The organism is Mesorhizobium sp. CNPSo 4661, assembly GCF_057784215.1.
On record NZ_JBWGIO010000017.1, the window covers coordinates 54898 to 112019 of the forward strand.

Consider the following 57122-nt stretch of genomic DNA (forward strand, 5'->3'; position numbering starts at 1 on the left):
CGGGTCTTGGAGAGGTTCGCCAGTTCGGCGTTTTCCTTCGCCGCGCTGAGGTCGATGTTGGACTGCTCTAGCCGGCGCAGCGTGGCGTGCAATTCCTCGGTGCGGTTGCGCACCCGGTTTTCCAGCGAAATGGCGGTCTGAAACAGCGAGAAGGCATTGCCCTGCTGGTCCATCGACCGCTCGACGCGGCTGACCAGCGCCGCGTTGATCTTCTTCAGCCGTTCGAGGTCGTTGATGTCGCGCAGCGGCATCTGGCTCACTCGGCCGCCTGGCGCTCGCCGAAGGCGATGCCGGTAAAGGTCTGGTTGAGGTGCATCGAGCGATACTGCTCGCCATAGGTGCCGAAGCCGATGACCTTGTTGGTCCGATAGAGCTCGGAAATGTCGCGGAAGACCTGTCGGTTGCGGGCGTCGAGCCGACGCAGCACGCAGTCGAAGCCGAGGATCATGTCGATGCCGCCGAGCCGGTGCTCGACATCCTGGAGAGCGCTACGCGTCGCTTCCACCATGTTCTTGGGCTGGGCGATGGACAGTACCACGCCATCGTCGATGGCGCAGAAGAAGGACAGCGAGCCGTCGGGATGCATGCGCTGGATCGAGCGGCAGTAATATTCGCCGCCGACCTTCACCACGACGGGGTGCGAGGCAAAGCTCAGCGGTGTCAGCGTCTGCGGCAGGATGCCGACGGAGGCCGCGTATTCTTCCGCGGCGTTGGTGGCGTTGAATTCGCGCACGACACGATGATCTGGGTCCGACGCCGTCACCACCAGCTTCTCGTCGGTCGGAATGAAATTGTCGGTCTTGAAGACGTGGAAAGGGATCTCGGTCGCGACCAGCACGATGATGGCGCTGTCGGAAGTGACCTTGCCGTTCGAGATCAGGCTGGTCGTCTCGAATTTCAGGTCGTCGCCCGCCGAGCCGCCGATCAGCGGGATGTCATCCAACCCCCAGTGGATGGCCGAGGTCACCGCTTCCTCGGCGTAGGAAAGCCCGTCGATGAAGCAGAGGGCGAAGACGCTCTTCGCGCGCTCCTGGCCGGCGCGCCCGCTCAGCAGCCGCCGCAGCGCCACGACCTCACCGGTGATCCCGTCCATGCCGGATGAGGAGAGGTTCTCGACCATGGTGGAGACGATCGAAAACGACGCCGACGGCAAGAGCAGGGCAAGGATATGCCCTTCCTCCAGTCCCTGCGGCGTGATTTCGCCGGCGGTCGAGCAGCCGGCATAGGCGAGCGATGGCGCATGGACCTTCAGCGCTTGCGCAAGCGCCGCCGCGTCGACCAGGCTTTGGGAGAAGAACAGAAGCGCGAAGCCGGCGTCGACGGCCGCCGCTTCGACCGCGACCGCCCGGGCAAAGGCATTCGGGTCGGGCTCATCCGTGGTGAGCGCCGAAAGGCCCGATGCATAGCGTGTGCTAGAACTGGCCAGCTGCCTTCTCCGCAATTCCTCCAACGCTGATTTTTATGCGTGTCTTTTCTTATGCGTGTCAGGCACGCCTGCGCGTCGCAGGCATCTTTGCCTTCAATCCCCGATTTGGCAATGGGGCCGGTTGCTGCGCTGCACATAGCTTTTGCCATGATCGAAAGTACAATGGAACCGCCGCTGGCAGGGCTGTTTTGCCCGTTGTACGGTGCGCGAATAACGCACTGCCGAAGCACAAGCGCGGCATTCGGCAATGACCAAGGTTGATACCCAGGGAGGTTGCATGTCGGACGTGTCGTTGACTGTGAATGGGAGGCGGGTCAGCGGGAACGCCGAGGACCGAACGCTTCTGGTGCATTTCCTCAGAGAACATCTCGGACTCACCGGCACGCATGTCGGTTGCGATACATCGCAATGCGGCGCCTGCGTCGTGCATGTCGACGGCCGGGCGGTGAAGTCCTGTTCGATGCTGGCCGTGCAGGCCTCGGGCTCGACCATCGTCACCATCGAGGGGCTCGCCGACGGCGCCGAGCTGCATCCGGTGCAGGCCGCGTTCAAGGAGCATCACGGGCTGCAATGCGGCTTCTGCACGCCGGGCATGATCATGACGGCGACCGACATGATCGCGCGCCATCCCGAGGGGCTCGACGAGGCGACGGTGCGCACCGAGCTCGAAGGCAATATCTGCCGCTGCACGGGCTACCACAACATCGTCAAGGCCATCCTCGCGGCATCGCAAGCGATGTCGAAGGGTGCCAAGGGCAGGGCGAAACAGGCAGCTTAGGTGGTGAATGGTGAATGGTGAATAGAGCCGCCGGCTTTTCTCCTTTTGGCCATTCACCCTTTCACAATTCACCATTCACTGAATTCCGGAGGAATTTCCGCAATGGGTATCGAAGGCGTCGGCGCCCGCGTGGCGCGCAAGGAAGACAAGAGGTTCATCACCGGCGGCGGCCGCTATGTCGACGACATGGTGGTTCCCGGCATGAAACACGCCGTGTTCGTGCGCAGTCCGCACGCCCATGCGCAGATCAAGAAGATCGACGTGAAAAAAGCGCAAGCGATGCCCGGCGTCGTCGGCGTGCTCACCGGCAAGGAGCTCAAGGCCGACGGGATCGGCAATTTGATCTGCGGCTGGATGATCCATTCCAAGGACGGCACGCCAATGAAGATGGGCGCGTGGTCACCTTTGGCGATCGACAAGGTGCGCTATGTCGGTGATGCCGTGGTCATCGTCGTCGCCGACACCAAGGGCCAGGCGCGCGACGCCGCGGAAGCGGTCGAGATCACCTACAAGGAACTGAAGGCCGTTGTCGACGCTACGAAGGCCATTCAAGGCGGCGCGCCGCAGATCCACGCCGAGTCCGACAACAATCTGATCTTCGACTGGGAGATCGGCGACGCCAAGGCGACCGACGCGGCGATCAAGTCGGCGGCCCATGTCACGCGCATGAAGATCGTCAACAATCGCCTCGTGCCCAACGCCATGGAGCCGCGCGCCGCGCTCGGCCATTACGACAAGGCCGAGGACCATTATACCTGCTGGACGACGTCGCAGAACCCGCATGTCGCGCGGCTGGTGATGAGCGCCTTCTACAACGTCGCCCCGGAAAACAAGCTGCGCGTGATCGCGCCGGATGTCGGCGGCGGCTTCGGCTCCAAGATCTACATCTACCCGGAAGAGATCGTCTGCCTGTGGGCGTCGAAGAAGACCGGCGTCCCCGTCAAATGGGTGGCCGACCGCACCGAAAGCTTCCTGTCGGACGCGCATGGCCGCGACCACGTCTCGACCGTCGAGATGGCCTTCGACAAGGACAACCGGATCACCGGGTTCAAGGTCGACACGATCGCCAATCTCGGCGCCTACATGTCGTTGTTCTCGTCCTGCGTGCCGACCTATCTCTACGCCACGCTGCTGTCGGGCCAGTACAACATCCCGGCGATCCACGCCAATGTGCGCACCGTCTACACCAACACCGCGCCCGTCGATGCCTATCGCGGGGCTGGGCGGCCGGAAGCCACCTATCTTCTGGAACGCACGATGGAAACCGCCGCGCGCGAGCTCGGCGTGTCGCCGGCGGAGCTCAGGCGCCGCAACTTCATCACGTCCTTCCCGCATCAGACGCCGGTCATCATGAACTATGACGCCGGCGACTATAACGCGTCGCTCGACGCGGCGATGAAAGCCGCCGACTATGTCGGCTTCATCAAGCGCCGCGCGGATGCGGGCAAGCAGGGCAAGCTGCGCGGCATCGGCATGAGCTGCTACATCGAGGCCTGCGGCATCGCGCCGTCGGCGGCGGTCGGCTCGCTCGGCGCCGGCGTCGGCCTCTGGGAATCGGCGGAGGTGCGCGTCAACGCCGTGGGCACGATCGAGGTGCTGACCGGCTCGCACAGCCATGGCCAGGGCCATGAGACGACCTTCGCGCAACTGGTCACCCAACGCTTCGGCGTCCCGCTCGATTCGGTGTCGATCGTCCATGGCGACACCGACAAGGTGCAGATGGGCATGGGCACCTACGGTTCGCGTTCCGGCGCCGTCGGCATGTCGGCCATCGTCAAGGCGCTCGACAAGGTCGAGGCCAAGGCCAAGAAGATCGCCGCGCACCTGCTCGAAGCGGACGAGGGCGACATCGTCATCGAGAATGGCGAGGTCAAGGTCGCGGGCACCGACAAGAGCCTGCCCTGGTTCCAGGTGGCGCTTGCCTCCTACACCGCCCACAATTTGCCGGCGGGCATGGAGCCCGGGCTGAAGGAGACGGCCTTCTACGATCCGTCCAACTTCACCTTCCCGGCCGGATGCTACATCTGCGAGGTCGAGATCGATCCGGAAACCGGTACGACGGAAATCATCCAGTTCGTCGCCGCCGACGATTTCGGCAACATCATCAATCCGATGATCGTCGAGGGGCAGGTGCATGGCGGCATCGCCCAGGGCGTCGGCCAGGCACTGCTGGAAGGCGCGCATTACGACTCAAGCGGCCAGCTTCTGACGGCAAGCTACATGGATTACACCATGCCGCGCGCGGGCGACCTGCCGTCCTTCAAGGTCTCGACCTCGAACACGCCATGTCCGGGCAATCCGCTCGGCATCAAGGGCTGCGGCGAGGCCGGCGCCATCGGTTCGCCGCCGGCGGTCATCAACGCCATCACCGATGCGCTCGGCGTCGTCGACATCGCCATGCCGGCGTCGCCAGCGACGGTGTGGGCAACCATCCGGGCGACGAAGCACTGAAAAGCGCAAAGCGAATAGGGAGTAGCGAATAGGGAACAAAAGCGGCGTGGATAGAGGAGGTTCTATTCGCTATTCGCTACTCCCTATTCGCTTTCTCCCGAAGGGAGAAAAACACATGTACTCAGTCAACTATCACCGCGCTGCCTCGGTCTCCGATGCCGCCAAGCTCTTGAAGAACGGCGATGCCAAGCTGCTTTCCGGCGGCATGACTTTGATCCCCGCCATGAAGACGCGGCTGGCAGCGCCGTCGGACCTCGTCGACGTGTCGCGGCTCAAGGACCTGCAGGGCGTCAAAGTGTCCGGCAAGACGGTCACAATAGGCGCCGCGACGACGCATTACGACGTCTCCACCGACGACAAGCTGAAGAAGGCCTGCCCGGCGCTTGCGCATATGGCGTCCTTGATCGGCGATCCGGCGGTGCGCCACAAGGGCACGATCGGCGGCTCGATCGCCAACAACGATCCGGCCGCCGACTATCCGGCGGCATTGCTGGCGCTGGGCGCGACGATCATCACCAACAAGCGCGAGATCCCGGCGGACAAATTCTTCAAGGGCCTGTTCGAGACGGCGCTGAAAGAAGGCGAGATCGTCACCGCGGTGAGCTTTACCGCTCCGGCCAAGGCGGCCTACCAGAAGTTCCGCAACCCGGCTTCGCGCTACGCCATCGTCGGCGTGTTCGTGACCAAGGGCAAGGACGGGGTGAGGGCGGCGGTGACCGGCGCCGGCGAGGACGGCGTCTTCCGCTCCAAGGAAATCGAGGCAGCGCTGGCGAAGAGTTTCGACGCCGCGGCGCTCGGTGGCGTCAAAGTGCCGGCGAAGGGGCTGATGAGCGATCTCCATGCCTCCGCCGACTACCGCGCCAACCTGATCGCGGTGATGGCCAAGCGCGCGGTGGCCGCGGCCAACGCCTGAACGCCCTCAGCCTGGGTGAGACAAAGGGGCCCTCGCGGCCCCTTTTCCTTCTGTATTCGCAACGACTTGGCGGGAACTACCTGAGTATTCCCGCTTTCGCACTTGCACAATAGTATCCCGCACTGCAAAATGAGCATGGCGGGAATACCAGACAGTCCGAGACGCGGGCAACGCTTCGCATGCGGACCTCGAGTTGCGAAGGCAGGGTATGACCGACATCTCCGCAGCGTCCGTTGTCCTGCCGCGGGCCGCGGCCGACAGGGAAGCCAGGGCAAGGCTGGCCTATCTCGACGGCTGGCGAGGCCTGTCGATCGCGATGGTGCTGATCGGCCATTTCTTTCCGGTCCCGGGGCTCAATCTCGGCGTGCTCGGCGTCGAGTTCTTCTTCGTGCTGAGCGGCCGGCTGATGGGCGAGATCCTGTTCATCGAGCGCTTTCCGCTGAAGAAATTCTTCAAGCGCCGCTTCTCTCGCATCTATCCCGCGCTGCTGGTGTTCGCGATAGCCGCCATGATCGGCCTGACCGGAACCTTCATCGCCTTCAAATGGAAGGCGGCGCTGACGGCGCTGACCTTCACCTACAATTACGCCGGCATCTTCATCAATCGCGCCGGCGCGCTCGACCACATCTGGTCGCTCTGCGTCGAGGAGCATTCCTATATCCTGCTCGCGCTGATCAGCGTGGTGGTTTCAGGACGCGCCAATGTTATCCGGCTGCTTCTGGTGCTGGCCTTGCTGGCAATGGCCAACGGCGCGATTTCGTACGGGGTTCTCGGCATGGGCTACGAGACCACCTACTGGCGCACCGACGTGCATATCGCCTCGATCCTGCTGTCCGCGGCGATCTGCCTGCTCAAGGCTGACGGGCGCCTGCCGACTTTCCTGCAAAGCCAGCATGTGGCGCTCGGGGCCGCGGTTGGCGGCCTGTTGCTGTTCCTCGACCGGGTGCCGACGCCGATCCACTATCTTGTCGGCGTGCCGCTGCTGGCGCTCGCGGTCAACACGCTCGACTTCGCGATCGGCTATGTGAAGGGGCTGCTGTCGTCCTGGCCTATGGTGATGCTCGGGCTGTGGTCCTATTCGCTCTATTTGTGGCAGCAGCCCTTCTACAAATTCGTCGATGAGCACGGTTGGTCGCCGATCCCGATGCTGGCGGCCGTGTTCGCCTGCGCGCTGGCCAGTTACTATATTGTCGAAAAGCCCGCACGCGGCTGGCTCAACCGCAACTGGTGAGATCAGGTCTCGCCGTTCTTCCGCGCCGCGAGATAGCGGCGAAGCCCGGCTTCGCCGCGCGGCGTCGTCCAGCGATGGTTCCAGGCGAAGGCTGGCCTTAGCAGCGGCGCCAGCAGCTTGAGGATCGGCCTCTCGACCGTGACCTGCCAAACCAGATCGACATGCGTGCCTTGTCCGGACGGCGACAGCTCGGCTCGCCAGAGCCCGTCGAAATCGCCGAAGGTCTTCACCACCACCAGCCGGCCGGGCTCGAGCTCGGCGGCCTCGATGATGAAGTTCAGCTCATAGGGCAGGGCGCCGCGCGCTCTGGCCCTGGCGCGGGCGCCGACGACGCCCTTGCCCTTCTTGTCGAGCGGCTCGACCTCCTTGTAGGCATCGCCCCACCAGAGTGGCAGAAGCTCAGCGTCCGACAGCACGTCCCACACTTCCTGCGGCGTGCCTTCGGGGATGTCCCAACTTTCGTCGAAGCGGAAGACATTGCTCGCCATGATGCCGCCCCCCAGCCAACGGAGCTTCTATATTAGCTTCGGCTTGTTTTCCTGGCCAGCGAGTTCGGGGGGTCAGGCGGCGATCGGCTTTGCCCAATAGCGCACCGACTTCTTGCCGCCGTGGATCACCGCATCGCCGACCTCGGCGAAGCCAAGCGCGGCGTGGAAGGCATCGGAGGCAGGGTTGGGCGGATCGGCGTTGACCTCGCAGGTGACGATCGTGTGGCCGGCGCGCCGGGCCTGCTCGAACAGATCCCCATAGAGCCGGCGGGCATGGCCGCGGCCGCGCGCGACGGCAGCGACCACCACACGGTCGACATAGACGAAGCGCGGATAACGCTGGCGAAACCAGAGGAAGTTCGGGCTGTCGTAGCGCGCATCCTGGTCGAAGGTCATGATGAAGGCTTCGAGCGCGCCGATGCGGCGGGTGTAGAACGCTTGCCCGAGCAGATGGGACAGCCGTTCCGGCTCAAGCCAGGACAGCTCCGCCGCATGCTCGTTGTTGAGCGCGAGGATGGCGGCCTCGTCGGCGGGCGAAATGCGTTCGATTATCATCGTCAGGCCTTCGCGGCCGCGATCGTCGCCGCCACCAGGGCCTGGTCGGTCACGGTGGTGCGGTATTCGCGGTCGAGGTCGGTGCCGCCCATGCCGACATCCGGGTTGCGGTAGCGCATGGCGCTCGGCACGTCCGCAAGTGCTGCGAAATGCATCTCGGCCAGTCCGGTCCGCCTGCGTACCTCGCCGATCGTGTCGGGCGCCAGCGCGCCGCAGCCGAGGATGATGATGCGTGAGCCGGCTTGGCGAACGAGTTCCGCCAGAAGCTCGATGCCTTCGACCGCCGTGTCGCGCTGGCCGCTGGTCAGCACCCGGCCGACCTTGCAGCGGATTAGGGCTTCGAGCGCCTCTGCCGGATCGCGCGTCATGTCGAAGGCGCGATGACAGGTGACGTTGAGCGGGCCGGCGGCCTCGACCAGCGCGCTCATGCGCGCCTCGTCGATGGCGCCGTCGGCGGTCAGGCAGCCGACCACGACGCCGGTCACGCCGAGCTCGCGAAGCGCTTCGACGTCGGTGAGCATCGAGCGGTATTCGGTCTCGCTGTAGAGGAAATCGCCGCCGCGCGGACGCACGATGACATGGAAGGGGATGGTCGCGCTTTCGAGCGCGGCGCGCACCGTGCCGAGGCTCGGCGTGATGCCGCCCTCGACAAGGCTGGCGCAGAGCTCGACCCGGTCGGCGCCGGCGGCCTGCGCGGCAAGCAGCCCGTCAATGCCTTCGACGCAGATTTCGATCAGGGGTTTTTGCGTGTCCGCCACCGGTTTCCATCCATGCTTTCGACGAGATGGGCAGCCCTAGCACCGGGCGCGCCGTCGCGAAAGCCGCAACGATCGGTCCAGCCATGGAAGTCGCCAGCCATGCAACTCGCCAGCCCATGCAACTCGCCAGACATGCAACTCGCCAGACATGCAACTCGCTTGACAATGCATAACTGCAAAGTTATGGATAACTCATAACTGGAAAGTTATTGATTGGCGCGGGCCTTATCGGCCGCGCGAAGCCGAGGAGACGGATGATGGAAGCAAGATTGAAGAACCCGGTGATGCTCATTCCCGGCGCGCTGCAGGCGCTGCTCGCGCTCGACAAGTCGACCGAGGCCGGCGACGTGCCTTATGTGACGCGCAAGCTCGTTCACCTGCGCGCCAGCCAGATCAACGCCTGCGCCGTCTGTGTCGACATGCATGCGCGCGAGTTGAAGAAGGCCGGCGAGAAGGACGAGCGGATCTTTGCCGTGTCGGCATGGCGGGAGACGCCTTATTTCACTGACCCCGAACGCGCGGCGCTTGCGCTTGCCGAAGCTGCGACGCGGCTGGCCGACCGCTCCGACGCGGTGCCGGACGACGTCTGGGACGAGGCGGCGCGCCACTATGACGACAAGGCGCTCGCCGCTTTGGTGATCCAAATCGCGCTGATCAACGCCTTCAACCGCCTGAACGCCACCACAAGGCAACCGGTGGGCGCCTGGGGATGAGGCGAGAGGCCGGCTTTGAGGCCTTGCCGGCTACTGTTTCAGGATCGTGTTCCTGGCGCCTTGCTCGACCTGGTCGATCACCAGAAGCTTCACCGGATCGGCGCCGATATTGGTGGCCTGGTGCCATTGCCCGATCATCTCGATGATGAAGTCGCCGGTCTTGTAAATGTTGGCGGTGCCGGTCTCGATATTGGTGACCTTGAGCGTTCCCTGCTCGACATAGGCGTAGCGCGGGAAGGGATGCTTGTACACCGGGAGCGTCGCGCCCGGCGCGATCTGGTAGGACGAGACCTGAACCTCGACGTCCTTCTGCGGCAGCGTGATCGGCTGGCCCGATGCGGTCGTCGTCTTCGACGCCAGCGGCGTCACCACGACCGGCGTGTTCGAACTGTCGAGAGCATTTGCATTGGTCGTGAAAAATGCCGCCGCCAAAAGCAGCGCCGATGCCAGGATGGTGCGCATGAGGTTCCTCCAGAAGCCATCAGCTTGGCGCGGCGGGCGCTGAGGCGCAAGCTCCGGGTGACAGGATAGCTAACGCTTCGCTGGCGACTGTTTGGGTGGCCGCAGCAGGAGGGCAAACGGCACCAGCAGCGCCGTTGCAATCGCGCAGTAAAAGAAAACATCGACATAAGCGAGCAGCGAGGCCTGGCGGCCGATTTCCTGTCCGATCCAGCCGACGGCCTGTTGCCTGGCTTCGACCAGCGGCGAGCCCTCGGCGACGAAATGGTCCGTCACCTGGCGAAGCGTCTGCTGATAGGCCTCGCTCGACTGCGCGGTGTGGCCGACCAGCACCGACTGATGGAGCTGCGCGTTCTGGGCGATCACCGTGTTGGACAGCGACACGCCGATGCTGCCGCCGATGTTGCGGGCGACGTTGATCAGCGAGGATGCCTGGTCGGTCTTCTGCGGCGGCAGGCCGACATAGGCGGCCGTCGAAATCGGGATGAACAGGAACGGCAGGCCGATCATCATATAGACGCGCGCGTAGGCGAAGAACCCGAAGCTGGCGTCGGGCGTCAGCGAGGTCATGTGCCAGAGCGCGACCGCGACCACCGACATGCCCATCATGATGAGATAGCGCGGCTGGACGACGCCAGCCGCAAAACCCGAGATCGGCATCAGCAGGAGCATGGCGATGCCGCCGGGCATCATCGACAGGCCGGAAAGGGTGGCGGTGTAGTCGAAGGTCGTCTGCTGCAGTTGCGGCACCAACTGCGTGCTGCTGAACAGCACCGCGCCCACAGCCATCATGACGAGGAACGACATGCCGAACTGCCGGCTGAAAAGCAGGCGGATGTCGACGATCGGGTCGCGCCTCGTCCACTCCCAAGGGACAAGCAGCAGGAACGACACGGCCGAGATCACGGCGAAAGCGGTGATGAAGGTCGAGGCGAACCAATCGTTGCGCTGGCCCTCGTCGAGGAAGACTTCGAGGCAGCCCAGCGCCAGCGCCACCAGGATGAAGCCGATCCAGTCGACTTTCAGCCCCTTGCTCAACCGCTCGCGACGCTCGCGCTCGAGAATGTCGGGCTCGATCACCAGCCATTGCACGAGCGCCAGCGACATGATGCCGAACGGCACGTTGATGAAGAAGATCCAATGCCAGGAAAAATTGTCGGTCAGCCAGCCGCCGATGGTCGGCCCGACGGTCGGCGCGACGATCACCGCGATGCCGTAGAGCGCGAAGGCCCGAGAGCGTTTCTCAGGCGGGAACGTGTCGGCGAGGATCGACTGCTCGCTCGGCGCCATGCCGCCGCCGCCGAGCCCCTGCAGGATACGGAACGCGATCAGCGTCGGTAGATTGGGGGCGAGGCCGCAGAGCAGCGACGCCAGCGTGAAGGTCGCCACGCAGATCATGTAGTAGCGCTTGCGGCCGATGACGCTGGTCAGCCAGCCGCTGACCGGGATGATGACGGAGTTGGCGACGAGATAGGTGGTGATCACCCATGTACTCTCGTCCATGCCTGCGGCCAGGCTGCCGGCGATGTTGCGCAGCGCCACATTGGCGATCGAGGTGTCGAGCACCAGCATGAAGGTCGCGATCGAGACGACGATCGCGATCAGCCAGGGATTGCGGCCGCCAGCCGCCGAACGGCTTTGGTCGCCATGGGCTGTTACGGCGTCACTCATCGCACCTTGACCGTCGGCACGACCGACATGCCCGGACCAAGATAGACACCGGGCGGCTGGTCGAACACGATCTTGACCGGCACGCGCTGCACCACCTTGACGAAATTGCCTGTGGCGTTTTCGGCCGGAAGCAGGCTGAACGCCGTGCCGCTGCCGGCCTGGATGCTGTCGATGTGGCCGTGGAATGTCTTTTCGGGATAGGCGTCGATGGCGATATCGACAGGCTGGCCCGGCCGCATCAGGTCGAGCTGCGTCTCCTTGAAGTTCGCCTTCACCCAGACGTCCTTGGGCACGAACATCATCAGCACCTGGCCGGGCTGCGCATAGGTGCCTTTCGCGGCCGTGATGTTGGTGGCATGGCCGGCGACGGGCGCCGTGATCATCGTGCGGGTGAGGGTGGTCTTGGCCTGGTCCTCGCTGGCCTCGGCCTGCCGAAGCTTGGCCTCGGCGCTCTTGCCTTGTGCCTGGAGAACCGCAACCTGGCTTTTCGCCGCCTCGGCATTGGCGTTGGCGGCATCGAGCGCCGCCTGATCCTGGCGCAAGGTCGAAGCGGCCTGCTGCGCCTGCTGTTGCGTCGCCGTGCCCTTGGCCAGAAGCTCGCGGTTGCGCTGGTCCTCGGACCTGGCGAATTCGAGCGCAGCCTGCGCCTGCGCCACCTGCTTGCCGGCGGCATCGATCTTGGCGTTCTGCGCCTGGGTCTGGGCCTGGACGTTGGCGATCTCGGCCTGCGCCGCCACCACGCCGGCTTCCGCCTGTTTGAGCGAGGCCTGATAATCGCTGTCGTCGATGCGCAGAAGGACCGCGCCGGCCTCGACCGGTTGGTTGTCGGTGACGGCGACATCGGTGATGCGTCCGGCAATTTCCGCGCCGACCGTCACCGTGCGGGCGTCGATGAAAGCGTCGTCGGTCCATTCATACTGACGTGCGTTGATCCACCAGATCGCCACGGCGGCGATGACCAACAGGATGAGGATCGCGACGATCGCCGCTATGTAGGGATGGCGCCTGATGAGGCCGGACCTGTTTGTGTCCGACGGACCGTTATCCGCCTGCGTGTCTTGCGCCAGCCCTTCGTTGCCGCGCTTGTCTTTAACGGGCTTGTCGTCGCCCGCCGGGCGTTTCTGCTGATCGGACCGGGGCTGAGCCCGCGTTTCCTCGGCGGGAGCGGTTTCGCGCTCTTTTCTTTCAGTTTTTGCGTCCAAGGCAACGGATTCCAGATATCGTTGGCCCCCCTCGCAGCAGGGTCAACGGGTGGTTTCCGCAAAGGTTCCTGTCGCTGAGTGCCGGGCAATGGCCGATTGGCGACCGTCAGCCCGCCATCCAGCCGCCGTCCACCATCAGGTTTATGCCGGTGACGTAGCTGGCCATGTCGCTGGCGAGGAACAACGCCGCGCCCGCCACGTCGCTCGGCTGGCCGAGCCGCGGCCAGGGTGTGCGCCGGCGCGAATAGTCGAGCGCGTCAGGATCGTTGGCGACGCCCGGCTTGCCGGTGATGATCTTGCCCGGTGCGATGGCGTTGCAGACGATCAGGTCGTCGGCGTGGTCGACCGCGATCTGGCGCGTCATCTGCACGATGCCGCCCTTGCTCACCGAATAGGGCAGGTCGCCGGGGCAGGCGACCATGCCGTGCTGCGAGGAGATGTTGATGATGCGGCCGCGCACCTCGTTGACCGGCGCCTGGGCCAGCATTTGCATGACGGCGCGTTTGTTGCAGTAGAAAAAGCCCGTCAGATTGACGCCGATGACGCGGTTCCACTGTTCCGGCGTGGTCTCGATCAGGTTGGTGCTGGTGTAGATCGCGGCATTGTTGACCATCACGTCGAGCCGGCCGAACTGCGCGATCGTTGCCCCGACGAGCATATCGACGGCGTTCCAATCCGAGATGTCCGTTCTGGAGTAGATGGCTGTGCCGCCGGCGGAGCGGATCATGTCGACGGTGCTCTCACCGCCCTCGATCGGCTGCTCCACCATGTCTGCAACGACGACGCTTGCGCCCTCCGCCGCGAATTTCACCGCGATCGCGCGGCCGATGCCGGAGCTCGCTCCGGTGACGATGGCGGTTTTACCTGCGAGCAAGGCCATGGTGTTCAGCTCTCCCGGGTGACGATCTTTCCTTGCGCCTGGCCGACCAGCCTGCCTTCGCGCACGATCTCATGGCCGCGCAGGAAGACGTTGGTCAGGCGCGCTTTCACCGTCCAGCCGTCAAAGGGCGTGTAGCCCGCCCGCGACACCTGGTCGGCATTGGCGACCGTGCTGGATCGGCGCGGGTCGAGGATGAGCAGATCGGCATCGTAGCCGACGGCGACACGCCCCTTGCGCCGGCCGAGGCCGAAGCGCTCGGCTGGGTTTCTGCAGCACATGCGTGCAAGATCGGGCAGGGCGATGAGCCCTTCGTCCACCAGCCTCAGCATGGTGGGAAGCAGCGTCTGCAGTCCCGGCATGCCGCCGGGGATGTCGGCGAAAGCCGAATAGGATGCCGCCTTTTCGGCCGGCGCGTGCGGCGCGTGATCGGTGGCGACGATGTCGATCAGCCCGGCGCTGAGCCCGGCGCGCAGCGCGTCGATATCATGCGGTGAGCGCAACGGTGGCGAGGCCTTCAGATTGGCGCCTTGCGCCTCGTAATCCTGCGCCGTGAAGAACAGGTTTTGCGGCGTGGTCTCGACGCTGGCGTCGGCCACGCCGCGCAGCCGGCTCCAGGTCTCGACACCCAATTCGGAATTGATCTGCCGGACGTGGACTCTCGCCTCGGTTGAGGCCGCGGCGACAAGCGCGCGAGCGATGCCGTTGGCTTCGGCCAGCGGCGGGCGGCTGTCCAGGAAGGCGGCGATGGTGCCGGAGCGGTCGCGCGCAGTGCTGCCTGTGAGGATCGACTGGTCGCCGGGCGAGATGCCGATCAAGGTGTCGGCGTCTCTGAAAGCCCTCAGCGCCCCAGCGACCGTGTCGAGCGTGTCGAACAGGAAGGCGTCCGGCACGTCGGCGGTGAACAGCTCGAACGACACCGGCGCGAGGCCGAGCAGGCGAGGGACAGGCGACAGATCTCGGCTGACCACGGCCTGCAGGCCGACATCGACATGGATGCGGCCTTCGGCCGTCGCCATCTTGTCGTCTAGCTGCTCGGCCGTCGCGGTCCAAGGTTCGTCGGTCGGCATGTCGAGCACCGTCGTCACGCCGCCGAGTGCGGCCGCATGGGTGCCGGAGGAAAAGTCCTCCTTATGGGTCAGGCCGGGGTCGCGCAGATGCGCATGCGCATCGACGAGGCCGGGCAGCACGAAGCTGCCGGAGGCGTCGACGACCGTCCTGGCTTCGGCGGCTTCGCCGGGCGCGATGATTGCGGCGACCTTGCCCGCGGCGATACCGATATCGCCGCGGCTGGGGCCGTCGGCGTTCACCACCGTTCCACCACGGATCAGTGTTTCGAACATCTCTCAGCCGCGCTGTTCGAAGCGCGCATGGTTGGCGAGCCAGAAACGGGCGATGTCCTCGCGGCGCATGAAGGCGGCGCCGTCGCTTTGCTGGACATGCTCGATCACCTCGCGCAGGCCCGAGGCGCGGTTGGGCTGACCCATCCAGCGGGCATGGATGCCGATGGTCAGCATGCGGCCGCCGGTCTCGCCGGCTTCGCCGAGCATATAATCGATGGCCGAGCGGCAGTCCTCGGCGAAGTCGCGCGGATTGCTGTAGCCCGGCGCCACCAGATAGCGGCTGTCGTTGAGCGTCTTCGAATAGGGGACGACGAGGATCTCGGTGCCGCGATGATCGAGGAAATAGGGCAGGTCGTCATTGCAGGGATCGGAGTGGTAGAGGAAGCCGCCTTCCTCGACCAGAAGGTCGCGCGTGTTCACGCTGGGCAGCGAGCGGCAGTTCCAGCCGATGGGACGCTTGCCGAGCAGTTTTTCATAAAGCGCGATCGCCTGATGAAGATGACGCTCTTCCTCAGCCCGCTCCATGGTCGTGTAGTCGATCCAGCGCAGGCCGTGGCCCATCAGGTCATGCCTGCGCGCCTTCATCCACTCGACCAGAGGCGGGTTGCGCTCGAGCGCCACGGCGCAGGCGGAAAAGGTGACGGGAATGTCGTAGCGGTCAAACAGCCTGGCCAGGCGCCAGACGCCGGCGCGGCTGCCATATTCGAAATGCGTCTCGGTGCCGAGGTCGCGCACCGGCGGGCTGGAGGCGAGATTATACTCGCCCCAATTGTCGTTGCGGCCATCCTCCAGCCAGTTGTACTCCGAGCCTTCCTCGTAGTTGAGCACGAGGTTGACGGCGAGCTTGACGCCGCCCGGCCAGGTGACGAAGGGCGGATGCGGACCGTAGCCGACGAAATCGCGCGGCTGCGCTGCTTGCTGCGGATCGGTCGGCATCGGCTTGTCTCCTGATCTGGTTGGCTCAGTTCTCGTTGGCGGTGATCCAGTCCATGTAGGCATGGAAGGCTTCCTTGCCGGGACGCGGCCGCCAAGCGGTGTCGCGCAGGATGCGGGCGATGTCATAGGCGCCCCACATGCCGCCTTTCAGGGTCACATCCTGGACGATGTTGGCGTCGTCTCCCGGCGTCACCTCGGCCTTCAGTCCCGGCACGCGTTCGGCTGCCCAGCCGATGATCTCGCCGATGGTCTGGCTGGATCCGGAGCCGATATTGTAGTGGCGATAGTTGAGACGCGGCGCATCGATCAGCGCGAGGATCGCGGCGGCAACGTCGGTGGAAGTGACATAGTCGCCGACAGGTTCCAGGCTGTTCGGCCTGATCGTCTCGCCGGCCAACGCCATATGTGCGACGCGGTTGGGGACATGGCGAAAATTGCGGCTCTCGGTGGCGCGGTCCATCGGGCCGTAGACGGAAGCAAGCCGCACCGAGACCGCCGACAGGCTGAACAGGTCGGCATAGCGGTTGGTGACCATCTCGGAGGCGAATTTCGAGATGCCGTAGAGCGTCAGCGGCGCGACATAGCCGTCTTCCGGCAATGGCTCGCTGCTCCAGTCCGGCCCGTTGTGACGGTAGACGGAACCGGAACTGACATAGATGAAACGCTTGAGGCCCGGTCTCGTGCGCGCCCAGTCCAGCATCCGCACGGTGCCCATGAGATTGACGTCGACGATGCGGGCAGGGTCTTCGGCCTCCGGCTGGCGCTTGGCCTCCGAGGCGCTGCCGCGCGAGATCGGCGTGATCGTCGCGCCATGCACGATTGCCGTGATGCCCTGCTGGTCGAGCGTCGCGGACCAGGTCTTTTGGTCGAGGATGTCAGCGGCGATCACCGTGAGCCGGTCGCGCACCGGAGCGAAATGCTTTTCGGCCGCCGCGTCGAGGCCGGAGCGATCGAGAATCACGGCGCGGGCGTGCGGATCGCGGTCCAGCCATGCGCGCGCGACCACGCTCATGACAAAGCCGGTGCCGCCGGTGACGAGGAGAGTCATGGGAGCTCCTTCGGAAATGAGGTTTCGGGTTCAGCGCGTCGCAAAGCCGCCGTCCACGAGCATGTCGGATCCGGTGACGAAGGACGCATCGGAAGAAAGCAGGAAGGCTGCCGCGGCGGCGATCTCGTCGGGCTCGGCAATGCGGCCGAGCAGATGGGCAGGACCGAGACCGGCATTGGCGGCTTCGAAATCGGCAAATCTGCGCAACAGGCGCGTCGTCGCCACGGCGCCTGGGGAGAGGCTATTGACGCGGACCTTCTCGGCGGCGTGATCCACGGCCATCGCCTTGGCGAGGTGGATCAGCCCAGCCTTGGCGGCGCAATAGGCGACCGCGCGGGTGGTGGCGACGCGGCCGAATTGCGAGCCGATGAAGACGACCGAACCGCCGCCGCTTTTCGCGATCAGCGGTACGGCGAACTTGCTCATCAGGAACGCGCCTGTCAGGCCGACATCGATCTCGTGCCGCCATGCGCTTTCGTCGAGATCGACGACGGTGGCGCTGGTTGAAGGCGCGGCCGCATTGTGCACCAGCCCGTCGAGCCGGCCGAATTTTTGCTTCGCGAATTCGACGGCCGCCTTCGCGGACTCGATCTTCATCACATCGCACTGGCAAGCAGCGGCGGTGGGCCCGAGCGCTTCGGCAAGCTTCGTCGCGGGCTCGAGCTCGTAATCCGCGCAAACGATCCTTGCGCCTTCTGCGATGCAGCGGCGGGCGATTGCCGCGCCGATGCCGCTGGCGGCGCCGGCGATCAGGATGACGTTGCCTTCGAGGCGGTTCCTTGCTGCATCCGCCATCAGGCGCGCTCCTCGATCGCCTGCATGGCCGTGGCGCCGACAGGCCGGCGCAGGAGATTGTAGCAGGCAGCTATCGTCACCAGCACGGCGCCGCCGCCGAGCAGCAGGAACATGGCCGGCGCGCCCATATAGTCCATCAGGCCGGCGGAGATGCCGGGCGTCGCGACATTGCCGATCGAATAGAGCAGGAGCAGCGTGCCGGAAGCGCCGACCATGTGCCGGCTGTGCAGTTGCGAGGCGCCGAAGGCCATCGCCACGGGATAGACGGTCAGCGCCGTGCAGCCGTAGAGGAAGAACAGCACGAAGAGCAGCGGTACCGAAAAATTGCCGAGCCAGGCGATCGCGGCGCAGAGCGTGACCGACAGGATGCCCTGGACGAGCAGTATGATGCGACGTTCAAACCTGTCGGACAGCCAGCCGACGGGCGTCTGCGCCAGCATGCCGGCAATGCTGATGGTCGTGACCAGCCCGACTGTCGTTGCCGCCGACAGCCCGATCTGCGTGCCATAGATCGGCGTCAGTACGAAGATGTTCATGTTGGTAATACCGCCCTGGAAGATCGCCACGACCGTAACCGGCGCCAGCCGGAAAAGCGCCAGCGGGCCGAGGCGCTTGACCGGTCTTGCTGAACTCGCATGCTCCGGATCGGCAGTCGGCAGCGCCGGCCAGCGTCCGCCGATAAATTTGGAGATCAGCGCCAGAAGCACGGTCGCCGCCGCGACTGGGAACAGATGCGGCGATTGCGGGCCGACCAGGCCGACAAGGAGCTGCCCGAGCAGCACGGCAATCGCCGTCGTCAGCATGTAGAGCGAGAACAGCGCGCCGCGATTGTGTTGCTCGGCATAGAGGTTGATCCAGCTTTCGCAGACGACGAACAACGACGCCATCGCCATGCCGCCAAGCAGGCGAAAGCAGATCCAGCTCGGCAGGAAGTCGGTGAAGGCGAAGCCGGACGCCGCCAGCAGCGCCAGCATTAGGATCGCGACGAAAGTTCGCTCGTGGCCGTATTGGGCGACAGCCGGGCGCGTCACCAGACATCCGACTAGGAAGCCCACCGGATAGGCTGTCAGCACGATCTGCACGACTTGGGGAGAAATGCCGGGCTTGCCGAGATGCAGCGACACCGCGGTGGTCAGCATGGCGCTGCCGATACAAGCGAGGCAGATGCCGACCATGATCGGCAGCATGGCGCGAGAGCGCTCTGCGTTTTGCCAAAGCCTCATCGCGGATTGAGCGATCGACCTCATGAATGCGGCTGCGGCGGCTCCCTGGCGGCACCGTTGACCGACGGCAGCCCGAGCAAAAGCTACACTTTGTGGCGATTGCCACAAACGAAGATTGACGCGGCTATGGCTCGAATTTTTTTGGCCATGCCGGCGAAGGAAAGCGGCATCTCAGGTCGCGGCGGGCTTTACAGTCGTTTTGCACCCTCCGTACCATAGGCAAAAGCCAAAACTCCGGGAACCAGCGGAAGGGAACGATATGACGATCGAACGCCTCGAAAATGGCCAGCGCTTCTGCCGGGTGCTCCGCTACAACGGCACCGTCTATGTGGCCGGCCTGACCGCGGATGATCTTTCCGGCGACACCACCAGCCAGACCAAGCAGATCCTGGCCAAGATCGACGCGCTTCTGGCCAAGGCCGGCAGCGACAAGTCGAAGCTCTTGAGCGCGCAGATATGGCTCAGGGACATTGCCGATTTCGAGATGATGAACACGGCATGGGACGCCTGGATCGACAGGAGCGCCATGCCGGTGCGCGCCACGGTGGAAGCACGGCTTGCCGGCGACCAGTATCGCGTCGAGATCATGGTGACGGCGGCCGTTGGCTAAGCCGGCCGGCGAGGGCCAATTTGAATAGAAGAGCTGGTCAATGCATGAGCTGGTGATCAGAGGCGGGCGCGTGGCGCTCGACGACGGCTGGGCCGAGTGCGACGTCGGCATCGACGACGGCCGCATCGCCGCCATCGGCAAAAGCCTGTCCGGCGAGACGTCGATCGACGCCAGCGGCCATTGGGTGCTGCCCGGCGGCATCGACGCGCATTGCCACCTCGACCAGCCGGTCTGGGGCGGGGCGGGCAACGCCGACGACTTTGAATCCGGCACGATCTCCGCGGCCTTTGGCGGCACGACCTGCATCGTCCCGTTCGGCATGCCAGGACAGGACATGACGACTGTCGGCGCCATCGACCGCGCGCTGGAGCGCGCGGCGGGACGCGCCGTGATCGACTATGGGCTGCATGCCGTGGTCACCATGGGTACCGGCGCGGATGTCGAAGCCCAGCTCAACCAGCTTGCCAAGCGCGGCATCGCCTCGGTCAAGCTGTTCATGACCTATCAGGGTTTTGCCGTCGACGACGATTTGTTCCTCAAGGTCCTCGATACGGCGAGGGAGCTTGGCTGGGTCGTTATGGTCCATGCCGAGAACGACGCCGCGATCCGGCGCACGCGGCAGCGGCTCATCGATCTCGGCCGCACCGATATCCGCTACCATGTCGTCGCCCACAGCGAGACAATGGAGCGCGAGGCGACGCATCGCGCACTGGCCTTTGCCGAGATGACCGGCGCGCGCATGACCATCGTGCATGTCTCGTCCTGGCAATCGGCCGAGGAGGTGGCACGGGCGAAGACACGCGGCGTCGACGCTATCGCGGAAACCTGCCCGCAATATCTCTTTCTCGGCGCGGCCGATCTCGACCGCTCGGCAATCGACGCGGCGCGCTTCGTCTTTTCACCGCCGCCGCGTTCGCTGCGCAGCCATGAGCATCTGTGGCAAGAGCTGATCGATGGCGGCATCGACCTCTGGTCGTCGGACCATTCGCCATATTATTTCGCCGACAAGATTGGCCGCTCCGAGACGCCCGGTTTCACCACGACGCTGAGCGGCATTCCCGGCATCGAGACGCGCCTGCCGCTACTGTTTTCGGAAGGGCTGCTGACCGGCCGGCTGACGCTCGAGCGCTATCTCGACCTCACCTCGCGCAATGCCGCCTCGATCTATGGCTTCGCCGATCGCAAAGGCAGCATCGCCGTCGGGCTCGACGCGGATCTGGCGCTGTGGGATCCGACGGCGCGCTGGACGCTCGGGCACGAGGCGCTGCATTCGCGAGTCGATTTTACGCCCTATGAGGGCAAGGTCGTCACCGGCCGACCGACCACCGTGCTGGTGCGCGGCGTGCCGGTGGTCGCCGACGGCAAGCTGCGGGCCGAACCGGGGTTCGGGCGTTTTGTGGCTCGCGCTGCCGCCGATCCGGCGCTTTCCCGGAAACCAGTCGAGGATTGGACACCATGGCTCGATGCCTGACCATCGCCGTTTGCCAGACCGGACCGATCCAGCGCAGCGCCACGCGCGCCGAGACGGTGGGGCGGCTCGTCCATCTCCTTGAGAGGGCCGCTTCCGCCGGCGCCGAGATCGCGGTGTTTCCGGAAATGGCGCTCACCACTTTCTTCCCGCGCTGGTGCATCGACGACCAGGCCGAGATCGACGCCTTCTTCGAAGCTTCGATGCCGGGACCCGAGACACAGCGGCTCTACGATGCCGCCGCGCGGCTGAAGGTGGGCTTCGCGCTCGGCTATTGCGAGCTTACGCAGGAAGAAGGCCGCACGCGCCATTTCAACACCATGGATCTGGTCGGACCGGATGGCGCCTTCATCGGCCGCTATCGCAAGATGCATGTGCCGGGTTCGAGCGAGCCGGAAGAAGGCACGACCACGCATCTCGAACGGCGCTATTTCGAGCCGGGCAATCTCGGCTTTCCGGTTTTCGACTATCGCGGCGTCCGGGTCGGGCTGGTCATCTGCAACGACCGCCGCTGGCCGGAAACCTACCGCATGCTCTGCCTCAACGGCGCCGAGGTGGCGCTGCTCGGCTACAACACGCCGCTGCTGCTCGACGAGGCGCCGGCGCTGGCGCATCTGAGAATGTTCCACAACCATCTGCCGATGCAGGCCGGTGCTTACCAGAACACGCTCTGGGTCGCTGCCGCCGCCAAGGCCGGCCTGGAAGACGGGCAGATGCTGATCGGCGGGTCGTGCATCATCGCGCCGACCGGAGAGATTGCCGCGCAGGCGATGTCGCTCGACGACGAGGTCATCGTCCATCGCGCCGATCTCGAGCTGATCGAGGTCTGTCGGAAGGTAAATTTCAATTTTTCGCTCTATCGCCGCCCCGACCAGTACCGGCGCATTTCGGAGTCGGTCTGAGACCGCGATGGGCCCGATCGAAACCAGTCACAGCCAGGCCACGATGCCACTCTCACCCGATCCGCTGACGCTGAGCGAGATCGTCGAGAACGGGCTTTGCATCGGCTGCGGCCTCTGCCGTTCGATCGCCGGTGCCGGCGACGTCGACATGGTGATGACGCCTGAAGGGCGCGAGCGGCCGGTGGCGAGGCTCGCATTGGACAAGCCGGTACTGGCGAAGATCAACGCCGTCTGTCCGGGAACGCGCATCGCCGGGCCGCTGCCAGCGCGGATGAATGACGCCGCGCTGACGGATGCGGTGTGGGGACCGGTCGAACGGCTCGTGCTCGGCTCCGCCGGAGATCCTACGGTGCGGTTTGTCGGTTCCGGCGGCGGCACGCTGACGGCGCTCGGCCAGTTCCTGCTCAACTCGGGACGGGTCAAGTTCGTTCTGCATGTCGCGGCCTCGCGATCCATGCCGATGCGCACCGAGCGCAAGCTGAGCTTCGATGCCGTCTCTGTGCTCGAAGGCGCCGGCTCGCGCTATGGTCCGGCAGCAACGCTGATCGATTTCAACGACATTCTCGACCGCGGCGAGCCATTTGCGCTGATCGCCAAGCCTTGCGACATCACTGCCGTGCGCAATCTGGCGCGGCTCGATCCGCGCGTCGACCAGCAAATGCGCTATGCGCTCGCTTTCGTCTGCGGCGGCGCCTCGGACCTGACCAAGTCGGAGCAGGTGCTGCAGCGTTTTGGCCTCGATGAGGACGAGCTGTCTCTCTTCCGCTACCGGGGCCACGGCAACCCGGGCCTCAATCGTATCGAAACCAGCGACGGCCGCGGCTTCGAGATCAGCTACCGGCAGCTGTGGGAAGACGAGGACAAATGGATGATCCAGCCGCGCTGCAAGATCTGCCCTGATGCCATCGGCCAAGTGGCGGATATCGCGGTATCTGACGCATGGCTGAATGGCGGACCGGCCGTCGAGGATGAATCTCTCAACGGCATCATCGTGCGCACGAAGCGCGGGCTGGAGCTGTTCGACGCGGCCGTCGAGGCCGGCGCGCTGCAGATCAAGCGCGAGAGCAGTATCGCCGAGATCAGCGAATTGCAGTCGCATCAGGTGCGCAAGCGGCGCGCGGTCTGGGCGCGGCTGACAGGCATGGCTATCGCCGGCAAGCCGGTGCCTTTCGTCACCGACCTGGCATTGCGGGATTGCGCCGCGCAGAATTCGCTGGCCGAGAATCTGGCCGAAGGGCGCGGCGCTCGCGATCGTGCCAAGCGTGGCCGCCTCGGCGAGCCGCCCGCCGTGCCGCGCGGAACAGTTTTGGGGGATACATGAGCGAACAGACCGACGTTATCATCATCGGCGGCGGCATGGCTGGCGCCGGCGCTGCCTTCGAGATTTCGCGCGACAAAAAGGTCGTGCTGCTCGAACGGGAGAGCCATTGCGGCTATCACACCACGGGACGCTCGGCCGCGAGCTTCACCGAAAATTACGGCAACGGCGTCATCCGCCGCATCGTGCTCGCCAGCCGGGCATTTCTCACCGAGCCGCCGACGGGTTTTTCCGATTATCCGCTGCTCAGCAAACGGGGCATGATCACCGTGTCGCGCGCCGACCAGCTTGACCTTTTGCGCGAGGATCTGGCGGCCGCGCAGGCGCTCGTTCCCTCGATCGTCGCGATGACGCCGGCCGAGGCGATCGCGCGCGTGCCGGTGCTGCGCCGGGATTATCTCGCCGGCGCCTATATCGAACCGCATTCGATGGATATCGACGTCAACGGCCTGCATCAGGGTTTTTTGCGCGGCGCGCGGGCGCGCGGCGCTCGCATCGTCACCAAGGCCGGGGTGAGAGGTATCGGCCGACAGGGCGGTCAATGGCGGATCGAGACGGAAGCGGGGACATTTCTTGCGCCGCTTATCGTCAACGCTGCCGGCGCCTGGGGCGACGAGATCGCGGCGATGGCGGGCGTGTGCCCGGTCGGCCTGCAGCCGAAGCGCCGCACCGCCTTCAACATCCCGGCGCCGGCCGGCCTCGACATTAGCGACTGGCCGCTGGTCAACGATGTCGGCGCGGAGTTCTATTTCAAGCCGGATGCCGGGCAGTTGTTCGTGTCGCCAGCCGATGCGACGCCTTCGGCGCCGGTGGACGCCTTTGCCGAAGACATCGATGTCGCGATCGGCGCCGAGCGTCTCGAACGGGCAACCACGATCGAAGTTCAGCGCGTGTCGCGTTCCTGGGCGGGCCTGAGGACCTTCGTCGCCGACGGGTCGCCGGTGGTCGGGCCGGATGACGAGTTCCCGGATTTCGTCTGGCTGGTCGGGCAGGGCGGCTACGGCATCAAGACGTCGCCGGCACTGTCGCGCGTTTGCGCCAGCCTGATCGCCGGTGGTGGGTTGCCGGACGATGTCGCGAGGCAAGGCGTTTCCCTGGACGACCTGACGCCGCATCGGTTGCGCTCAGAGGGCGAAGCTCGACAGGCCGCTTCATGAGCCCACTGACGGCCGGTGGCAAACTGGCGGGACGCATCCTGGACGCGCTCGCCGAAGCTACGACGGACGCGCCGGGGATCACGCGCGTCGCTTACGGACCCGGCGAGCGCTTCGCCCATGATCTCGTGCGCAATGACGGGGAAAAACTCGGCGCGGTCGCGCGCGTCGACGCCGCCGGCAATCTCTATCTGACGCTCAGCGGCCGTAACCCCGAGCTGCCGGCAATCGTCATTGGCTCGCACCTCGACAGCGTCGCGCATGGCGGCAATTTCGATGGCGCTGCCGGCGTCGTGGCCGGCCTGGCGGTGATCGCCGAATTGGTCGAGAAAGGCATCCGGTTGCCGCGTGACCTCGTCGTGTTGGCGACACGTGCCGAGGAAGCCGTCTGGTTTCCGCTCTCCTATCCCGGCAGCCAGGCGGCGCTTGGCCTGCTCGATCCGCGGGCGCTCGATGCGAAGCGGTCCGACAGCGGTCGCACACTGGCCGAGCACATGCGCGAGGAAGGGTTCGACCCCGACGCCGTGCGGCGTGGCGTGCCCGGCATCGATGTCGATCGGATCGCCGCCTTCGTCGAGGTGCATATCGAGCAGGGACCGCGCCTGGTTGCCGCCGATGCGCCGGTCGGCATCGTCACCGGGATTGCCGGCGGCTTCCGCTATGTCGATGCGAAATGCCTTGGCGCCTACGCCCATTCCGGCGCCGAGCCGCGCTTTGCGCGGCATGACAGCGTGCTTGGCTTTGCCGACCTGATCGCTGACCTCGAGGCCGAATGGGACGCGCTCGAACGCGAAGGGCGCGAGGCCACTATCACCTTCGGCCGCGTGCAGTCCGATCCGACGCAGCACGGCGGCAGCCGGGTGCTGGGCGAGCTCGGTTTCACGCTCGATGTGCGCAGTGCCGAAGCCGCCGTCCTGGATCGGATCGAGGCAAGGCTGCATGAGATTTTCGCTGAAGTGAGTGCCAAACGCGGCGTCACCTTCGAGCCCGGGCCGCGCTTCACCTGGGAGCCGGCGACGATGTCGCCGGCATTGATCGCGAGGTTCGATAGCGCCGCCAGTAAGATGCGGATTCGGGCACCGCATGTGCCGAGCGGGGCGGGGCACGATGCAGCCACCTTCGCCGGCGCCGGCATCCCAACCGCCATGCTCTTCGTGCGCAATGAACACGGCAGCCACAACCCGCATGAAGCGATGGAGATCGCCGATCTCGATCAGGCGATCCGGCTGCTCCTGCGTTTCGTCACCGATTTCGACAACTCACCGGACCAGAGATGAACCTCGCCAAGACCGCCTTGCTCGTCATCGACCTGCAGAATGAATACCGCCTCGGCGCGGCATGGCCGGTCGTCGGCTATGACGACGTGCTGGCCAATGCGGCCGCGCTGATCGAAGCCGCCCGCAAGGCTGGCATGCCGGTCATCCATGCGCAGGCCTGGGTGAAGCCGGAAGAGCGCGACGGCTATGCGCGGCAGGAGGAAATCCTGACCGAGGAATTCCGCTCCGCCGTCGCCGGCAGCGAAGGCGCGGATATCTGTGCCGAGGTGGCGGCGCTGCCCGGCGACATCGTGATCCACAAGCACTGGCCGAGCGCCTTTCGCCGGACCGAGCTTGCGCAGCGGCTCGCCGCGCTCGGCATCGAGAACCTCGTTGTCACCGGGGTGCTTACCGACAGTTGCGTGACGGAAAGCGTCTTCGACGCCGTCTATCAGGGGTTTCGCGTCTGGCTGGTGAAAGAGGCCTGCGGCAGCATGACGGAGGCCATGCATCGCACCGGCATGCTCGACATGGCGAACCGGCTTTATGGCGGCGGCATATTGCGTTTGTCCGAAGCATTGAAGGCGCTTGCCGGCCAACCCTTTGACGGCTGGCGCTGCACGCGGCCGGTGGAGTTCGCCTACACGCTGGAGAGCGTCGATCGCTTTTACGAGGCGCTGTGACCGGCGCCGCAGCCACATGCGCCTCTGAATAGCATCTTTGAAGCCGAGGGCTTGAGAACCGCGCCCGGCAGCGCTCCGGTCGCCCTGCCGCCGCGCCAGACCGAGACGCCGTTGACGAACACATGATCGATGCCGGCAGCGGGTCGGCGCGGTTCCTCGAAGGTGGCGGTGTCGATGATCGTCTCGGGGTCGAAGATGACGAGGTCGGCGAAATTGCCTTCCGCCAGAACACCGCGCTCCTGGATCCCGAATTCACGCGCGGGCAGGCCGGTCATGCGGAACACGGCCTCTTCGAGAGTGAACAACCCGATGTCACGTGCGTAGTGCCCGAGCACGCGCGGAAACGTGCCCCAGAGGCGCGGGTGCGGGTGGATGTCGTGCGGCAGGCCGTCCGAGCCGATCATGGTGCGTGGATGGGCGATGATGTTGCGGACGTCGTCCTCATCGAGCTGGAAATAGACTGCGCCGGCCGGCAAAAGCCGCTCGCCGGCCTCCCGCTCCGTGCAGTTCCATTCGCGGGCAATGTCGGCGATTTCGCGCCTCGCCATCTCCGGATGCGGATCGGACCAGGTGATGAGGATCTTCAACCCGGTGTCGCAGCGCTCCAGCCGAAGCACGGTCGAGCTCGCGGCATAGGGATAGACATCCATGCCGATGTCCATCGTTTCGCGCGCCCGGTCGATCCTTTCCAGCGAGGACCGGCTCTTGCCGAAATTGGCGCGGCCGGTGCACTGGTGGTGCGAGATGAACAGCTTGCCGCCGGCATGATCGGCGATGTCGATCGCTTCCTCGATCGCCTCGTCCATGGTCTCGAAATAGTTGCGCGTGTGGGTGACGTAGGGGCCGCCGAGGCCTGCCGCCGTGGCGGCGAGAGCCTTGACCTCATCGGTCGAGGAGTTGACGGCTGGCGGATAGTCGAGCCCGGTGCTGAGGCCGAACGCACCCTCGGCCATCGCCTCGGCGACCGCTTCCTGCATCGCCGCCGTTTCCGCTGCATTGGCCGGCCGGTCGGTCACCGGCATGCAGCGCTGGCGCAAGGTGGTGTGACCGACGAGCAGGGCCGCGTTGGTGGCGATGCCGCGGCGCTTCAACTCGGCGACATAGTCGGCAAAACGGTCGAAGCGGAAATTCTCGCGGCCGCCGACCAGCGTGAAGGGCGGTGGAGGGGTCTGGTCGAGCAGCAGAGGTGCGAGGCTGACGCCGCAATTGCCGGCAATCACCGTCGTCACGCCCTGGCTGATCTTCGGGTCCATGCCGCGCGGCGCCAGCAGCGCGCCGTCGTCATGGGTGTGCACGTCGATGAAGCCGGGCGCGACGATCTTGCCCTTGGCGTCGATTTCCTCGATGCCTTGCGCGTCGTCCAGCCGACCGATCGCCGCGATGCGGCCCATCGTGACGGCAATGTCTGCCTGGAAGCGGTCAGAGCCGTCTCCGGAGATCAGCGTTGCGTCGCGGATGAGGAGATCATAGGGCATCAGACGGCTTTCCAACTCTTTTGATGGAGCATGATCTTTTCCGAAAACCGGTCCCCACTTTTCGGGATCATGCTCTAAGCTTCCGGATTGGCGGCGATCTCCTCGCGGCGGCGCCCGACATAGGCGTCGAGCTCCTCGCGGATCGCAGGATCCATCACCGGTTCCTCGTAATCGTGCAGCGCCTGCTGCCAGAGCTCGGTCGCGCGTTCGAGGGCATCCTTGCCGCCGGCTTCCTCCCAGGCACCATGGTTCTGCCAGTTGGACAACATCGGCTGATAGAAGGCAGTGGTGTAGCGCGACATGGTGTGCTCGGCGCCGAAGAAATGGCCGCCGGCCGGCACCGACTTGATCGCCTCGAAGCCGAGGTCGTCCTCCTGGAACGGCAGCGGCCGCAGGAACTCCATCATGTTCTGCAGGATCTCGACGTCGAGCACGAGCTTTTCGTAAGACGCCGTCAGCCCGCCCTCCAGCCAGCCGGCGGCATGATAGATCAAATTGGCGCCGCCGAGCACCGCGCCCCATGTCGCCATTTCCGTCTCGTAGGCCGCCTGCAAATCGACCACATTGGAGGCGTTCGCGTTGGAGGTCCGGTAGGGCAGGTTGTAACGGCGCGCCAGTTGCCCGGCGATGATGTTGGCCTTGGCGTTTTCCGGCGTGCCGAAGGCCGGCGCGCCGGACTTCATGTCGACATTGGAGGTGAACGCGCCGTACATCACCGGCGTGCCGGGATTGACGAGCTGCGTCAACGTCACGCCGAACAGCGCCTCCGCATTCTGCTGGCAAAGGGCGGCGGCCAACGTCACCGGCGTCATCGCGCCCATCAGCGTGAAAGGCGTCACGGTCACGGGTTGACCGTGCTCGGCCATGGCGATCAGGCCTTCGGCCATGGCGTCATCGAACAGGCGCGGTGAGTTGATCGAGATGATCGTTGTCACGCCGGGCGAAGTCCGCATCTCCTCGACGCTAATGCCGCGCGCGATCGCCATCATGTTGATACCGTCCATCGCCCTGGTGCGGCCGATGGCGGTGCAGTGGAAGGAGAGGTCGCTCAGCGTCAGATTGGCGTGGTAGGTATCGAGATGGCGCGAATTGGCCGGCAGCTCGATCGGCGCCACCACCTGGTTGCCGATGATATGGATGGCGTTGAAGTGGTGCGCCAGCCGGATGAAGTTCTGGTAGTCGGGGAGATTGCCCGGCCTGCGGCCATTGACGCGGTCATGCACGTTGGGCGGACCGGCGACCAGCCCGAAGACCAGCGAATTGTCGCCGAGATGCACCTGCTTTTCCGGATTGCGGCTGGTCAGCGTGAAGGACGAGGGAGCCTTGCGCAGCGCCTCGATGACGATGCTCTCGTCGATGCGGATGGTGTTGCTCTCGCGGTCGACGATGGCGCCGGCCTTGGCGAACAGGTCCATCACCTTTTCGCTCATGACGCGGATGCCGAGCTCCGACAGGATGCGCATCGAGGTCTTGTGCAATTGCTCCATGCGCTCCTCGTCGAGCATCTGCATGGGCGGGTAGGGGTTCTTGACGCTCTGCCATGGCAGTTGCGCGATGCCGCCGCCGCTGCGTCCGAGCTTCGATCTGCGGCCGCCGCCGCGCCTGTCCTGTGACATAGGATTCCTCCCGATTCTCTTTTTCGCAATTCCGGACGGAAAACCGCTCACACTTTTCCTGGAATTGCTCTCAGTACCCACGTTCCGGATTGATCACGTTTTCCAGCGGCTCACCTTTGCGGTAGCGCGCCAGATTGTCGGCGAACATGCGCACCGACTTGATGTCCCAGCCTTCATAGACCGCCGCGCAATGCGGCGTGACGGCGACGTTGTCGTAGCTCCAGAGCGGATGCCCGGTCGGCAGCGGCTCGGTGGCGAAGACATCGAGCGCCGCGCCTTTGATCCGGCCGATGTTGAGTGCGGCGAGCAGTGCTTTCTCCTCGACGACGCCGCCGCGGGAAATGTCGATCAGCACGGCGGACGGCTTCATGGCGGCAAAGGCGGCCTCGCCAAGCAGGCCGCGCGTGGTGGGCAGCAGCGGCACGCAGCAGACGATGAAATCGGCCCGGCCGATCAATGCCAGCAGCGCGTCGGGGCCATGCACCTCATCGAGCGACAGCATCGGTTTCGGCCGCGCACGGATGCCGAGGGTGTGCATGCCCATCGCCTGCGCGCGGTGCGCGACGGCCTCGCCGGTCTTGCCGAGGCCGAGGATGAGGACGGTTTTGCCCTCGATCGGCTCGACGCGGCCGCCGCCCCATTGGCGGGCCTGCTGCCGGCGCTCGAAGCCGCGCAGGTCGAGCGAGAAGGAGAGCATGGCGCCCAGCGCATATTCGGCCAGCATGCCGGCGGCGACGCCGGCGGAATTCGTCACCGTCACATGCGAGGGATCCCAGCGCCCGAGATGATCGGTGCCGGAGCCGCCGATCGACACCCATTTCACTGTCGGGCTCTCGACCAGGGCCTGGCGCGGATAGCGCGGCGTGCCGTCGAAGCGGATCGAATAGACCACTTCCGCGGCGGTCCGCTCGATCAGCGCAGGAAGGCCGGCATAGGTGTCGCAGGCATGGACATCGAGGTCGGGATGCGTCTCGGCGAGCACGGCAAGCGCGCCCGCCGGCTTGTCGGTGTGCAGGATGACGGTTGGGCGCACCGACATCGTGACCTCAGCTACGGCCGATATGATCGGCGGCGCTGCCGAGGGCGGCAAGCAGCGCCTGGCCGTTCTCCAGCGTCGCATTCTCATGCGGCGCGCGCAGGTTCAGCCAGCGCCTGTCGCCGGACTTGACCGCAAGCACCGCCTTCATCGCCGGGATCAGCCCGGCATCCTGGATCACCTTTCGGAACGCCTTGATGGCGGCATCCGCCTCGGCGACGTCCTCGCCCTTGCGTGCCGCGTCGTAGAGGCGGCGGATGGCGGCGGCGTTCAGATTGACGGTGGCGGAAATACAGCCAGCCGCGCCGCTCGCCAGACCCTTGGTGAGCTGCGCCTCGGAGCTCGGAAAGACCGAAATGCCGGGCGCGGCGGCGATGACGGCGGCGGTGTTGTTCCAGTCGCCGGCGCTGTCCTTGTAGGCGACGACGGTGTCCGGGAACGCCTTGCTCAGCCTGGCCGTCAGCGCCGGGCTGACCGGCACGCCCGAGTTCTGCGGGATGTGGTAGAGGATCATGCGCATCGAGGGCTTCGCCACCTTCTCGATCAACTCGCTGTAATAGCGCGCCTGACCTTTGTCGCCGGCGCCGGTGTAGAAGAAGGACGGCAGCACCATGACCGCGGCGCAGCCGAGACTGACGGCATGCGCCGACAGCTCGACCGTTTCGGGCAGGGCGGTGACGCCGGTGCCGGGCATCAGCCGGTCGGGCGCGATGCCTGCCTCGACCAGCCATTCCAGCGCCTGTATGCGCTCGCGCAAGGATACCGAGAGCGCTTCGCCCGTCGTGCCGAAGGGCGAGAGGAAATGCGCACCCTGGCCGAGCACCCATTTGGCGTGGGAAATCCAGAGATCGCGCGCGATGCGGCCGTCGTCTTCGAACGGCGTCAGGATCGGGGCGATGGTTCCTTGCGGGCGGGTCATGGATGTCCTCTATGCTGGTCTGTGTGGCCGGCCACCGCCGCGACGGCGCGGGCGAAGTAGGCGGAAGCGGTGACGTCGAAGAGTATGTCGAAACCCGCCGGCGAACGGAACGCCACGGCCTCGATATGGCCGACGCGGGTCTGGGCGATGTCTTCGGCACCGAATTTTTGGGGTCTAAGGTCCAGCGCGCAAAGCCCGCTCATCGCTTCGGCAAGGCGAGGGCCGGAAAGCCGCATCCATGCCCAGCCTTCTTCGCGCCATGACGAATAGCCTTTCGGCGACGGCGCGGTCTGCCAGGCGGTCTTGATTTCGGCGAGCGTCTCGCCGGCGCCCTCGGCGAGAAGCAGAATGTCCTCGTTGCCGAGGCGCAGGATCCGCATGCCACGGTGGTCGCCGATGCGGTTGACGGCAGGCGGTTTGACACCCTGCGCGGCGAGCCAGGCGGCGCTGCCGCCGCCTTTCAGGCCGAAGCGCGGCTTGTCCGTGAGATCGCTCAGCATGACCGCGCCGGAAACCAGCTTCGTGCCGTCGGCCGCGCCGCCGGGCATGAAGGGATAGATGCGCGTCGCGATGTCGGCGGCCATCTAGATCTCCTGCCGCGCGTTGGTCGGGTCGAAGAAGGCGTGGGCGACGACCGGCACCTCGACCAATTCTCCGTCGCGGCACTTCACCGTCACGCGGCTGCCTTCCGCCTGGTCGTCGACATGGACATACGCGAGCGCGATATGGCGCCCGAGCGACGGCGAATATCCCACCGACGTGATCTGGCCGACAGGCGCGCCGCCGCGCAGCACCAGGCAGCCGTCGCCGGGAATGTTGCGGGCGCCGGCGGGGAATTGCAGGCCGACCAGCTTGCGGGTCTGCCCGAGCCTCGCACGCATCTCGATGGAGCGCTTGCCGACGAAGAAAGGCTTCTTCTTCGAGACAGCCCAGCCGAAGCCCAGCTCGTCGGGCGTGGTGATCGCGTCCGTGTCCTGGCCGATCAGGATGTGACCTTTCTCCAGGCGCAAGATGCGCGACGCCTCCAGCCCATAGGGGCGCAGGCCATGCGGCCGTCCCGCCGCCATTACCGCGTCCCAGAGATGAGGCGCCTGGCTCGACGGGCAATGCAATTCGTAGCTGAGCTCGCCCGTGAAGCCGATGCGCATCACCCGCACCGGGACACCGGCGACGGTGCCTTCGCGGCCGCTGAGATAGGGGAAGGCGTCGCGGCTGAAATCGATGTCGCTCTCCAGCGCCTCGAGAACCAGGCGCGCCTTGGGTCCGGTGACGTTCAGGCCTGAAAACGCCCCTGTAAGGTTGAGCACGTCCACCTTCAGGCGCCATTCGGCATTCCAGAACAGCATGTCGGCATAGACGCGCGCCACGGCGCCGGTGGTCGCCGTCACATAGAACTGGTCCTGCGCCATCCGGTAGGCGACGCCATCGTCGACCACCGATCCCATCTCGTTGAGCATCAGGCAATAGCGCACGCGGCCGATGGGCTGGTTGGCATGCGCCATCGTGTAAAGGCGGTCGAGGAATTCACCGGCGTCCGGCCCGCGGATCTCCAGCTTGCCGAGCGTCGAAACGTCGAGCAGGCCGACGCCCTCTCGCACGGCGAGGGTTTCCTCGCGGACCGCTTCTTCAGCGCCGCTTGCGTCGCCGTAGTAGTAAGGCCGCCACCATGCGCCGATCGGCTTCATCGCGGCGTTCAGCGCGACGTGCTTCGCATGCAGCGCCGTGCGGCGCTCCAGCGCTTCGTGGTGGCCGGCGAGCACGCCGAGCGTTTCCGGCCCGACCGGAGGCCGCGCCGTGGTGATGCCGATCTCGGCGACCGACCGGCCGGTCGCCTCGGCGACGACCCGGGCTGTCGCCAGGGCCGAATGACGTCCCTGGCTCGGGCCCATGCCAACGGTGGTGAAGCGCTTGACGAGCTCGATCTCGCGATAGCCGTCCTTGGTCGCGTTCTGCAGGTCCTTGACTTGCAGATCCTCGTCGAAGTCGACGAAGTCGCGTCCCTTGGGATCGGCGAGGATCGGCTGAACATAGCGTGGCCCGACGCTCTTCGGCGTGATTGGAGGTTCGACCGCCATGGCATGGCCGAGCCGCGAAAGGGCGGCTGCCGCTGCTCGTTGGCCGCTGCCGATTGCATCCGGCAATTCGTCCGTTCCGGCAACGGCGCCGCCAAGATGGACGGAGCCTTCCGGGAGTGTGATCGTCATCATCTCCGCGGCGGCATCGTAGCCGACCTTGCCGCCAGCCTGACACGGCAATTGCCACGCCGGCGCCTGACCGATCGAAACGGCCAGCAGGTCGCAGGCGATCCAGCTCCCGCCGACACGGACGCGGGCAAGGTGACGATTTCCAGACGTGCCTTCCGCCGCTTCGATGGTTGCGCCTTTGCGGATGGCGACACCTTTGCCGCGAAGTTCGGCTTCCAGCGGCCCGGCATCGCCGACCGATCTCGGATCGACAAGTTCGACGACCGATACGCCTGCGTCCAATAAATCGAGCGCTGTCCGGTAACCGTCCTCATTGGCGGCCAGCACCACGGCGCTCCGACCAGGCCGCACGCCATAGTGCCGGACCAGCCGTTGGGTGGCGCCGCCGAGCATGATCCCCGGCAGGTCGTTGTTGCGGAAGACGGCCGGCTGCTCGATGGCGCCGGTCGCCAGAATCACTTCGCGGGCGCGTGTGCGATGGAGGCGGTTGCCCTGGATCAGCGGCAGCCAGTTGTCTTCATACCAGCCATTGCAGACGGTGCCGGTCAGCACCCTGAGATTGGGCAGCGCCTTCAGCCGGGACGACAGGTTGGAGAGGATGGCCGGATCGTAGCGGCCATAACTCAGCGAGCCGCCGATCTCGGGGTTCTCGTCGCACAGCACCACGTCGGCGCCGGCCTCGGCGGCGGCAATCGCCGCGTTCAGTCCTGCCGGACCGGCGCCGACGACGAGCACATCGCAATGCAGGTGCGTCTTGTCGAAATGCCGATGCGGAGCCTTGGTGTCGACCACGCCCAGGCCCGCCTTGCGGCGGATGATCGGCTCCCAGAATTTCAGCCAGCTGTCGCGGCGCGGACCCATGAAGGTGCGGTAGTAGAAGCCGACCGGCAGGAAGCGGCCGAACCTGTCCATGACGGCGTCGCGGTCGCGCTCGAGCGAGCCGTTGACGTTCTGCGCGCTGACCCGCAGCCCTTCGCTGACCGGCGTGCGCTCGGCGGCGGCGTTCGGTTCAGATGGCAGCTGCACCAGCGCGTTGGCGTCGGCGCCGGTCATCGACAGGATGCCGCGCGGGCGGTGGTACTTGAACGAGCGCGACAGCACCCATTGGCCGGAGGCGGCAAGCGCGCTGGCGATGCTGTCGCCTTCATAACCTTCGAAGGGCTTGCCCTCGAAGGTGAAGCGGATGCGGCGGCTTCGATCGATGCGGCTTCCGAAAGGGGCGGGCAGCCGGTTCATGCGCGCTCCCGCAGTTCGGACGCGTCGAAGGTGCGGACGATCTCATTGCTGACGAGATCGCGCTCGGCCAGGAAGAAATAATTGCTCGGCACGTGCCGCCACCACTCGACGACTATGCCTTTGCGGTTCTCGGCGCGGAACAGATGGCGCGACCATTCGGCGTCGGCGGTCGCGTTCGGATCGGGCCTCGCGCGCACCGGGCCGAAGGACTGGAACTCGTCGATGTTGCGCGGGCCGTTCATGGGGCAAGTGAGCAGTTTCATGGTCTAATGGCTCGCCGCGGTCGCGCCCATTTCATTGAGCAGCCTGAAGGTCTCGAAGCGCTCCAATGCAAAGGGTTTCAGGATATCCGGCACGCGGCCGTCGGCGATCGTCTGCGCCATGCGCTTGCCCGCGACGGGGGTCGCCTTGAAGCCCCAGGTGCCCCAGCCGCAATCGAGCCACAGGTTGGCGAGCGGGCTCGCGCCCATGATCGGGCTGTAGTCCGGCGTCATGTCGGTGATGCCGGCCCATTGCCTCAGCAGGCGCACGCCTTGCAGGAAGGGGAAGAGGTGGACGGCGCCTTCGGCGAGGTGCTCCTTCATGTCGAGTGTCGAGCGCGTCGAATAGAGCTGGTAGGGATCGGAGCCGCCGCCGATGACGACCTCGCCGCGCGACGACTGGACCAGATAGGTGTGCAGCGAGACCGACGAGACCAGCGTGTCGAGCCAGGGTTTCAGGGGCTGGGTCACCATCGCCTGGAGCGGATAGCAGCGGATGGGCAGCTCGACGCCGGCCATCAGCGCGACGTCGTAGTTCATGCCGCCGGTGGCAATCAGTACCTGGCCGCAGGCGACGCGGCCCCTGTTCGTCTTGACCGCCTGGACCCGGTCGCCGACCACCTCGAAGCCCTGCACCTCGGTGCGCTGGTGGATCTCGACGCCGCGCCGCGAGGCCTGGGCGGCATAGCCCCAGGCGACGGCGTCGTGGCGCGCCGTTCCGCCGTCGGCATGCCAGAGCCCGCCGAGGATTTCGAGCGGGCCGCCATAGTCCATATTCAGCAGCGGACAGAGCTCCTCGACGCCCTTCTGGTCGACGACCTCGGTGCGCGTGCCCATATGTTTGCCCATCTCGGCGCGCATGTGGAAACTGCGCATTGTCGCCTCGCTATGCGCAAGCGTGAGCTGGCCGCGCTGCGAGAACATGACGTTGAAGTCGAGCTCCTGCGACAGCCGCTCGAACAGCTCGACGCCTTCCTTGTAGAAAGCGATGCCTTCCGGCGTGATGTAGTTGGAGCGGATGGTGGTGGTGTTGCGCGCCGTGTTGCCGCCGGCGAGGTAGCCTTTCTCCAGCACCGCCACGCTTCTTATGCCGTGGTATTTGGCAAGATGATGCGCGCAAGACAACCCATGCCCGCCGCCGCCGATGATGACGACGTCGTAGGCCGGCTTCAGCTCGGGTGTGGCGGGGATGTCGCCGCTGACTGGATAGTCCCTGCTGAGACCGTATTTCAGAAGCCTGAGGGGCATTGCGCGCTCAGCTCAACGTCTTGGGAGGATCGTAGAGCAGCGCCGAGAGATCGGAGAAGCGGCTGTCGCGGTCGTCGAGCGAGAGCACCGCGTCGCGGATCGCCGCGGCGCGGTCGGAGCCGAGCACGGGCGCGGCGAATTCCATGTATTTGGCCTCGACGTCCTGCGCCGTCATCGGCGCTTCCGGTCCACCGCGCGCATGCACGTCGCCCGATGCCAGCACACGTCCGTCCGTCGTCGAGATGACGACGTCGGCCCAGCGGCCGGCCGGGAAGCGGGCGCTGTGACGCTCGGTTTCGGTCACCGTGATGCGGGTGAGCATATCGGCGACCGCGGCGTCGGCGAGTCCGGCGCCGGAAATATGCTCCAGCCCGATACGCCCATGAAGGATGAAGGTCGCGACGGCGAAGCGCAGGCTGTATTGCGCCTTCGAGGTCGTGTCCGGCATGCCGTCGAACAGCGTGGTGGCATAGTGGAAGCTGTTGACCTGGACGTGGGCGATGTCGGAAGGGGCCAGATTGTGGGCCAGGCAAAGTCCGCGCACCGCATCGATCGCCGCATGCGCCCAGCGGCAGATCGGGTAAGGCTTCACATACTGATGCAATGATTGCCAGAAGACGCCGAGATCCTGCCAATGCATCGCGACGTCCGGCGCCTCGACGGTGATCGCCGGCGCGCCGGTGAAGCCGCGTTCGGCGAGCACGGCGGCGGAGAGGCCGATGAGGGCGCCGGGGCCGGAGCCGTCATGCAGCATCGTCGGCGTGGCGATCTCGCGCATCATCTGGCTGCGCGGGCCGTGATACTCGGCAATGCCGAGCGCCTCGCGCAATTGCGTTTCGTCGAGCCGACGCAGGCGTGCCGCCACCGCCGCTACGCCCAAGGCATTCCAGGCGCCCGAGGTATGGTAGTCGCTCACTGTCGCATGCAAGGCGATGCCGGCCCGGCCAGCGACTTCGTAGCCGATCACCAGGGACGCCAGCGCTTCGGGCCCGGTAAGGTCGGGCCTCGCCTCGGCGAGCGCGGCAAGCGCCGGCACGACCGCGACGCCGACATGGCCCTTGGTCGGGCTGTAGCCGTCATGGCCGTCGAGATTGTCGGTCTGCGTGGCGACGGCATAGGCTGCGCCGGCGATGCTGGCGCGGCGTCCGTCGAACAGCATGCGGGCCGAGTATTGCGGGTCGTTCGAGCCATAGAGAAGCACGGCGGTGTCGCGGGCAATCCGGCCTGCTTCCATCGGTCCGGCCGCAATGGCGATGCCGAGCGTGTCGAGAAGGAGGTAACGCGCCTGTTCCAGCACCGGCTGGGGGAAGACGGAGGCGGGACGCCGCAGCACGAAATCGGCAAGGCGCGCGAACGTATCGGAACTGACGACAGGCCCCTCACGCCGGTATGACGGCACAGCCACGCGCTTATCTCCCCTGTCTCTCCACAACATCAATAAATTGGGTTCATCGCGCAGGCACGCGATTAGTTTGGCGGCTTTGGCCAAAAATATTGATGCCATGTCGCTCGTCTGCGATTGAATGGCCGGTCGCCCGTGCGATAGCTATGGCGATTGCTAGTGCGGTCCACCGTTTCACGGAAACGGCGAACCGCACTATCGCTTTGTTTTGATGCAATTCCGGACGGAAGGCTACGGCGAAGTCGCCGAGCCTAACCGCTCACACTTTTCCTGGAATTGCTCTTTAGGAGACCGGGATGAAGCCGCCACCCCCCTTGAACTATATCCGCTCGTTCGAGAGCTCGGCCCGCCATTTGAGCTTCACCACGGCGGCCAAGGAGCTTGGCTACACGCAGGCGGCGGTCAGCACGCATGTGCGCGCGCTCGAACATTATATCGGCCGGCAGCTCTTCATCCGCTATCCGCGCAGCCTGAAGCTGACCGAGATGGGGGAGGCGTTCCTGCCGACCTTGCGCCAGGCGCTCGACCAGATCGACCAGGCGACCGAAGCGATCGTCGCTTCCTCGCGCAACCGCACTGTGGTGGTTTCATGTCCGATGAGCCTTGCGGAAAACTGGCTGGCCGGGTGCATGGCGGCCTTCCGCAAGAAGCACCCCGAGATCGAGATCGTGCTGCACGGCACGATCTGGGAAGACTTGAGCGAGCAGATCGCCGACATCACTATCTCGACGCGGCGCTTCGACGACAGGCCGCCTTCGGCGACCCCACTCTGGAACGACGAACTGGTCCTGCTTTGCGCTCCCGCTCTGCTCGAGGGCGGACATGCGCTGAAGACGCCGCAGGACATGCTCAAGGTGGACTGGATATTCGTGCATGGCCGCCAGGAATACTGGCAGGTGGTGACCGATGCGCTTGGCGTCGACATGGAGGATCACGACAAGGGTCTTTCGACCAACGCCTCCAACATCGCGCTCGAACTTGCCGCGATGGGGGCCGGCCTCGTCGCCACGCAGCGTTCGCTCGCGCATGCCTATATGCGCCGCGGATTGCTCGTCGAGCCGTTTCCGGTCCGCCCGCCAAGCCCCTGGAATTACTATCTGACCGAGAGCCAGCTTTCGAAGGGAAACATCGCGCGCACGGTCAAGGAATGGATCATTTCCAGGGCCAGGGAAGACGCCGCCTGAGCGCGGCGGCACCGCCGCATTCAAAAATTTGACGGGCCAATGGCATTGTTTTTTTAGGCCTTCAAGGCCGGCTTTCTGCGGTTTGCGGAAGGCTGAGCCCTTCCGGGATTTTTGCATCGCCCCTAACATGCGTAACCGCAAGGGGAATGTAACGGGCGGAAAGCCCTGAACCGGAGAACAACGATGACAATGTTCAAGAGCAACGGTGATCGCGTCCCGGCGGTCATCGAAAGCTACGCAGCCGAAGTCAAAAGCGGCAAGATGGACCGCCGCGAATTCCTGGCCATGGCAAGCGTGATGGGCGCTTCCACGGCGCTCGCCTACTCGATGGCAGGGATCGAGCCGGCCAAGGCCGCGGCGATCGTGCCCGGCAAGAAGGGCGGCATCCTGAAGATGCAGATGATCATCAAGGACATGAAGGATCCGCGCGCCTGGGACTGGTCGGAAATCGCCAATGTCATGCGCCAGTGCAACGACTACATGATCCGCTACACCACCGACTTCACTTTCGAAGGCCATCTGGTCGAGAGCTGGGAGGTGAGCGACGACGCCACCGAATACACGCTGCATCTGCGCAAGGGCGTGAAATGGTCGAACGGCGACGACTTCAACGCCGACGACATCGTCTATAACATCGGGCGCTGGTGCGATAAGGCGGCCGAGGGCAATTCGATGGCCGGTCGCATGAGCTCCCTGATCGATCCCGCCACCAAGAAGGCGACCGCCGGCGCCATCACCAAGGTGGACGACCACACGGTGAAGCTGAAATGCCGCCAGTCGGACGTCACCATCATCCCGGGCTTTTCCGATTATCCGGCGGTCATCGTCCATCGCGACTTCGACAAGAGCGGCGCCGATATGCTCAAGACGCCCGGCACCGGCCCCTATGAGCTGATCTCCTACAAGGTCGGTGAATCGGCTTCAGTCAGGCGGCGCAAGGACTTCGCCTGGTTCGGCGGCGAACCTTATCTCGACGGCGTCGACTGGGTCGACTACGGATCGGACGCCTCCAATCCCGCAATCGGCAGCGCCTTCGAGGCCGGTGAAATCGACTGCAACTACCAGACCGTCGGCGGCACCGTGGACCTCTATGACAGCATGGGCCTGGTCAAGGAGCAGGTCGTCACCGCCGGCACGATCGTGCTGCGCACCAACGTGACCAACAAACCCTACGACGACAAGCGGGTGCGCAACGCAATCCAGCTCGCGGTCGACAACGAGACGGTGCTGAAGCTCGGCTATAGCGGTCTCGGTCAGGTCGCCGAAAACCACCATGTGTGCCCGATCCATCCGGAATATTACGCGCTGCCGAAAGTCCCGCGCGACCTCGCCAAGGCCAAGGCCCTGATGGCCGAGGCAGGCCAGACGGATCACGAGTTCGAGCTTATCTCCTATGACGCGGACTATGTGAAAGACCCGGCCGACGTGGTCGCCGCGCAGATGCGCGACGCCGGATTCAAGGTCAAGCGCACCATCATCCCGGGCTCCTCGTTCTGGAACGACTGGACGAAATATCCGTGGTCGACCACCGACTGGGGCATGCGGCCGCTGGGCGTCCAGGTGCTGGCGATCGCCTATCGCAGCGGCGAGGCGTGGAACGAGTCGGGCTATGCCAATCCGGACTTCGACAAGAAGCTCAACGAGGCGATGGCCATCGCCGATCCCGAGAAGCGCAAGGAGCTGATGAAGGAGGTCGAGTTCGTCCTGCAGGACTCCGGCATTCTCGTCCAGGCGTTCTGGCGATCGCTTTACCGTCATCACGCCGCCTATGTGAAGAACCTCGGCATGCACCAGACATTCGAGCTGCAGCTGGACAAGGTCTGGCTGGACAAGGCCTGAAGCGGTCAATCGCAACAAGTAACTCAGGGGCGCGTGTTGCGCCCCTGAATTCGCCGGCGACTGTGATTGCCCAGTCGGCTAAACCAACTCGCGGAGCGTTTCGAAAGAGCGCGAAACAAGTCGCCGAACAAAGGGAAGAAACCTCGATATGCGTACTCATGCACAAGCCGTTGTCATCGGCGGCGGTCTGATCGGCTGCTCGATCCTCTATCATCTCGCCAAGTTCGGCTGGACGGATGTCGTCCTCCTGGAGCGCAGCGAGCTGACCTCGGGTTCGACATGGCACGCGGCCGCCAACATCCACGGCCTGCATGATTCCACCAATATCAGCCGCCTGCAGCACTACACGATGGCGCTCTACAAGGAGCTGGAGGCCGAGACCGGCCAGGGCTGCGGCATCTTCCAGCCGGGCTCGCTCTATCTCGCCCAGACGGAGGCGCGCGAGCATCAGCTCAGGCTGCAGGAAGCCAAGGCGCGGCGCTACAAGATGAATTTCTACGAAGTCGGCCGCGACGAGGCCGAGCGGCTGCATCCGCTGGTCGATTTCGACGGCATTCGCTGCATCATGTACGAACCGGAGGGTGGCAATGTCGACCCGTCGGGCGTGACGGCGGCCTATGCCGCGGGCGCCCGCCAGCGCGGCGCCGAGATCCATCGCTTCACGCCGGTCACGGCGACCGAGGCGCAAGCGGACGGCAGCTGGATCGTGCGCACGCCGAAGGGCGACATCCACTCGCAGTGGGTGGTCAACGCCGCCGGCCTGTGGGGCAGGGAGGTCGCCGCCATGGCCGGGCTGCAATTGCCGCTGATCCCGACCGAGCACCAGTATTTCGTCACCGAGACGATCCCCGAAATCGCCGCCATGGGGCGCCGCCTGCCATCGGTCGCCGATCGCGACGGCGAATATTATCTGCGCCAGGAGGGCCTTGGGCTGCTCATCGGCGCTTACGAACGCAACATGAAATTCTGGGCCGAGGACGGCACGCCGATGGATTTCGGCCACGAGCTGTTTCCCGACGATCTCGACCGCATCGAGGAAAACATGATGCGCGCCGTCCAGCGTGTTCCGGCGGCGGCTACCGCCGGCGTCAAGAAGGTGATCAACGGCCCGATGATCTGGTCGCCGGACAGCGCCGTGCTGTTCGGGCCTGTGCCGGAGCTCAGCAACTATTTCTGCTGCAACGGCATCATCCCCGGCTTCTCGCAGTCGGGCGGCATGGGCAAGCTCGCGGCCGAATGGATGATCGAGGGCGAGCCCACGCTCGACATGTTCGGCTGGGACATGGCGCGCTTCGGCCATTGGGCCGGCAAGGCCTTCACCAAGGCCCGCGTGCAGGACCAGTACAGCCACCGTTTCAAGATCCATTTCCCGAACGAAGAGCGCGCCGCCGGGCGCCCGGTGCGCACCCGGCCCGTTTATGAAATGCAGAAGGAGATGGGCGCCGTGTTCGGCCTCAATTTCGGCTGGGAGCATCCGCTGTGGTTCGCGGCGGAAGGCGAGCCGCGCGAGGAGACGATCGGCTTTACGCGCCAGAACTGGTGGACGCCGGTCGGCCGCGAAGCCCGTATGCTGCGCGAGCATGCCGGCATCATCGACATCTCCAACTTCGCCAAATACGAGGTGAAGGGTCCGGGCGCGGAGACCTGGCTGAACGCGGTGTTCGCCAACCGCATGCCGACCAAGGTCGGCAATTCCTGCCTGACGCCGCTGATCGGCAAGCGCGGCGGCATTGCAGGCGACTTCACCGTGACGAGGCTAGCGGAAGACGAGTTCATGGTGATCGGTTCGGGCATGGCCGAGCGCTTCCATCAGCGCTTCTTCAAATCCGTGCCGCTGCCTGCAGGCACGACCTTCCGCTCGCGCACCGAGGATCTCGGCGGCTTCAACGTCGCCGGGCCGAAATCGCGCGAGCTCTTGCAGCGGCTGACCAATGACGACCTGTCGAACGAAGCCTTCCCGTTCATGCGCTCGCGCCTGATCACCGTCGCCGGCGTCGATGTCGTGGCGCTCAGGGTCTCCTTCACAGGCGATCTCGGCTGGGAGCTGCACTGCAAGGCCGCCGACCAGGTCGAGCTCTATGGCGCGCTGCTCAAGGCAGGCGCGGAAGTCGGCGCCGGACCGGTCGGCTCGCGGGCCCTGATGTCGCTGCGGGTCGAGAAGGGCTACGGCAGTTGGAGCCGCGAATATTCGCCGGAATACTGGCCGCAAGAGGTCAAGCTCGACCGGCTGATCAGGACGGACAAGGACTTCCTCAACCGCGAAGCCTATGTCGCCGTTGCCGGCAAGCCCGCGCGGGATGAACTCATCATGCTGTCAGTCTCGGCCAAGGATGCCGACGCCACCGGCGGCGAGCCGATCTTCCTGCCGGACGGCACGCCGATCGGCCAGGTGTCGTCGGGCGCCTATGGCTATTTCGTCGATCAGTCGCTGGCGATGGGCTACGTCAAGGCCGGAACCGCCAAGGCCGGCGACAAGGTGACCGTCGCCATACTGGGCAGGCCGCACGACGCCGTCCTGCTCGCGCATCCGCCTTTCGACCCGGAAGGCAAGCGGCTGCGGTCGTAAGCCGCGAACGCCCGGCGACTGGGAGCACGGGATATTCGAAGAGGACTTCAAGCAAATAAACAAAAGGGGAATCGCATGATCAAACGGCATTTGCTGGGCACGATGCTTGCCCTGGCCCTGACGACTGCCGCACAGGCGGCCGACGTCAAGGTCGTCAACGACGACGCGTGGTTCGCCGAAGGTCCGATCTGGTATCAGGACAAGCTTTTCTACGTCGAATACGGTCGCGGCACGGTGACCGTCTGGGACGGCAAGAAGAACGACATTTTTTGGAAGATGGATGGTTGCGGCCCGTCGGCGGTGCTGCCGACGACGGCGGGCGAGTTCCTCGTCACCTGCTACGACAACAACACGATCGGCCGCATCTCGGCCGACGGCAAGACGCTGCCGCCCTATGACAAGGACACGGACGGCAAGCCGTTCAGCGGGCCGAACGATTTCGCGCCCGACAAGGACGGCGGCGTCTATTTCACCGGCTCCGGCAAGGGCGGCCCGCTGATCGACGCTTCCGCCTATTACATCGGCAAGGACGGCAGCGTTAAGAAGGTCGCCGGCGACCTGCACAATGCCAATGGCCTCGTCATGTCGAATGACGGCAAGATCCTCTATCTGGTCGAGACCGAGGACAACCGGATCATCGAATTCGACGTCGCGTCCGACCACACCTTAAGCAACCGCCGTGTCTTCCTGCGGTTGGACGATCTCTTCCCGAACCAGCCGCATATCTGGCCGGACGGGATCAAGATGGACAAGGCCGGTGAGATGTATATCGGCCAGAGCCCGCGCTCGCTCGACGCGCCAGGCAAGATCATCGTCGTCGACAAGGACGCCAAGCTCTTGCGCACGCTTTCGGTGCCGTCGCCGTCCATGCCGAATTTCGCCTTCGGGCCGGACGAGAAGGTGCTCTACGTGATGGCGCTCGACCAGATCGACGCCGCGCCATGGCACGGCAAGGTCTACGAGGTCCCGAACAAGTAAGGGTTCGCTGGCGACTGGTTCGACGGGTTAGTCGCCGAACCGGCCCAGCCAGTGGCGGGCAAGGTCGGAGCGGCGGCAGATCCAGATGTCGGGATTGGCCGTGACCTTGTCGAGGAAGCGCTCCAGCCCGATCATGCGGCCGGGACGCGCCGCCAGCCGGCAATGCAGAGACACCGTCATCATGCGCGGTGTCGTCTGGCCTTCTTTCAAAAGCCAGTCGACGCCGTCGCTGACATATTCAAAGAACTGGCTGCCGGTCTCGAGACCGGAACCGCGCGAAAAGCGGCTGTCGTTGTTGTCGAAAGAGTGCGGCACGACAAGATGCCGCTTGGCGCCGACATCGACGAAATAGGGCAGGTCGTCATTGTAGTCGTCGCAGTCGAACAGGAAGCCGCCATGTTCGACCACCAGCCTTCTGGTGTTGAGGCTTGGCCGGCCGGTGTACCAGCCCGCCGGATCGATGCCGGTCACCTTGTGCACCGTATCCACCGTCATGGCGATATGCTGGCGCTCTTCCTCTTCGCTGAGCGGCGCGTAGTCGATCCAGCGCCAGCCATGGCAGACGATGTCGCTGCCGAGTGCTGCGATCGCCTTGCCCGCGGCCGGATTGAGCTCGAGCGCGCGCCCGACGACGTAGAAGGTCGGGGTCACGCCCTTGTCCCGGAACAGCGAGATGAGCCGCCAGACGCCGACGCGCGAACCGTATTCGTAGAGCGATTCCATGTTGCGGTTGCGCAGGCCAGGCGCGGCGGGCGCCACGGCAAGGTCGGACAGGATCGCTTCGGAAACGCCGTCGCCTTCGCCGATCGAGTATTCGGCGCCTTCCTCGTAGTTGACGACGATGTTGAGCGCGAGTTTCGCGCCGCCGGGCCACTCAGCCTGCGGAGGCCGCTCGCCATAGCCGATGAAATCGCGAGCGGGCAAATAGGGCGTGTGTGACGTCATGAAATCCCCTCGGATGAAGCCCTTACCAGCATTGCCGGCCACGCATGGCGGTCAGCGCGCGCAGCGTGCGGTCCATGACGTCCTGCGGCCCGATGGTTATCCTCAGGCAGTCTGTGAGGCCGTAACCGGCAAGCCCGCGCGCGATGATGTCGGCGCCGCGCAAAGCGCTGTCGGCGGCGGCCGCCTTCTCCGCATTGGCAAAGCGTATCAGCACGAAATTCGTCCGGCTGTCGGGGACCTCGTATCCAGCGGCCCGCAGACCTCGTGCGAAGCGGTCGCGAATGTCGGCGGTGCGCGTCACGGTTGCGCGCATATAGGCCTGGTCCTCGACCGCCGCGACCGCCATGGCGAGGCTGACCGTCGAGACCTGGTTGGAATTCTGCATCTTGCGCACCTCAGCGGTGATCTGGGGCGCGAACAGCCCCCAGCCGATGCGCGCTCCGGCCAGCCCATAAGCCTTGGACAAGGTGCGCAGGACGACGGTGTCGCCGCGCCCGGCAAGCGCAAAGACGGCCTGCGGATCCTGGTCGTCGAATTCGCCATAGGCCTGGTCGATCACCAGGAGGACGTCGCCGGGAAGTGCCGCGCGCAAGCGCAGCAGCTCCGCGTTCTTGATGCAGGTGCCGGTCGGGTTGCCCGGATTGCAGACGAAGACGATGCGCGTCGCCGGCGTCACCGCCGCCAGGATGGCGTCGATCGAGACCTCATAGCCGCGCTCCGCGGCCTTGACATAGGTCGCCCCGGCGCGCGCGGCCGCCGAGGCGGCGAAATTATAGGCATAGTCCGTGCCCAGCACTTGCGTGCCCGGGCCTGCAAAGGCCGCGATGGTGCAGGCGATCAGCTCCATCGAGCCCGCGCCGCACAGGACAAGATCGCGCTCGACCCCACAGGTTTTGGCGATCGCATCGCGCAGCAAGGTCCAGTCCGGGTCCGGATAAAGATGGCTGCGCGCCACGGCGTCCCGGCCGGCCTCGATCGCCTTGGGGCTGGGCGGGAAGGCGCTCTCGTTCTGGGCCAGCGTCGGCCGGTCGAAGCCGCCGAAATTCGCCAACGCGAAAGCGGACATGGCCTCGATATGGGCGGTGGCTTTCAGGGGCACGGCGAAAAGGTCCGGCTATCGGCTTGTCGGCAAATTGTTTCGAGCGGAGGCTAAGGCAGGGCGATCAAGCCGCAAAGCAAAATTCGCCGGCACAATGACTATGGGAATTTGGCCCATGCGGGGGGTGGGGCGCGCGGCTAGCCCGGCTCGCAATCCTATGTCACCTCGATCAGCGAGCCGGGCTACGTATTTGATAGCCGGCGACGCGAATTTCTGTTGCTGGCGTGACTGCTATTTTTCGGCCTTTCGGACGCGAGAAATACGCTCTCTTCGGCAAAAACAACTCCCGCGCCCTCCAGAGCCCGTCGCACGGCGGCGACATTGACTGGCTTCGGAACCCGAATGCCGTTTTCAAACTCGCTGATGGTCATTTCGCTGAGGTTTGCCTTGGCCGCGAGCCGGACTCTGGACCAGTTTAAGAGCGCTCGTGCAGCTCTCAACTGTTCTCCTGAAAGTTGGTCTCGGCTCTCCATAATGGTGGAACATTCAATGTCCCTAAAATGTTCCGGCTGCCTGCTCAAGATCGTCTACTGCCACGAGTGCCGCGGCGCCGGCCGTGACGACCGGAACTTGCAGTTCACGAACCATGCGATGACGCCGGAACAGCGGAAAGGGTGGACGCCGTGCCCTTGAGCGAGCGCAAAATGTGTACAGGCTGAGGTTGCAGAGCTAAGCTCGTTTTTTTGGGCGTTATGGGCATGAGAAGGGGCATCGCTTTCTGCCTTTTGATCGTTACCTGGTTCGCAGGAACGGCGACGGCCACCGAAACAATTCAGCGCACTACCGAGGACTGGACACTTGAGGGCCTTACCGGAGGCATCAAGGATCAGTGGCTGGAGATGCCCTTCATTAGGGCATGGGGCTACGCCGAGGCGATCGACCGATATTGCTTCCCTGCCAAATCGTACACCAAAGTTGTCGGCTTCGGCCTGAGGGAGGCGGCTCGCTCAGAGGACAGATTTGGCCCGGGAACACTAGCGAGCGCTGAGAAGGATGCAGCGGACCATCTCCTCGCAGCCAAGGTCGCGAACAGGCAGCCGGCTAAATGCGCAGGCCCGGCTGCCACGACCGGGTGAACGGTATAGCAGCCGGGCCGAGGGGCTCGCGAAGAGTTCCGCTCACAGCGCAGCCTTGCTCCAAGAATGATCCCCAGGACGCAGAATAACAATCAGGGCACATCGTCCCTGATTTATTGCGACTTCGGACGTTGGCACACTGCACTGTCACAGTGGTTTCCCTGTGCCGGCCTGCCGGACCTCGACTATCCATTTCACGACAAGGCCGTCACCGTCACCACCTGCGGCCGCATCTGCCACAATCGCAGGAAGATCAACCTCAGCCTCGTCTTCGCCGGTCAGACCGTTGGCGTCAAACAGGTCGAGGACCATATCTGGCTGACCAGCTTCATGGACTATGATTTGGGATATTTGGACGACGAGACATGCAGGCTCGAACCACTCCAAAACCCCCTTCGGGCCAAAAGTGTTACCCATGTCTCCGGTATAAACCGTAACCTATGTGTCCAGAACGGACCTTGAAAATGTTTGGCTCCCCGGGCCGGATTCGAACCAGCGACCAACCGGTTAACAGAGGGTTTCCAGTGCGATTTGCTGGATCAGCGTGCGACAGCCTGAATTTCTAAAAATTCTTTCAATAACAACCAATTAGTGCTTCATCCCGTCGCGACTTGTCGCAGCCGGTATCGACAAAGCGCGTGGTTTTGTGTAGATTATTCTGTAGATCACTCACGGAACCCCGGGCGAACCGGTTGTAGCAAGATTGGTCGCTGGACAGATGCCGAAACTCGAACTTACCGACAAATTCTGCCAGGCCGCCAAAGCCGGTTCCGGCCGAAAAGCCGACTATTTCGATACGACCGTCAAAGGTCTTGTGCTGCGCGTCTCGGCGGGTGGGCAAAAGACCTGGTTCGTGGTTTACGGGCCGCCCGACAAGCGGCAATGGTTGAAGCTCGGCACCTATCCCGAGACACCGCTCGGCACCGACAAGGGCGCTCGCCAGAAGGCCAAGGACACTCGTGCAAGTGTGCAAGAGGGCGGCGACCCTGTGGCCGCCAAGAAGGCGCATGCCGCCTCGATGACCGTCTCTGATTTGGTCGAGAGCTATCTCACCCGCCGGGCATCATCGCGGCGGTCGGTCGATGAGATCGCGCGCCGGCTGCGCAAGAATGTGTCCGGCTATAACGCTGACGGAAAGAAGGTCGAGAAGGCATCATCTGGCTGCATCGGCGAGGTGAAGCTCGCGGACCTGCATCGTCGCGACATCACCAAGGCGATCGACGCGGTGAGGGACCGGGGCGCGGCCGTCGAGGCGAACCGAGTGTTCGAGGACATTCGCGCCATGATCCGATGGGGGCGCGGTCGTGGCGATCTGGACAGCAACTTGACCGAAGGTATGGCGAGGCCGACCGAAACGGTCGAGCGCGACCGCGTGCTGACCGCCGACGAGATCAAGACTATGTGGGCAGCCTTGCCCGAAGCCGACATGCGGGAAAGCACCCGCCGCATTCTGCGCCTGTGCCTGATTACCGGACAGCGTGTTGGCGAGATCGCCGGCATGGAGCACGGCGAACTGGACTTGACACGCGGCCTTTGGACGATACCAGCCAGGCGCGCGAAGAACGGCCGCGACCATGTTGTCCCGCTGTGCGAAATGGCAATCCGGATCATCGGCGATCAGATCGCAGGCGTGAAGGCGCTGTCGGAGCGCAAGGGCAGGGCGGTACCGCCTTTCGTTTTTCCTGGACCGGGCGCCCGTGCAGCCGTCACCGGCGCATCTGTCCCGAAGGCAGTGAAGCGAGAAGAGATCAGCAAGCGCGGCGTAGCAATGATCATGGGCATTGCACCGTGGACGCCGCATGACCTTCGGCGATCTGCTGCGACGGGCATGGAAGAAATCGGCATTTCGCCGTTCATCGTCGGGCAAGTGTTGAACCACGTTTCGGCGACCAAGAGTACGGTCACGTCGCGGGTATATGCGCGCTACGACTATATGAGCGAGAAACGGGACGCCTTGGAGCTTTGGGCCGATCGACTTGCCGGCATCATTGCAGGCAAGGGCAACACCGAACCTCTGCGAGCGAAGGCAGTTGTATGAACCGGTCTGCGCAGTCGCCGTTCGACCCCGAACCTTCCTGCTGCTCGCCGAAGTCTTCCCGGTTGATCTTGATCCCTCTGACTGCCGCCGCAATCGAATGATTGTCGGCTAATGGACGCGCTTTGCCTTGCCTACCGGGAGCTACTTCACCGATCCTACGTCCTTTCGGAACGCCGTGACAGACGCACGCCGACACCACCGCCATTTTCAGGAATGAACTCGATGCCGGCATTCTCAAGCGTTTTTTGAAGGAGGTATCGCGTTCCTGTTTGAGGAACAGAACGGTCGTTTTCGAAATTGCGAATGGTAACAGCACTCGCGCCGGAGCGGGCGGCGAGATCCTCTTGCGTCCATTTCAGCAGCGCTCGTGCGGCGCGACATTGAGCAGAATCCATGTCGCAAACTGGTAATAACTCATGAAAATCGCAAGCTTTTTCGGAAAACGTTGACAGCGGTTTTCTAAAAACCAATAATCCTTTCGTTTTCAGAAAGCGGCCGCACCGAATGCGCGAACACTCGATGCGGCCTCACCACAACCCAGCTGTTAGGAGCTCGGATCATGGCTGATTCCGACAATAGCATGAGTGCGTTTTTCGTCACCCGGCGGCGCTTGCTGGCGGGCACGGCCGCGGCCGCGGCGGCTTGGCCCTTCCATGGAAAGACGCGGGCCGCCGAACTGACGGACGGCAGCAGCGTGGCCGATCCTGCTCTTCGTCTGTGTGGGAACTGGCAAAAGATCCACGATGAGACACTGGCGTTGTGCCGCGAACAGCAGCGGTTGGAGACACTCCTCGCCAGGACGGTCGGCTTTCCCTGCGCCGAGGTGCGGCTTGTCGATGGTACGGACGTAACGCTCCATTCCATCGAGAGCCTGAACGATGCCTACTCTCCCGAAAATGAAGTCGAGTGGGGCAGGGCGCTCGCGGATTTCGCGGCACACCAGTCGCGCTGGGACGCTGCTGATGCTGAGATCGGCTATTCGAGAACAGACGAACTGATCCGACAATCGGAAACAGCCGAAAGCGACCTTCTGGACGATCTACCGCAGACAGCGGCCACGTCCATCGAAGGCATTTTGGCCAAGCTCAAGGTGATCCTGCGTGACGGTGAGCACTGGGAACATCCAGACGATTTCCCCTGGCCGCATATCCGCTCGGTGCTGGATGACCTCGCCCGCCACCATAAATATCGATCTGAGATGATCGCGGGATGCTGGATCGGGTAACCGTCCTTCACGGCCGCCGCCGCTTCCTGGAAGCCTTCTGTCTCAACCTGAGGGATGGTCACCCATCCGGCAGGGGTTCAGGAAGCATACAAGCAGCTCGTGGTGCTCCAAAGTTGCCTTGCTTGAGCAACCCGTTTTGATGGGCGCGAGGCCGACTATCGTTTCCGGTTTGCCGTGTTCGCTCGCCCAGGCGGCGACTGCGCGTCTCGATCAGCCAGCTTCCCGCATATCGTGCATCGCCCTCATCACAACTGTTCGCCCTTGTCTTGCGGGCGCCATGATACGGGATCGGTGATCCAGCGGCTGATATCGGATTCATGCCAGCCTGCACCGTGGACGCTGATTTGGATCTGGCGCGGGAAGGTGCCTTCGGCGATCTTGCGATAGATCGTAGAACGGGACAGACCGGTCCGGGAAAGGACGGTTTTCAAGCGGATGATCCGGTCTGGTTCAGGCATGGTTGCGCTGCCTCCTGCTGGCTGTTTGTGACTGCTCCTGATCCAGAGAGGACCGACACTCACGGGCGCGCAAGAGGGTTTTCCGGGTAGTAGTGCCCCGGCGTAGGGACGGCGGCAAATAGGACGGTCTAGCTAGAGACCAATGCCCCAGCCTCGGCCGAGGTCGATGCCGTGATGGAAGGCGAGTTCTAGGCCGAAACGAAGGCCTGACACTGAGGGATCCCCAGGAGAAAGTCGATGTGCGCCCCGAGTCCAGTTTGCCTGGGGAACCTGGAAGCTTTTCTCACTTTCTGCCTTGCGCCTCCAGCTGAATTTCGCGCGCTCATGAAGGAAGTTGACGGCCCTGGACATGCAGTGATGCAAGCATGATCGAACCGCATATTCGGGGGTTCGAGTCGGGAGAGCGCTACCGCCTTTCCCCCCACCGATCGAAATGCGAGTTTCGGCTTCGCTGCTGCGCCTGAGCGAAGATCTCGCTACTCAGGCGTCATCTGCGATCCAAGTCACAATTTCGAACCGATTGCTAAGCCGACTTTCAAATTTCTCGGGTTGCTCGATATCGCTGGCCACGGCCACTTGGTTGCAGATCGGGATCCCCTATGCTCTGTCATTTCGCCCTAGGCAGAACAGAACGGGGAAGGTCTCATGAATTTCAATGATATCGACCTCAACCTGCTAAGAGTTTTCGACGTAATGATGCGTGAGAGGAGTGTCACGCGTGCGGCTACCGAGTTGGGAAGAACGCAATCGGCCGTAAGTCATTCTCTGTCAAAACTTCGCTATCTGTTGCAGGACGAATTGTTCACGAGAGACGGCGGGGAGATGCGGCCGACCCCTCGGGCCGTGGAGTTGCTGCCGGATATTTCCACCGCACTGGCGACGATCCGAGCGTCGATCGACCGGCATCAGGTGTTCAATCCGGCAACGACGCGGCGCAACTTTCGTGTTGGACTCACCGACTATCACGCCATGATTTTCATCCCCGGGCTCATTCGGGAGTTTTCGAGGCAAGCGCCTGGCGCGACGCTGAATATCATTCCGGCAAACGGACCCGAAATCGGTTCATCCGTCTATCTGAGGCAAGTCGATTGCGCGCTGACGGGGGCCGCAATACGCGACGATGCAAGTCTCTTGAAGGTGGAACTCGGCCAGGATCGATTGTTCTGTGCGGTGTGGAGCGGAAGCAAGATCGCTCAAAACCCTATGACGCTGGAAACATATCTGGCCAGCTCCCACCTGCAGATTTCCGCGGACGGTCTGGCAGAAGGCCTCGCGGATGCCGCCCTCAAGCAGCTCGGCCTGCGACGCAACGTTGTTGCAACCATCTCGAATTACCTGGTGCTTCCGTGGGCGTTGCGCGGCACCGAACTGATCACACATTGTGGCGACGCCATTCTACAAATGCTGGATGAGAGGAGTGAGGTGAGCCTGCTCCAGCCGCCCCTTCCCATATCGAATGTCAATGCCTGGCTCATCGTTCATCGCCAGATGGCGAACGATCCAGGTACCAGGTGGATTCGGGAAATGATCGTCAATATTTACAACGAGTCACGGGCGAAAAAGAGCCAAGGATTGATCGCGGACCGTCAGGCTGCGGGGCCAACCGAATAATAGCCTGCGAGCGCCCTTCCGATCAATCACGGGCGGACCTCATGCCCACCCGCATAATTATGAATGATGCTCATTTTGACAATGAGGACAATCAATTTGACGAATAGTTTGGCTTGGGAGAACATTCCTCTAACAAAAACAGGGGAATGCCGAAATGAGATCAACGTTCAAGGGCCTGCTTGCCCTCGCTATTGCGTGCCCCGCCTCCTCGGCGTGGTCCGCAACACTCGACAGTGTCAAGAAAAATGACGTGCTCACATGTGGCACAAACTCGGCGACGGCCGGCTTCAGCCTTCCCGACAATGAAGGCAAATGGACCGGATTTGTCGTCGACTACTGTCGCGCTGTCGCCGCTGCCGTGCTCGGCGATGCGCAGAAGGTCAAGTTCATCCCGTTGACGCCAAAAGATCGCTTCACCGCCTTGCAGTCGGGGGAGATCGATATTCTCGCGCACAATGCAACCTGGACCTCGTCGCGTGACACGTCGCTCGGCATATTGTTCGCCGGCACGTATTTTTACGATGGCCAGGGATTCATGGTCCACAAGACGGAGAACGTCACGTCGGCCAAGGGGCTTGACGGTGCATCGATCTGCGTCACCCAAGGCACCACGACCGAGTTGAACCTTGCCGACTATTTTCGCTCGCAATCGATCAAGTACACCACGGTTGGTTTCGCCGACGAAGAAGCTGTCGTGAAGGCCTACGAGGAAGGACGTTGCGACGTTCTGTCCGCGGACACCTCCACCCTGAACGCGTCGCGGCTTCGCATGGCCAATCCGGACGACAGCGTCGTGCTTCCTGAGTTGATCTCAAAGGAGCCGCTTGGGCCGGCGGTCCGGCAGGGTGACGACCAGTGGTTCAACGTAGCGAAATGGACGCTCTACGTAATGGTGGCCGCGGAAGAATATGGGGTCACCTCCAAGAACGTCGATGCCATGAAATCGTCGGACAATCCCAGCATCCGCCGCCTGCTCGGCGTGGAAGGCAGCATAGGCAAGGACATCGGGCTCGGCGACGACTGGCCGGTTCAGGTGATCAAGCAGGTCGGCAACTATGGCGAAGTTTTTGACCGGAATATCGGCAAGGACTCGCCGCTGAAAATGGAGCGCGGCATGAACGCGCTCTGGAACAAGGGCGGCGTTCAGTACGCTCCGCCGATCCGCTAGACAGAGCGTGTTCGCAAGGCCCTGGTGCGTCACCGCCGGCGCCTTGCACAGCCCCCGATAGGAACAGGCCATGTCCGATTTGTCGCTTCCCGCGCCGTCGCGCCGGAGCCTGTCGCTGCACGATAAGAAAGTGCGAGGCGTTTTCTACCAGCTCTTGCTCGCCGGCGGCCTTCTGGCCCTGGTCCTGGGCATCGGCATGCAGACCGCTTCGAATATGCGGATACGGGGGATTCCGCTCTCATTCGATTTCTGGAATGAGGCTGCCGGCTTCGACATCAATCAAACCTTGATACCATACGATGCGCTGTCCACCTACGGCCAGGCCTTCTGGGTCGGAGTGGTCAACACCCTCTACGTCAGCGTGCTGGCAATCCTGTTGGCGACCTTGCTTGGCTTTGTCGTCGGCGTCGCCCGCCTGTCGCAGAACTGGATCGTTTCGAAGGTCGCGACCTCGTATGTCGAGGTTGTGCGCAATGTTCCATTGTTGCTGCAACTGCTGTTCTGGTACAACGCCGTCCTCAAGCCGTTGCCGCCGCCAAAGGCGTCGATCGCGATCCCCGGCGGCATTTACCTCAACAATCGCGGTCTCATCGTTCCGGAGATCCAGTTGCATTCGGGAGCAGGGCTGGTGGGCCTGGCTTTTGTAGCGGCTATTTTGTGCTGCATTCTATTCTGGTTCCACGCCAGAAGTGTGCAGAGACAAACAGGCAAACAGCTGCCGGTCCTTCTGATCAGCCTGGTGACCCTGATAGGGTTTCCGCTGATCATATTCCTGGCTGCCGGCGAGCCGGTCTCGTTTGTCGCGCCGCAGCTAAAAGGTTTCAATTTTCAAGGCGGACACCAGCTCTACCCGGAGTTCGCCGCGCTCCTGATCGGCCTGTCGGTCTACACCGGATCTTACATCGCCGAGATTGTCCGGAGCGGCATCCAAGCCGTACCAAAAGGGCAGACCGAGGCTGCATATGCGCTCGGGCTGGCGCCGGGCAAGACACTTCGCCTGGTCGTCGTTCCACAGGCGCTGCGGATCATCATACCGCCGCTGACGAGCCAATACCTCAATCTCATCAAGAACTCATCGCTTGCGGTGTTCATCGGCTATCCCGACCTCGTTCAGATTTTTGCCGGGACGGTGCTCAACCAGACTGGTGCCGCCGTCCAGGTCATGGCGATTACCCTGTCCGTCTATCTCGTTATCTCCATTGCCACGTCGTTGGCCATGAATGCGTGCAACCGTCATTTTGCGATCGTCGAGAGGTGATGCATGACTGATCAATCCATGCATTCGCCAATTGTCAGCGCGCTCATACCGGCGATGGCGCCGCCCGCGGACATTCGGCCGGGTCCAGTCACCTGGATGAAAAAGAACCTGTTCTCGACACCTTCTTCATGCGCGTTGACAATAGGCTTTGTCCTTCTTGCCGCGTGGCTGCTGCATCACTTCTTGAGCTTTGCGATCTTCAACGCGGTCTGGAGCGGTGGCCGGGAAGCCTGCCGCGCGAGCGGCGAAGGAGCCTGCTGGCCCTTCATCGCCGAGAAGTTCGACTATCTGCGATATGGCGCCTACCCGGTTTCGGAGCGGTGGCGCGTTGATCTCGCCGAGCTTCTCGGCGCTGTCTTGGTCGCATGGCTGTTGTGGACGAAGGCGCCGCAGCGCAAGCTGGCGGCGCTGCTCTTCTTCCTTGTCTATCCCGTTGCCTCGTTCGTTCTCGTTCGCGGCGTCGCTTCTCTCGGGTTGCCTGTCATCGACACGACGCTCTGGGGCGGCCTTTTGATCACGCTCCTGATGTCGATTGTGGGCATTGTTTTCTCACTTCCGATCGGGATCATCCTCGCTCTCGGGCGCAGGTCCGAACTGCCATTCATCAAGGCGGTTTGCGTCACATTCATCGAAGTCGTGCGGGGGGTGCCGTTTATCACGGTGCTGTTCATGGCCAACTTCATGATGCCGCTCTTCGTGCCGGAATACTTGACGCCAGATCGTCTCTTGCGCCCGCTCATTGCGATAGCGTTGTTCTCGTCGGCCTATATGGCCGAGGTTGTGAGGGCTGGCCTCCAGGCGATCCCGAAAGGCCAATACGAGGCGGCAAACGCGCTCGGGATCAGCTACTTCAACATGATGCGCCTGATCGTGCTCCCGCAGGCGCTGACGATCGTCATACCGAGCATCGTTTCCACCTTCATCGGCCTGTTCAAGGACACGACCCTGGTCGCGATCGTTGGCATAGCGGATTTCCTGAAGGCCGTCGAAACGGCGCGGGTCGATCCGAACTGGGCCGGCCCAACGATCTCGTCCACCGGCTACCTCTATGCGGGACTGGTCTACTGGGGCTTCTGCTTCAGCATGTCCCGCTATTCGCAATCGATGGAGCGCCAGCTGGCGCGCGGCCACAAATCCTAGGAAGCGATGGTGATGACCCAAGCAATGTATGCAGCGACGAAGGGAACGCCCCCCAACAAGGCGATGGCGATCGAACTGCGTGACGTCAACAAATGGTTCGGCTCATACCATGCGCTCAAGAACGTCAGCCTCTCGGTGCCGCAGGGGCAACGCATCGTGATCTGCGGCCCCTCCGGGTCGGGTAAATCGACGATGATCCGATGCGTCAACCATCTCGAGGAACATCAGTCAGGCGAGATCATCGTCAACGGCAAAGCGGTAACCGAGGATCTGCGCAAGATCGACGAAGTCCGAAGCAATGTCGGGATGGTCTTTCAGCACTTCAATCTGTTTCCCCACCTCACGGTGCTTGAGAACTGCACGCTTGCGCCGGTTTGGGTGAGGAAGATGCCTCGGTCGGCGGCTGAGGAATTGGCGCGCCACTATCTGGAGCGGGTCCGCATCTCAGAAAAGGCTAACAGCTACCCAGGGCAATTGTCGGGTGGCCAGCAGCAGCGCGCTGCAATTGCCCGGGCGCTCTGCATGAGCCCGAAGATTATGCTCTTCGACGAGCCAACCTCTGCCCTCGATCCCGAGATGGTCAAGGAGGTCCTCGAAACGATGGTATCGCTCGCCAGCGAAGGCATGACGATGCTGTGCGTGACGCATGAGATGGGCTTCGCGCGAGAGGTGGCCGATCGCGTGGTGTTCATGGACCGCGGGGAGATCGTCGAGACGAACACGCCTCATCAGTTCTTCGCGAATCCCCGATCGGAGAGGGCTCGGCAGTTCTTGGCCCAAATTCTCAAATAGAGACGTCCGCAAAGCGGCCGTAACCGTGGCAACAGATTTTTCCGGGTGATTATCAAATGGCTTGTGCAGACACGCCCGCATCGACGGTTGG

Annotated in this window: 53 protein-coding genes (2 of these 53 only partly in view); 24 read left to right on the forward strand and 29 right to left on the reverse strand. The window is 64.0% G+C overall.

What is annotated here, in order from left to right:
* Together AC0YKC_RS24825 and AC0YKC_RS24830 are read right to left on the reverse strand one after the other, a co-directional pair.
* Positions 1–251: the start of an ATP-binding response regulator gene (locus tag AC0YKC_RS24825; RefSeq protein ID WP_488513062.1), read on the reverse strand. It extends 1087 nt beyond the left edge of the window; the window shows 251 of its 1338 coding nt (coding positions 1–251); the start codon lies at positions 249–251; its stop codon lies beyond the left edge, outside the window.
* Positions 252–256: 5 nt separating this feature from the next.
* Positions 257–1441 (reverse strand): FIST N-terminal domain-containing protein, encoded by a 1185-nt coding sequence (locus AC0YKC_RS24830; RefSeq protein ID WP_488512967.1) that lies wholly within the window; start codon positions 1439–1441, stop codon positions 257–259.
* Between the two features lie 262 nt (positions 1442–1703).
* On the opposite strand from AC0YKC_RS24830, the gene AC0YKC_RS24835 reads away from it, so the two are divergent.
* The 4 genes from AC0YKC_RS24835 to AC0YKC_RS24850 all read left to right on the forward strand — a co-directional run bounded on the left by AC0YKC_RS24835 (position 1704) and on the right by AC0YKC_RS24850 (position 6799).
* Positions 1704–2204, forward strand: a complete 501-nt coding sequence (locus AC0YKC_RS24835) for a (2Fe-2S)-binding protein (RefSeq protein ID WP_320295392.1) — start codon at positions 1704–1706, stop codon at positions 2202–2204.
* A gap of 102 nt (positions 2205–2306) precedes the next feature.
* Positions 2307–4655, forward strand: a complete 2349-nt coding sequence (locus tag AC0YKC_RS24840; RefSeq protein WP_488512968.1) for a xanthine dehydrogenase family protein molybdopterin-binding subunit — start codon at positions 2307–2309, stop codon at positions 4653–4655.
* Positions 4656–4770: 115 nt separating this feature from the next.
* A complete protein-coding gene (locus AC0YKC_RS24845) occupies positions 4771–5568 on the forward strand; it encodes an FAD binding domain-containing protein (RefSeq protein WP_488512969.1) in 798 nt (265 codons plus the stop codon).
* A gap of 208 nt (positions 5569–5776) precedes the next feature.
* Positions 5777–6799 carry an acyltransferase family protein gene (locus tag AC0YKC_RS24850; RefSeq protein WP_488512970.1) on the forward strand — a complete coding sequence of 341 codons (1023 nt, stop codon included), beginning with the start codon at positions 5777–5779 and terminating at the stop codon, positions 6797–6799.
* A 2-nt stretch (positions 6800–6801) separates the two neighbouring features.
* Here AC0YKC_RS24850 and AC0YKC_RS24855 read toward each other — a convergent pair whose 3' ends face one another.
* The 3 genes from AC0YKC_RS24855 to AC0YKC_RS24865 all read right to left on the reverse strand — a co-directional run bounded on the left by AC0YKC_RS24855 (position 6802) and on the right by AC0YKC_RS24865 (position 8600).
* Entirely contained in the window at positions 6802–7287 is a 486-nt protein-coding gene (locus AC0YKC_RS24855; RefSeq protein WP_320295396.1) for an SRPBCC family protein, read from the reverse strand.
* Positions 7288–7359: 72 nt separating this feature from the next.
* On the reverse strand, positions 7360–7842 hold the full coding sequence (locus AC0YKC_RS24860) for a GNAT family N-acetyltransferase (protein ID WP_488512971.1): 483 nt from the start codon (positions 7840–7842) through the stop codon (positions 7360–7362).
* A 2-nt stretch (positions 7843–7844) separates the two neighbouring features.
* Complete coding sequence (locus tag AC0YKC_RS24865) at positions 7845–8600, reverse strand: copper homeostasis protein CutC (protein WP_320295398.1); 756 nt, start codon at positions 8598–8600, stop codon at positions 7845–7847.
* 257 nt (positions 8601–8857) lie between these two features.
* On the opposite strand from AC0YKC_RS24865, the gene AC0YKC_RS24870 reads away from it, so the two are divergent.
* Positions 8858–9313, forward strand: a complete 456-nt coding sequence (locus AC0YKC_RS24870) for a carboxymuconolactone decarboxylase family protein (RefSeq protein WP_488512972.1) — start codon at positions 8858–8860, stop codon at positions 9311–9313.
* A gap of 30 nt (positions 9314–9343) precedes the next feature.
* Here the strand turns inward: AC0YKC_RS24870 and AC0YKC_RS24875 are convergent, their stop codons facing one another.
* From AC0YKC_RS24875 to AC0YKC_RS24915, 9 genes are all read right to left on the reverse strand, one after another.
* Positions 9344–9775 (reverse strand): cupin domain-containing protein, encoded by a 432-nt coding sequence (locus tag AC0YKC_RS24875; protein WP_488512973.1) that lies wholly within the window; start codon positions 9773–9775, stop codon positions 9344–9346.
* A 69-nt stretch (positions 9776–9844) separates the two neighbouring features.
* Entirely contained in the window at positions 9845–11443 is a 1599-nt protein-coding gene (locus AC0YKC_RS24880; protein WP_488512974.1) for a DHA2 family efflux MFS transporter permease subunit, read from the reverse strand.
* Positions 11440–12645, reverse strand: coding sequence for an HlyD family secretion protein (locus AC0YKC_RS24885; RefSeq protein WP_488512975.1), 1206 nt, complete (start codon positions 12643–12645; stop codon positions 11440–11442). Before AC0YKC_RS24885 ends, AC0YKC_RS24880 begins: the two co-directional genes overlap by 4 nt.
* 106 nt (positions 12646–12751) lie before the next feature.
* Positions 12752–13525, reverse strand: a complete 774-nt coding sequence (locus AC0YKC_RS24890; RefSeq protein WP_488512976.1) for an SDR family NAD(P)-dependent oxidoreductase — start codon at positions 13523–13525, stop codon at positions 12752–12754.
* A gap of 5 nt (positions 13526–13530) precedes the next feature.
* A complete protein-coding gene (locus AC0YKC_RS24895) occupies positions 13531–14865 on the reverse strand; it encodes a dihydroorotase (protein ID WP_488512977.1) in 1335 nt (444 codons plus the stop codon).
* A gap of 3 nt (positions 14866–14868) precedes the next feature.
* Positions 14869–15801, reverse strand: coding sequence for an allantoinase PuuE (locus AC0YKC_RS24900; RefSeq protein ID WP_488512978.1), 933 nt, complete (start codon positions 15799–15801; stop codon positions 14869–14871).
* 25 nt (positions 15802–15826) lie between these two features.
* Positions 15827–16849: an NAD-dependent epimerase/dehydratase family protein gene (locus AC0YKC_RS24905; protein WP_488512979.1), complete on the reverse strand. Its 1023-nt coding sequence runs from the start codon at positions 16847–16849 to the stop codon at positions 15827–15829.
* A gap of 30 nt (positions 16850–16879) precedes the next feature.
* Positions 16880–17644 (reverse strand): SDR family NAD(P)-dependent oxidoreductase, encoded by a 765-nt coding sequence (locus AC0YKC_RS24910; protein ID WP_488512980.1) that lies wholly within the window; start codon positions 17642–17644, stop codon positions 16880–16882.
* A complete protein-coding gene (locus tag AC0YKC_RS24915) occupies positions 17644–18831 on the reverse strand; it encodes an MFS transporter (protein WP_488512981.1) in 1188 nt (395 codons plus the stop codon). The genes AC0YKC_RS24910 and AC0YKC_RS24915 overlap by 1 nt, the downstream gene beginning before the upstream one ends.
* 295 nt (positions 18832–19126) lie before the next feature.
* Here AC0YKC_RS24915 and AC0YKC_RS24920 point away from each other — a divergent pair, with 295 nt between their 5' ends.
* From AC0YKC_RS24920 to AC0YKC_RS24950, 7 genes are read left to right on the forward strand one after another with little or no spacing between them, the layout of a single operon-like run.
* Positions 19127–19477: a RidA family protein gene (locus AC0YKC_RS24920; RefSeq protein ID WP_041007422.1), complete on the forward strand. Its 351-nt coding sequence runs from the start codon at positions 19127–19129 to the stop codon at positions 19475–19477.
* Between the two features lie 40 nt (positions 19478–19517).
* Positions 19518–20948: a dihydropyrimidinase gene (gene hydA / locus AC0YKC_RS24925; RefSeq protein WP_488512982.1), complete on the forward strand. Its 1431-nt coding sequence runs from the start codon at positions 19518–19520 to the stop codon at positions 20946–20948.
* Positions 20933–21847 (forward strand): nitrilase-related carbon-nitrogen hydrolase, encoded by a 915-nt coding sequence (locus AC0YKC_RS24930; protein WP_488512983.1) that lies wholly within the window; start codon positions 20933–20935, stop codon positions 21845–21847. The genes hydA and AC0YKC_RS24930 overlap by 16 nt, the downstream gene beginning before the upstream one ends.
* Positions 21848–21854: 7 nt before the next feature.
* Entirely contained in the window at positions 21855–23168 is a 1314-nt protein-coding gene (locus tag AC0YKC_RS24935) for a Coenzyme F420 hydrogenase/dehydrogenase, beta subunit C-terminal domain (RefSeq protein ID WP_488512984.1), read from the forward strand.
* Entirely contained in the window at positions 23165–24322 is a 1158-nt protein-coding gene (locus tag AC0YKC_RS24940; protein WP_488512985.1) for an NAD(P)/FAD-dependent oxidoreductase, read from the forward strand. The genes AC0YKC_RS24935 and AC0YKC_RS24940 overlap by 4 nt, the downstream gene beginning before the upstream one ends.
* Positions 24319–25596 carry a Zn-dependent hydrolase gene (locus AC0YKC_RS24945; RefSeq protein WP_488512986.1) on the forward strand — a complete coding sequence of 426 codons (1278 nt, stop codon included), beginning with the start codon at positions 24319–24321 and terminating at the stop codon, positions 25594–25596. Before AC0YKC_RS24940 ends, AC0YKC_RS24945 begins: the two co-directional genes overlap by 4 nt.
* Positions 25593–26258, forward strand: a complete 666-nt coding sequence (locus tag AC0YKC_RS24950; protein WP_488512987.1) for a cysteine hydrolase family protein — start codon at positions 25593–25595, stop codon at positions 26256–26258. Before AC0YKC_RS24945 ends, AC0YKC_RS24950 begins: the two co-directional genes overlap by 4 nt.
* Here the strand turns inward: AC0YKC_RS24950 and AC0YKC_RS24955 are convergent.
* The 9 genes from AC0YKC_RS24955 to AC0YKC_RS24995 all read right to left on the reverse strand — a co-directional run bounded on the left by AC0YKC_RS24955 (position 26243) and on the right by AC0YKC_RS24995 (position 37657).
* Complete coding sequence (locus tag AC0YKC_RS24955; protein ID WP_488512988.1) at positions 26243–27733, reverse strand: N-acyl-D-amino-acid deacylase family protein; 1491 nt, start codon at positions 27731–27733, stop codon at positions 26243–26245. The two genes, AC0YKC_RS24950 and AC0YKC_RS24955, sit on opposite strands and share 16 nt — an antisense overlap.
* A gap of 74 nt (positions 27734–27807) precedes the next feature.
* Positions 27808–29349, reverse strand: a complete 1542-nt coding sequence (locus AC0YKC_RS24960) for a trimethylamine methyltransferase family protein (protein WP_488512989.1) — start codon at positions 29347–29349, stop codon at positions 27808–27810.
* A 70-nt stretch (positions 29350–29419) separates the two neighbouring features.
* Positions 29420–30388 (reverse strand): D-2-hydroxyacid dehydrogenase, encoded by a 969-nt coding sequence (locus AC0YKC_RS24965; protein ID WP_488512990.1) that lies wholly within the window; start codon positions 30386–30388, stop codon positions 29420–29422.
* Between the two features lie 7 nt (positions 30389–30395).
* A complete protein-coding gene (locus tag AC0YKC_RS24970; protein WP_488512991.1) occupies positions 30396–31304 on the reverse strand; it encodes a dihydrodipicolinate synthase family protein in 909 nt (302 codons plus the stop codon).
* A complete protein-coding gene (locus AC0YKC_RS24975; protein WP_488512992.1) occupies positions 31301–31888 on the reverse strand; it encodes a hypothetical protein in 588 nt (195 codons plus the stop codon). The genes AC0YKC_RS24970 and AC0YKC_RS24975 overlap by 4 nt, the downstream gene beginning before the upstream one ends.
* Positions 31889–34744, reverse strand: coding sequence for a 2Fe-2S iron-sulfur cluster-binding protein (locus tag AC0YKC_RS24980; RefSeq protein ID WP_488512993.1), 2856 nt, complete (start codon positions 34742–34744; stop codon positions 31889–31891).
* A complete protein-coding gene (locus AC0YKC_RS24985) occupies positions 34741–35007 on the reverse strand; it encodes a sarcosine oxidase subunit delta (RefSeq protein ID WP_488512994.1) in 267 nt (88 codons plus the stop codon). Before AC0YKC_RS24985 ends, AC0YKC_RS24980 begins: the two co-directional genes overlap by 4 nt.
* Positions 35008–35010: 3 nt before the next feature.
* On the reverse strand, positions 35011–36252 hold the full coding sequence (locus tag AC0YKC_RS24990; RefSeq protein WP_488512995.1) for an FAD-dependent oxidoreductase: 1242 nt from the start codon (positions 36250–36252) through the stop codon (positions 35011–35013).
* Between the two features lie 7 nt (positions 36253–36259).
* A complete protein-coding gene (locus AC0YKC_RS24995; RefSeq protein WP_488512996.1) occupies positions 36260–37657 on the reverse strand; it encodes an MmgE/PrpD family protein in 1398 nt (465 codons plus the stop codon).
* Positions 37658–37950: 293 nt separating this feature from the next.
* Between AC0YKC_RS24995 and AC0YKC_RS25000 the strand changes: the two genes are divergently transcribed.
* The 4 genes from AC0YKC_RS25000 (at position 37951) to AC0YKC_RS25015 (ending at position 44221) form a co-directional block, all read left to right on the forward strand.
* The gene (locus AC0YKC_RS25000; protein ID WP_488512997.1) at positions 37951–38838 is read left to right on the forward strand and encodes a LysR substrate-binding domain-containing protein; all 888 of its coding nucleotides are present in this window, start codon (positions 37951–37953) and stop codon (positions 38836–38838) included.
* 183 nt (positions 38839–39021) lie between these two features.
* Positions 39022–40677: an ABC transporter substrate-binding protein gene (locus AC0YKC_RS25005; protein WP_488512998.1), complete on the forward strand. Its 1656-nt coding sequence runs from the start codon at positions 39022–39024 to the stop codon at positions 40675–40677.
* Positions 40678–40825: 148 nt separating this feature from the next.
* The gene (locus AC0YKC_RS25010) at positions 40826–43243 is read left to right on the forward strand and encodes a GcvT family protein (protein WP_488512999.1); all 2418 of its coding nucleotides are present in this window, start codon (positions 40826–40828) and stop codon (positions 43241–43243) included.
* Between the two features lie 75 nt (positions 43244–43318).
* Positions 43319–44221, forward strand: coding sequence for an SMP-30/gluconolactonase/LRE family protein (locus AC0YKC_RS25015; RefSeq protein WP_488513000.1), 903 nt, complete (start codon positions 43319–43321; stop codon positions 44219–44221).
* Between the two features lie 27 nt (positions 44222–44248).
* Here AC0YKC_RS25015 and AC0YKC_RS25020 read toward each other — a convergent pair whose 3' ends face one another.
* From AC0YKC_RS25020 to AC0YKC_RS25035, 4 genes are all read right to left on the reverse strand, one after another.
* Positions 44249–45166 carry an allantoinase PuuE gene (locus AC0YKC_RS25020; protein ID WP_488513001.1) on the reverse strand — a complete coding sequence of 306 codons (918 nt, stop codon included), beginning with the start codon at positions 45164–45166 and terminating at the stop codon, positions 44249–44251.
* Positions 45167–45188: 22 nt separating this feature from the next.
* Positions 45189–46265, reverse strand: coding sequence for a pyridoxal phosphate-dependent aminotransferase (locus tag AC0YKC_RS25025; protein ID WP_488513002.1), 1077 nt, complete (start codon positions 46263–46265; stop codon positions 45189–45191).
* A gap of 182 nt (positions 46266–46447) precedes the next feature.
* Positions 46448–46738 carry a helix-turn-helix domain-containing protein gene (locus AC0YKC_RS25030; RefSeq protein ID WP_320295563.1) on the reverse strand — a complete coding sequence of 97 codons (291 nt, stop codon included), beginning with the start codon at positions 46736–46738 and terminating at the stop codon, positions 46448–46450.
* Positions 46739–47488: 750 nt separating this feature from the next.
* Positions 47489–47758 carry a hypothetical protein gene (locus AC0YKC_RS25035; protein WP_488513003.1) on the reverse strand — a complete coding sequence of 90 codons (270 nt, stop codon included), beginning with the start codon at positions 47756–47758 and terminating at the stop codon, positions 47489–47491.
* A 301-nt stretch (positions 47759–48059) separates the two neighbouring features.
* Here AC0YKC_RS25035 and AC0YKC_RS25040 point away from each other — a divergent pair, with 301 nt between their 5' ends.
* Positions 48060–49379 carry a tyrosine-type recombinase/integrase gene (locus tag AC0YKC_RS25040; RefSeq protein WP_488513004.1) on the forward strand — a complete coding sequence of 440 codons (1320 nt, stop codon included), beginning with the start codon at positions 48060–48062 and terminating at the stop codon, positions 49377–49379.
* A gap of 155 nt (positions 49380–49534) precedes the next feature.
* Here AC0YKC_RS25040 and AC0YKC_RS25045 read toward each other — a convergent pair whose 3' ends face one another.
* A complete protein-coding gene (locus tag AC0YKC_RS25045) occupies positions 49535–49849 on the reverse strand; it encodes a helix-turn-helix domain-containing protein (protein WP_473590389.1) in 315 nt (104 codons plus the stop codon).
* Between the two features lie 89 nt (positions 49850–49938).
* Here AC0YKC_RS25045 and AC0YKC_RS25050 point away from each other — a divergent pair, with 89 nt between their 5' ends.
* On the forward strand, positions 49939–50604 hold the full coding sequence (locus AC0YKC_RS25050; protein WP_488513005.1) for a hypothetical protein: 666 nt from the start codon (positions 49939–49941) through the stop codon (positions 50602–50604).
* 245 nt (positions 50605–50849) lie between these two features.
* Here the strand turns inward: AC0YKC_RS25050 and AC0YKC_RS25055 are convergent, their stop codons facing one another.
* Entirely contained in the window at positions 50850–51062 is a 213-nt protein-coding gene (locus AC0YKC_RS25055) for a helix-turn-helix transcriptional regulator (protein ID WP_488513006.1), read from the reverse strand.
* Between the two features lie 645 nt (positions 51063–51707).
* Between AC0YKC_RS25055 and AC0YKC_RS25060 the strand changes: the two genes are divergently transcribed.
* From AC0YKC_RS25060 to AC0YKC_RS25085, 6 genes are all read left to right on the forward strand, one after another.
* Positions 51708–52673, forward strand: a complete 966-nt coding sequence (locus AC0YKC_RS25060; RefSeq protein WP_488513007.1) for a LysR family transcriptional regulator — start codon at positions 51708–51710, stop codon at positions 52671–52673.
* A gap of 154 nt (positions 52674–52827) precedes the next feature.
* Positions 52828–53841 carry an amino acid ABC transporter substrate-binding protein gene (locus tag AC0YKC_RS25065; RefSeq protein ID WP_488513008.1) on the forward strand — a complete coding sequence of 338 codons (1014 nt, stop codon included), beginning with the start codon at positions 52828–52830 and terminating at the stop codon, positions 53839–53841.
* Positions 53842–53911: 70 nt separating this feature from the next.
* On the forward strand, positions 53912–55099 hold the full coding sequence (locus AC0YKC_RS25070; RefSeq protein WP_488513009.1) for an amino acid ABC transporter permease: 1188 nt from the start codon (positions 53912–53914) through the stop codon (positions 55097–55099).
* A gap of 18 nt (positions 55100–55117) precedes the next feature.
* A complete protein-coding gene (locus tag AC0YKC_RS25075; RefSeq protein WP_488513063.1) occupies positions 55118–56239 on the forward strand; it encodes an amino acid ABC transporter permease in 1122 nt (373 codons plus the stop codon).
* 63 nt (positions 56240–56302) lie between these two features.
* Positions 56303–57031: an amino acid ABC transporter ATP-binding protein gene (locus AC0YKC_RS25080; RefSeq protein WP_488513064.1), complete on the forward strand. Its 729-nt coding sequence runs from the start codon at positions 56303–56305 to the stop codon at positions 57029–57031.
* A gap of 56 nt (positions 57032–57087) precedes the next feature.
* On the forward strand, positions 57088–57122 hold the 5' portion of the coding sequence (locus AC0YKC_RS25085; RefSeq protein ID WP_488513010.1) for a MalY/PatB family protein. It continues 1198 nt past the right edge of the window; only the first 35 of its 1233 coding nucleotides appear in the window; its start codon is at positions 57088–57090; the stop codon falls past the right edge of the window.

Bases quoted from the DNA above. Each gene is read 5' to 3' on its own strand.
- AC0YKC_RS24835 (WP_320295392.1), top strand. From the start codon at position 1,704: ATGTCGGACGTGTCGTTGACTGTGAATGGGAGGCGGGTCAGCGGGAAC.
- AC0YKC_RS24840 (WP_488512968.1), top strand. From the start codon at position 2,307: ATGGGTATCGAAGGCGTCGGCGCCCGCGTGGCGCGCAAGGAAGACAAG.
- AC0YKC_RS24845 (WP_488512969.1), top strand. From the start codon at position 4,771: ATGTACTCAGTCAACTATCACCGCGCTGCCTCGGTCTCCGATGCCGCC.
- AC0YKC_RS24850 (WP_488512970.1), top strand. From the start codon at position 5,777: ATGACCGACATCTCCGCAGCGTCCGTTGTCCTGCCGCGGGCCGCGGCC.
- AC0YKC_RS24855 (WP_320295396.1), bottom strand. From the start codon at position 7,287: ATGGCGAGCAATGTCTTCCGCTTCGACGAAAGTTGGGACATCCCCGAA.
- AC0YKC_RS24860 (WP_488512971.1), bottom strand. From the start codon at position 7,842: ATGATAATCGAACGCATTTCGCCCGCCGACGAGGCCGCCATCCTCGCG.
- AC0YKC_RS24870 (WP_488512972.1), top strand. From the start codon at position 8,858: ATGGAAGCAAGATTGAAGAACCCGGTGATGCTCATTCCCGGCGCGCTG.
- AC0YKC_RS24875 (WP_488512973.1), bottom strand. From the start codon at position 9,775: ATGCGCACCATCCTGGCATCGGCGCTGCTTTTGGCGGCGGCATTTTTC.
- AC0YKC_RS24880 (WP_488512974.1), bottom strand. From the start codon at position 11,443: ATGAGTGACGCCGTAACAGCCCATGGCGACCAAAGCCGTTCGGCGGCT.
- AC0YKC_RS24890 (WP_488512976.1), bottom strand. From the start codon at position 13,525: ATGGCCTTGCTCGCAGGTAAAACCGCCATCGTCACCGGAGCGAGCTCC.
- AC0YKC_RS24895 (WP_488512977.1), bottom strand. From the start codon at position 14,865: ATGTTCGAAACACTGATCCGTGGTGGAACGGTGGTGAACGCCGACGGC.
- AC0YKC_RS24900 (WP_488512978.1), bottom strand. From the start codon at position 15,801: ATGCCGACCGATCCGCAGCAAGCAGCGCAGCCGCGCGATTTCGTCGGC.
- AC0YKC_RS24905 (WP_488512979.1), bottom strand. From the start codon at position 16,849: ATGACTCTCCTCGTCACCGGCGGCACCGGCTTTGTCATGAGCGTGGTC.
- AC0YKC_RS24910 (WP_488512980.1), bottom strand. From the start codon at position 17,644: ATGGCGGATGCAGCAAGGAACCGCCTCGAAGGCAACGTCATCCTGATC.
- AC0YKC_RS24915 (WP_488512981.1), bottom strand. From the start codon at position 18,831: ATGCTGCCGATCATGGTCGGCATCTGCCTCGCTTGTATCGGCAGCGCC.
- AC0YKC_RS24920 (WP_041007422.1), top strand. From the start codon at position 19,127: ATGACGATCGAACGCCTCGAAAATGGCCAGCGCTTCTGCCGGGTGCTC.
- hydA (WP_488512982.1), top strand. From the start codon at position 19,518: ATGCATGAGCTGGTGATCAGAGGCGGGCGCGTGGCGCTCGACGACGGC.
- AC0YKC_RS24930 (WP_488512983.1), top strand. From the start codon at position 20,933: ATGGCTCGATGCCTGACCATCGCCGTTTGCCAGACCGGACCGATCCAG.
- AC0YKC_RS24935 (WP_488512984.1), top strand. From the start codon at position 21,855: ATGGGCCCGATCGAAACCAGTCACAGCCAGGCCACGATGCCACTCTCA.
- AC0YKC_RS24940 (WP_488512985.1), top strand. From the start codon at position 23,165: ATGAGCGAACAGACCGACGTTATCATCATCGGCGGCGGCATGGCTGGC.
- AC0YKC_RS24945 (WP_488512986.1), top strand. From the start codon at position 24,319: ATGAGCCCACTGACGGCCGGTGGCAAACTGGCGGGACGCATCCTGGAC.
- AC0YKC_RS24950 (WP_488512987.1), top strand. From the start codon at position 25,593: ATGAACCTCGCCAAGACCGCCTTGCTCGTCATCGACCTGCAGAATGAA.
- AC0YKC_RS24955 (WP_488512988.1), bottom strand. From the start codon at position 27,733: ATGCCCTATGATCTCCTCATCCGCGACGCAACGCTGATCTCCGGAGAC.
- AC0YKC_RS24960 (WP_488512989.1), bottom strand. From the start codon at position 29,349: ATGTCACAGGACAGGCGCGGCGGCGGCCGCAGATCGAAGCTCGGACGC.
- AC0YKC_RS24965 (WP_488512990.1), bottom strand. From the start codon at position 30,388: ATGTCGGTGCGCCCAACCGTCATCCTGCACACCGACAAGCCGGCGGGC.
- AC0YKC_RS24970 (WP_488512991.1), bottom strand. From the start codon at position 31,304: ATGACCCGCCCGCAAGGAACCATCGCCCCGATCCTGACGCCGTTCGAA.
- AC0YKC_RS24975 (WP_488512992.1), bottom strand. From the start codon at position 31,888: ATGGCCGCCGACATCGCGACGCGCATCTATCCCTTCATGCCCGGCGGC.
- AC0YKC_RS24980 (WP_488512993.1), bottom strand. From the start codon at position 34,744: ATGAACCGGCTGCCCGCCCCTTTCGGAAGCCGCATCGATCGAAGCCGC.
- AC0YKC_RS24985 (WP_488512994.1), bottom strand. From the start codon at position 35,007: ATGAAACTGCTCACTTGCCCCATGAACGGCCCGCGCAACATCGACGAG.
- AC0YKC_RS24990 (WP_488512995.1), bottom strand. From the start codon at position 36,252: ATGCCCCTCAGGCTTCTGAAATACGGTCTCAGCAGGGACTATCCAGTC.
- AC0YKC_RS25000 (WP_488512997.1), top strand. From the start codon at position 37,951: ATGAAGCCGCCACCCCCCTTGAACTATATCCGCTCGTTCGAGAGCTCG.
- AC0YKC_RS25005 (WP_488512998.1), top strand. From the start codon at position 39,022: ATGACAATGTTCAAGAGCAACGGTGATCGCGTCCCGGCGGTCATCGAA.
- AC0YKC_RS25010 (WP_488512999.1), top strand. From the start codon at position 40,826: ATGCGTACTCATGCACAAGCCGTTGTCATCGGCGGCGGTCTGATCGGC.
- AC0YKC_RS25015 (WP_488513000.1), top strand. From the start codon at position 43,319: ATGATCAAACGGCATTTGCTGGGCACGATGCTTGCCCTGGCCCTGACG.
- AC0YKC_RS25020 (WP_488513001.1), bottom strand. From the start codon at position 45,166: ATGACGTCACACACGCCCTATTTGCCCGCTCGCGATTTCATCGGCTAT.
- AC0YKC_RS25030 (WP_320295563.1), bottom strand. From the start codon at position 46,738: ATGGAGAGCCGAGACCAACTTTCAGGAGAACAGTTGAGAGCTGCACGA.
- AC0YKC_RS25035 (WP_488513003.1), bottom strand. From the start codon at position 47,758: ATGGGTAACACTTTTGGCCCGAAGGGGGTTTTGGAGTGGTTCGAGCCT.
- AC0YKC_RS25040 (WP_488513004.1), top strand. From the start codon at position 48,060: ATGCCGAAACTCGAACTTACCGACAAATTCTGCCAGGCCGCCAAAGCC.
- AC0YKC_RS25050 (WP_488513005.1), top strand. From the start codon at position 49,939: ATGGCTGATTCCGACAATAGCATGAGTGCGTTTTTCGTCACCCGGCGG.
- AC0YKC_RS25055 (WP_488513006.1), bottom strand. From the start codon at position 51,062: ATGCCTGAACCAGACCGGATCATCCGCTTGAAAACCGTCCTTTCCCGG.
- AC0YKC_RS25060 (WP_488513007.1), top strand. From the start codon at position 51,708: ATGAATTTCAATGATATCGACCTCAACCTGCTAAGAGTTTTCGACGTA.
- AC0YKC_RS25065 (WP_488513008.1), top strand. From the start codon at position 52,828: ATGAGATCAACGTTCAAGGGCCTGCTTGCCCTCGCTATTGCGTGCCCC.
- AC0YKC_RS25070 (WP_488513009.1), top strand. From the start codon at position 53,912: ATGTCCGATTTGTCGCTTCCCGCGCCGTCGCGCCGGAGCCTGTCGCTG.
- AC0YKC_RS25075 (WP_488513063.1), top strand. From the start codon at position 55,118: ATGCATTCGCCAATTGTCAGCGCGCTCATACCGGCGATGGCGCCGCCC.
- AC0YKC_RS25080 (WP_488513064.1), top strand. From the start codon at position 56,303: ATGGCGATCGAACTGCGTGACGTCAACAAATGGTTCGGCTCATACCAT.